This is a genomic window from Streptomyces sp. NPDC055506 (assembly GCF_053643595.1).
On sequence record NZ_JBSHKH010000022.1, the window covers coordinates 1 to 49702 of the forward strand.

General features: G+C 70.2%; 47 protein-coding genes. 25 read left to right on the forward strand and 22 right to left on the reverse strand.

Annotated elements, in window-relative coordinates:
- From ACWIF2_RS11325 to ACWIF2_RS11345, 5 genes are all read left to right on the forward strand, one after another.
- Positions 1-1103 (forward strand): VWA domain-containing protein (locus ACWIF2_RS11325; RefSeq protein ID WP_454359895.1); only part of this gene is annotated, 1103 nt, incomplete at its 5' end.
- Positions 1104-1211: 108 nt separating this feature from the next.
- On the forward strand, positions 1212-2828 hold the full coding sequence (gene metG, locus ACWIF2_RS11330) for a methionine--tRNA ligase (protein WP_454359896.1): 1617 nt from the start codon (positions 1212-1214) through the stop codon (positions 2826-2828).
- 159 nt (positions 2829-2987) lie between these two features.
- Entirely contained in the window at positions 2988-3869 is an 882-nt protein-coding gene (locus ACWIF2_RS11335; protein WP_454359897.1) for a hypothetical protein, read from the forward strand.
- Positions 3870-4016: 147 nt separating this feature from the next.
- Positions 4017-4283, forward strand: a complete 267-nt coding sequence (locus ACWIF2_RS11340) for a hypothetical protein (protein WP_454359898.1) — start codon at positions 4017-4019, stop codon at positions 4281-4283.
- A gap of 124 nt (positions 4284-4407) precedes the next feature.
- Entirely contained in the window at positions 4408-4773 is a 366-nt protein-coding gene (locus ACWIF2_RS11345; RefSeq protein WP_454359899.1) for a PH domain-containing protein, read from the forward strand.
- On the opposite strand, the gene ACWIF2_RS11350 is transcribed toward ACWIF2_RS11345, so the two are convergent.
- A complete protein-coding gene (locus ACWIF2_RS11350; protein WP_454359900.1) occupies positions 4755-4850 on the reverse strand; it encodes a DUF397 domain-containing protein in 96 nt (31 codons plus the stop codon). The two genes, ACWIF2_RS11345 and ACWIF2_RS11350, sit on opposite strands and share 19 nt — an antisense overlap.
- Before the next feature lie 22 nt (positions 4851-4872).
- Between ACWIF2_RS11350 and ACWIF2_RS11355 the strand changes: the two genes are divergently transcribed.
- From ACWIF2_RS11355 to ACWIF2_RS11375, 5 genes are all read left to right on the forward strand, one after another.
- The gene (locus ACWIF2_RS11355) at positions 4873-5178 is read left to right on the forward strand and encodes an ATP-binding protein (RefSeq protein ID WP_454359901.1); all 306 of its coding nucleotides are present in this window, start codon (positions 4873-4875) and stop codon (positions 5176-5178) included.
- Between the two features lie 302 nt (positions 5179-5480).
- Positions 5481-6380, forward strand: a complete 900-nt coding sequence (locus ACWIF2_RS11360) for a helix-turn-helix domain-containing protein (protein ID WP_454359997.1) — start codon at positions 5481-5483, stop codon at positions 6378-6380.
- 28 nt (positions 6381-6408) lie between these two features.
- Complete coding sequence (locus tag ACWIF2_RS11365) at positions 6409-6993, forward strand: DUF6932 family protein (RefSeq protein ID WP_454359902.1); 585 nt, start codon at positions 6409-6411, stop codon at positions 6991-6993.
- Positions 6990-7922: a hypothetical protein gene (locus ACWIF2_RS11370; RefSeq protein ID WP_454359903.1), complete on the forward strand. Its 933-nt coding sequence runs from the start codon at positions 6990-6992 to the stop codon at positions 7920-7922. Before ACWIF2_RS11365 ends, ACWIF2_RS11370 begins: the two co-directional genes overlap by 4 nt.
- Positions 7923-8008: 86 nt before the next feature.
- Entirely contained in the window at positions 8009-8149 is a 141-nt protein-coding gene (locus tag ACWIF2_RS11375; RefSeq protein WP_454359904.1) for a hypothetical protein, read from the forward strand.
- Between the two features lie 60 nt (positions 8150-8209).
- Here ACWIF2_RS11375 and ACWIF2_RS11380 read toward each other — a convergent pair whose 3' ends face one another.
- The 3 genes from ACWIF2_RS11380 to aspS all read right to left on the reverse strand — a co-directional run bounded on the left by ACWIF2_RS11380 (position 8210) and on the right by aspS (position 12589).
- Positions 8210-9565 (reverse strand): MFS transporter, encoded by a 1356-nt coding sequence (locus tag ACWIF2_RS11380; protein ID WP_454359905.1) that lies wholly within the window; start codon positions 9563-9565, stop codon positions 8210-8212.
- 165 nt (positions 9566-9730) lie between these two features.
- Positions 9731-10693: an intradiol ring-cleavage dioxygenase gene (locus ACWIF2_RS11385; protein ID WP_454359906.1), complete on the reverse strand. Its 963-nt coding sequence runs from the start codon at positions 10691-10693 to the stop codon at positions 9731-9733.
- A gap of 132 nt (positions 10694-10825) precedes the next feature.
- Positions 10826-12589, reverse strand: coding sequence for an aspartate--tRNA ligase (gene aspS / locus ACWIF2_RS11390; protein ID WP_454359907.1), 1764 nt, complete (start codon positions 12587-12589; stop codon positions 10826-10828).
- 168 nt (positions 12590-12757) lie between these two features.
- On the opposite strand from aspS, the gene ACWIF2_RS11395 reads away from it, so the two are divergent.
- Positions 12758-14896: a SpoIIE family protein phosphatase gene (locus ACWIF2_RS11395; RefSeq protein ID WP_454359908.1), complete on the forward strand. Its 2139-nt coding sequence runs from the start codon at positions 12758-12760 to the stop codon at positions 14894-14896.
- On the opposite strand, the gene ACWIF2_RS11400 is transcribed toward ACWIF2_RS11395, so the two are convergent.
- From ACWIF2_RS11400 to ACWIF2_RS11410, 3 genes are all read right to left on the reverse strand, one after another.
- The gene (locus tag ACWIF2_RS11400) at positions 14851-15945 is read right to left on the reverse strand and encodes an AI-2E family transporter (protein ID WP_454359909.1); all 1095 of its coding nucleotides are present in this window, start codon (positions 15943-15945) and stop codon (positions 14851-14853) included. The two genes, ACWIF2_RS11395 and ACWIF2_RS11400, sit on opposite strands and share 46 nt — an antisense overlap.
- A 119-nt stretch (positions 15946-16064) precedes the next feature.
- Entirely contained in the window at positions 16065-17042 is a 978-nt protein-coding gene (locus ACWIF2_RS11405) for a pirin family protein (RefSeq protein WP_454359910.1), read from the reverse strand.
- 227 nt (positions 17043-17269) lie between these two features.
- Positions 17270-18769 (reverse strand): MFS transporter, encoded by a 1500-nt coding sequence (locus ACWIF2_RS11410; protein WP_454359911.1) that lies wholly within the window; start codon positions 18767-18769, stop codon positions 17270-17272.
- Between the two features lie 145 nt (positions 18770-18914).
- Between ACWIF2_RS11410 and ACWIF2_RS11415 the strand changes: the two genes are divergently transcribed.
- On the forward strand, positions 18915-19655 hold the full coding sequence (locus ACWIF2_RS11415; protein ID WP_454359912.1) for a TetR/AcrR family transcriptional regulator C-terminal domain-containing protein: 741 nt from the start codon (positions 18915-18917) through the stop codon (positions 19653-19655).
- 82 nt (positions 19656-19737) lie between these two features.
- Here ACWIF2_RS11415 and ACWIF2_RS11420 read toward each other — a convergent pair whose 3' ends face one another.
- Positions 19738-20202 (reverse strand): SseB family protein, encoded by a 465-nt coding sequence (locus tag ACWIF2_RS11420; RefSeq protein WP_423571071.1) that lies wholly within the window; start codon positions 20200-20202, stop codon positions 19738-19740.
- 134 nt (positions 20203-20336) lie between these two features.
- Between ACWIF2_RS11420 and ACWIF2_RS11425 the strand changes: the two genes are divergently transcribed.
- The 4 genes from ACWIF2_RS11425 (at position 20337) to ACWIF2_RS11440 (ending at position 24867) form a co-directional block, all read left to right on the forward strand.
- Positions 20337-21140 carry a dioxygenase family protein gene (locus ACWIF2_RS11425; protein ID WP_454359913.1) on the forward strand — a complete coding sequence of 268 codons (804 nt, stop codon included), beginning with the start codon at positions 20337-20339 and terminating at the stop codon, positions 21138-21140.
- Between the two features lie 134 nt (positions 21141-21274).
- A complete protein-coding gene (locus ACWIF2_RS11430) occupies positions 21275-23101 on the forward strand; it encodes an acyl-CoA dehydrogenase (RefSeq protein WP_454359914.1) in 1827 nt (608 codons plus the stop codon).
- A 74-nt stretch (positions 23102-23175) separates the two neighbouring features.
- On the forward strand, positions 23176-24525 hold the full coding sequence (locus ACWIF2_RS11435) for a M18 family aminopeptidase (protein ID WP_454359915.1): 1350 nt from the start codon (positions 23176-23178) through the stop codon (positions 24523-24525).
- An 87-nt stretch (positions 24526-24612) separates the two neighbouring features.
- Positions 24613-24867: a DUF6458 family protein gene (locus ACWIF2_RS11440; RefSeq protein ID WP_030846811.1), complete on the forward strand. Its 255-nt coding sequence runs from the start codon at positions 24613-24615 to the stop codon at positions 24865-24867.
- A 12-nt stretch (positions 24868-24879) separates the two neighbouring features.
- On the opposite strand, the gene ACWIF2_RS11445 is transcribed toward ACWIF2_RS11440, so the two are convergent.
- Entirely contained in the window at positions 24880-26697 is a 1818-nt protein-coding gene (locus ACWIF2_RS11445; RefSeq protein WP_454359916.1) for an NHL domain-containing thioredoxin family protein, read from the reverse strand.
- A gap of 29 nt (positions 26698-26726) precedes the next feature.
- Positions 26727-27119: a cupin domain-containing protein gene (locus ACWIF2_RS11450; RefSeq protein WP_454359917.1), complete on the reverse strand. Its 393-nt coding sequence runs from the start codon at positions 27117-27119 to the stop codon at positions 26727-26729.
- Between the two features lie 52 nt (positions 27120-27171).
- Between ACWIF2_RS11450 and ACWIF2_RS11455 the strand changes: the two genes are divergently transcribed.
- Complete coding sequence (locus tag ACWIF2_RS11455; RefSeq protein ID WP_454359919.1) at positions 27172-28170, forward strand: helix-turn-helix domain-containing protein; 999 nt, start codon at positions 27172-27174, stop codon at positions 28168-28170.
- Positions 28167-28658 (forward strand): LURP-one-related/scramblase family protein, encoded by a 492-nt coding sequence (locus tag ACWIF2_RS11460; RefSeq protein ID WP_454359921.1) that lies wholly within the window; start codon positions 28167-28169, stop codon positions 28656-28658. The genes ACWIF2_RS11455 and ACWIF2_RS11460 overlap by 4 nt, the downstream gene beginning before the upstream one ends.
- 21 nt (positions 28659-28679) lie before the next feature.
- Here ACWIF2_RS11460 and ACWIF2_RS11465 read toward each other — a convergent pair whose 3' ends face one another.
- Positions 28680-29477 carry a carbon-nitrogen family hydrolase gene (locus ACWIF2_RS11465; protein ID WP_454359923.1) on the reverse strand — a complete coding sequence of 266 codons (798 nt, stop codon included), beginning with the start codon at positions 29475-29477 and terminating at the stop codon, positions 28680-28682.
- Between the two features lie 193 nt (positions 29478-29670).
- Between ACWIF2_RS11465 and ACWIF2_RS11470 the strand changes: the two genes are divergently transcribed.
- Together ACWIF2_RS11470 and ACWIF2_RS11475 are read left to right on the forward strand one after the other, a co-directional pair.
- Entirely contained in the window at positions 29671-30495 is an 825-nt protein-coding gene (locus tag ACWIF2_RS11470) for a maleylpyruvate isomerase family mycothiol-dependent enzyme (RefSeq protein ID WP_454359925.1), read from the forward strand.
- A 191-nt stretch (positions 30496-30686) separates the two neighbouring features.
- Complete coding sequence (locus ACWIF2_RS11475; RefSeq protein ID WP_454359927.1) at positions 30687-31427, forward strand: SAM-dependent methyltransferase; 741 nt, start codon at positions 30687-30689, stop codon at positions 31425-31427.
- Between the two features lie 6 nt (positions 31428-31433).
- Here ACWIF2_RS11475 and ACWIF2_RS11480 read toward each other — a convergent pair whose 3' ends face one another.
- Together ACWIF2_RS11480 and ACWIF2_RS11485 are read right to left on the reverse strand one after the other, a co-directional pair.
- On the reverse strand, positions 31434-32729 hold the full coding sequence (locus ACWIF2_RS11480; RefSeq protein WP_454359929.1) for an MFS transporter: 1296 nt from the start codon (positions 32727-32729) through the stop codon (positions 31434-31436).
- Positions 32726-33376 (reverse strand): GntR family transcriptional regulator, encoded by a 651-nt coding sequence (locus ACWIF2_RS11485; RefSeq protein ID WP_399022017.1) that lies wholly within the window; start codon positions 33374-33376, stop codon positions 32726-32728. The genes ACWIF2_RS11480 and ACWIF2_RS11485 overlap by 4 nt, the downstream gene beginning before the upstream one ends.
- Positions 33377-33595: 219 nt before the next feature.
- On the opposite strand from ACWIF2_RS11485, the gene ACWIF2_RS11490 reads away from it, so the two are divergent.
- Positions 33596-34495, forward strand: a complete 900-nt coding sequence (locus tag ACWIF2_RS11490; RefSeq protein ID WP_454359931.1) for a D-alanyl-D-alanine carboxypeptidase family protein — start codon at positions 33596-33598, stop codon at positions 34493-34495.
- Between the two features lie 51 nt (positions 34496-34546).
- Here the strand turns inward: ACWIF2_RS11490 and ACWIF2_RS11495 are convergent, their stop codons facing one another.
- The 4 genes from ACWIF2_RS11495 to ACWIF2_RS11510 form a co-directional block, all read right to left on the reverse strand.
- A complete protein-coding gene (locus ACWIF2_RS11495; RefSeq protein ID WP_454359933.1) occupies positions 34547-35950 on the reverse strand; it encodes a dihydrolipoamide acetyltransferase family protein in 1404 nt (467 codons plus the stop codon).
- Positions 35951-35960: 10 nt separating this feature from the next.
- The gene (locus ACWIF2_RS11500) at positions 35961-36938 is read right to left on the reverse strand and encodes an alpha-ketoacid dehydrogenase subunit beta (protein ID WP_391113759.1); all 978 of its coding nucleotides are present in this window, start codon (positions 36936-36938) and stop codon (positions 35961-35963) included.
- A gap of 1 nt (position 36939) precedes the next feature.
- Positions 36940-38145 carry a pyruvate dehydrogenase (acetyl-transferring) E1 component subunit alpha gene (gene pdhA / locus ACWIF2_RS11505; RefSeq protein ID WP_382492003.1) on the reverse strand — a complete coding sequence of 402 codons (1206 nt, stop codon included), beginning with the start codon at positions 38143-38145 and terminating at the stop codon, positions 36940-36942.
- 395 nt (positions 38146-38540) lie between these two features.
- On the reverse strand, positions 38541-40124 hold the full coding sequence (locus ACWIF2_RS11510; protein WP_454359934.1) for a protein kinase domain-containing protein: 1584 nt from the start codon (positions 40122-40124) through the stop codon (positions 38541-38543).
- A gap of 357 nt (positions 40125-40481) precedes the next feature.
- Between ACWIF2_RS11510 and ACWIF2_RS11515 the strand changes: the two genes are divergently transcribed.
- On the forward strand, positions 40482-42128 hold the full coding sequence (locus ACWIF2_RS11515; protein WP_454359936.1) for a protein kinase domain-containing protein: 1647 nt from the start codon (positions 40482-40484) through the stop codon (positions 42126-42128).
- A gap of 80 nt (positions 42129-42208) precedes the next feature.
- Here the strand turns inward: ACWIF2_RS11515 and ACWIF2_RS11520 are convergent, their stop codons facing one another.
- Positions 42209-42751 carry a bacterial proteasome activator family protein gene (locus ACWIF2_RS11520; protein WP_454359937.1) on the reverse strand — a complete coding sequence of 181 codons (543 nt, stop codon included), beginning with the start codon at positions 42749-42751 and terminating at the stop codon, positions 42209-42211.
- A 249-nt stretch (positions 42752-43000) separates the two neighbouring features.
- On the opposite strand from ACWIF2_RS11520, the gene ACWIF2_RS11525 reads away from it, so the two are divergent.
- Positions 43001-43468, forward strand: a complete 468-nt coding sequence (locus tag ACWIF2_RS11525; protein WP_454359939.1) for a hypothetical protein — start codon at positions 43001-43003, stop codon at positions 43466-43468.
- 81 nt (positions 43469-43549) lie between these two features.
- Here ACWIF2_RS11525 and ACWIF2_RS11530 read toward each other — a convergent pair whose 3' ends face one another.
- Complete coding sequence (locus ACWIF2_RS11530; RefSeq protein WP_454359941.1) at positions 43550-44539, reverse strand: NAD(P)H-quinone oxidoreductase; 990 nt, start codon at positions 44537-44539, stop codon at positions 43550-43552.
- Positions 44540-44721: 182 nt separating this feature from the next.
- Between ACWIF2_RS11530 and ACWIF2_RS11535 the strand changes: the two genes are divergently transcribed.
- A complete protein-coding gene (locus ACWIF2_RS11535) occupies positions 44722-45756 on the forward strand; it encodes an ATP-binding cassette domain-containing protein (protein ID WP_454359943.1) in 1035 nt (344 codons plus the stop codon).
- A complete protein-coding gene (locus ACWIF2_RS11540; protein ID WP_454359945.1) occupies positions 45753-46601 on the forward strand; it encodes an ABC transporter permease in 849 nt (282 codons plus the stop codon). Before ACWIF2_RS11535 ends, ACWIF2_RS11540 begins: the two co-directional genes overlap by 4 nt.
- 7 nt (positions 46602-46608) lie before the next feature.
- On the opposite strand, the gene ACWIF2_RS11545 is transcribed toward ACWIF2_RS11540, so the two are convergent.
- The 3 genes from ACWIF2_RS11545 to ACWIF2_RS11555 form a co-directional block, all read right to left on the reverse strand.
- The gene (locus ACWIF2_RS11545) at positions 46609-47715 is read right to left on the reverse strand and encodes a potassium channel family protein (RefSeq protein WP_454359946.1); all 1107 of its coding nucleotides are present in this window, start codon (positions 47713-47715) and stop codon (positions 46609-46611) included.
- The gene (locus tag ACWIF2_RS11550) at positions 47712-49082 is read right to left on the reverse strand and encodes a molybdopterin molybdotransferase MoeA (RefSeq protein ID WP_454359947.1); all 1371 of its coding nucleotides are present in this window, start codon (positions 49080-49082) and stop codon (positions 47712-47714) included. The genes ACWIF2_RS11545 and ACWIF2_RS11550 overlap by 4 nt, the downstream gene beginning before the upstream one ends.
- On the reverse strand, positions 49079-49702 hold a 624-nt coding region (locus ACWIF2_RS11555; protein ID WP_454359948.1), incomplete at its 5' end, for a DUF6457 domain-containing protein. The genes ACWIF2_RS11550 and ACWIF2_RS11555, both read right to left, overlap by 4 nt.

Genomic DNA, 49702 nt, shown 5'->3' on the forward strand with positions numbered 1-49702 from the left:
CCGAGAAGCCGGTCGTTGCGGAAGAGCCGGCCGCTGCCGATGAGGCGGAAGCCGCAGCGCCGGCGGCTGTCGAGCCCGAGACAGCTCCGGAAGAGGTGAAGCCGGAGGCGAGCGAGGAGGCCGAGCCCGAGGCCGACGCAGACACCCAGGCCGCCGCCAAGCCCGAGGCAGTGTCCGACGCGAAGCCGGAGGACAAGCCCGAGCCCGCCGCGGCACAGCCGGAGCCGGAACTGAAGCCGGAGCCGGAGCCGAAGGCGGAAGCGGAGGCGGAGGCACCCGCGCAGCCGAAGGCCGACGCACCCGCACCCGCACCCGCCGACGGCGACTCCGCCCCACAGGGGCCACCCGCACCCGACGACGAGAGCGGCACGGGTGGTGCGGGTGGGAACGACTCGGCCGAAGGCGAAGCCGAGGCCGAGGGCAAGGCCGACGCCCCCGAGCCCGCCCTCACCCTCACCCAGCTGAAGACCCACGCCCCCAGCCTGGCCACCGCCTACAAGGCCGCCACCACCACCCTCAAGCAACACAACCTCACCGGCACCCGAGCCAAGGTCTACCTCGTCCTCGACCGCTCCGCCTCCATGCGCCCGTACTACAAGGACGGCTCCGCCCAGGCCCTCGCCGAGCAGACCCTCGCCCTCGCAGCCCACCTCGACCCCGAGGCCACGGTCCAGGTCGTCTTCTTCTCCACCGAACTCGACGGAACCGGCGAGATCACCCTCACCGACCACGAGAACAAGATCGACACCCTGCACGCGAGCCTCGGCCGCATGGGCCGCACCAGCTACCACGCCGCGGTCGAAGCGGTCCTCGCCCACCACAGCAAGGAAGCAGCGACCGACACCCCGGCCCTGGTGATCTTCCAGACGGACGGCGCCCCCGACGCCAAGACCCCCGCCACCCAGGCCCTCACCGACGCGGCCAAGTCCCACCCCACCGTCTTCTTCTCCTTCGTCGCCTTCGGCGACCCCGAGAACAAGGCCTTCGACTACCTCCGCAAGCTCAAGACTCCGAACACGTCCCACTTCCTCGCCGGCGAAACCCCCCGCGAGCTCACGGACAAGGAGCTCTACGAGGGCGTACTGGCGAACTGGCGCCCGTAAGCCCACAGGCAGCACCACACCCCGGGGGGGTGGACAAGGCACGGCGCCCCTGTCCACCCCCCGAAACACGTGTGAGTCGATCTTCGACGGACCAGTAGGATTTCGACCATGGCGGCCACTGGATCCGAGAAGCAGGGGGCGAAGGCGTACTACGTCTCGACCCCCATCTACTACGTCAACGACGCTCCTCACCTGGGCCACGCCTATACGACCGTCGCAGGCGACGTGCTCTCCCGCTGGCACCGTCAGCGCGGCGAGAAGGTGTGGTACCTCACCGGCACGGACGAGCACGGTCAGAAGATCATGCGCACCGCGGAGGCGAACGGCGTCAGCCCGCAGCAGTGGGCGGACAAGCTCGTCGAGGAGGCGTGGAAGCCCCTCTGGGAACACCTGGAGATCGCGAACGACGACTTCATCCGCACCACGCAGAAGCGGCACACGGACCGCGTCCAGGAGTTCGTCCAGGACCTGTACGACAAGGACGAGATCTACAAGGGCGGCTACGAGGGCCCGTACTGCGTCGGCTGCGAGGAGTACAAGCTCCCCGGCGAGCTCCTCGACGGCGAGGGCGAATACGCAGGTCAGAAGCTCTGCCCGATCCACAAGAAGCCCGTGGAGAGCCTCAGCGAGGAGAACTACTTCTTCAAGCTGAGCGAGTACGGCGACAAGCTCCTCGCCCACTACGAGGCGAACCCCGGCTTCATCCAGCCCGAGTCCGCGCGCAACGAGGTCGTGAACTTCGTACGCCAGGGCCTGCAGGACCTCTCCATCTCCCGTTCCACGTTCGACTGGGGCGTCCCGGTCCCGTGGGACGACAAGCACGTGATCTACGTGTGGGTCGACGCCCTGCTGAACTACGCCACGGCGGTCGGCTACAACGAGAACCAGGCGAAGTTCGAGGCCACCTTCCCGGCCGACGTCCACCTGGTCGGCAAGGACATCCTCCGCTTCCACGCGGTGATCTGGCCGGCGATGCTGATGGCCCAGGGGCTCCCCCTGCCCGGCAAGATCGCGGCCAACGGCTGGCTGATGGTCGGCGGCGAGAAGATGTCGAAGTCGAACCTGACCGGCATCAAGCCGCAGGACCTGACCTCGCACTTCGGCGTGGACGCGTACCGCTGGTACTTCCTGCGCGCGATCGCGTTCGGCCAGGACGGCTCCTTCTCGTGGGAGGACTTCTCCGCCCGCTACACCAGCGAGCTGGCGAACGACTACGGCAACCTGGCGTCCCGTGTCGCGGCGATGGTCGGCAAGTACTTCGGCGGCGTGCTGCCGGAGTCCACAGCCGACGGCGAGGCGGAGAAGGCGGTCCACGAGGGCCTCGCGAAGGCCGTCACGGAGGCGGACCGCCGGATCGGCGAAGACCTGGACTTCCAGGGCGGCATCCTGGCGATCTTCGACTTCGTCAAGCAGGTCAACGGCTACATCACGGAGCAGGAGCCGTGGAAGGTCGCGAAGGACACCTCTGAAGAGGGCAAGGCCCGCCTGGCCGCCATCCTCTACACCGCCGCCGAGTCCCTCCGGGCCATCGCGGTCCTGCTCAACCCGGTCATGCCGGAGACCTCCCAGAAGCTCTGGGACTCGCTCGGCGCCGAAGCCTCCCTCGGGGCGCTCGCGGACCAGAAGGTCCAGGAGTCCGGCGAGTGGGGCAAGCTCCCGGCCGGCGCGACGGTCACGAAGGGCGCGGTCCTCTTCCCGCGCCTGGAGGAGAAGCCGACCGCGTAACCCGCGACCCGTACGGCAACGCGCCCTGCCCTCGGTTCTCACCGGGGCAGGGCGCGAACGTTTCTCCGGCCCTCGAAAGAGTGAACGCCTTCCGTCCGCCGGAGATACGGCCTTCTGCCCACTTACATAGCCCACATGGTCACATCAGCCCATGAAGGCATGCACCGGATCTTCCAGGAGCGGCCTGAGATCCTTTCCCCGGTCTTCGGGGTGCTGGGCATCGCGTTCCCCGAGAAGGCGGCCGTCTACGCGATCGGCACCGACGTGACGGAAGCCAGACCCCTGGCGCGCCACATCGACACCGTGCTGCGCATCGGCCCGTCCGACGGGGAGGACTTCCTACTCGCCGTCGAAGCGCAGGAGAGAAGGGACACCAAGAAGGAATCGAGCTGGCCGTACTACGTCTCCTACCTCCAGGCAAAGTACGGCCTGCCAGTTCTCCTGCTCGCCGTCTGCCGCGACCGGGCGACGACCAAGTGGGCGACCGGCCCCTTCTCCTGTGGCACGCGTGGCTGGATCGCCCAGATGACGTACCCCTTGGTCGTCGGACCGGACAACCTCCCCGTGATCACCGATCCGAGAACCGCGGCGGAGAAGCCGGCCATGGCAGTGTTCTCCGCTCTGGCTCACGCCAACAGCCCCCACATCGACGCCATACTGGACGCACTGGGCCGTGCCCTCGCAGGGATGGACTGGAACGCCGCCAGCTACTTCTTTCAGTTTCTCGACTCGGCGTTGGGGGACACCCCCGCCGGAGACAAATGGAGGGACATCGTGACGTTCGTCAACTACTTCCCCGGCCGGGGCACGGTGATGGAGAAGGCCTACCTCGAGGGCGAAGCCAGAGGCGAAGCCAAGGCCATCCTCCGCTTCCTCGGAGCACGGGGCGTCTCCGTCCCCCAGGAGGCCCGCGACCGCATCGCCGGCTGCACCGACCTCGACCTCCTCAACCGCTGGCTGGACCGAACGCCCCACGTGGAGAGCGTCGACGAGCTCTTCGCCGAGGACGCGGGGCCCGCCGCGGACCGGACCGAAACCTGACCCACGGGGCGATCATGCTCGACGATCCGGACACCACACCGGAACTGCACGACTTGCTCCGGTTCACCCTGACATGCATGGGCTTGGGCATTCCGCCGGAGCGAGCAGTCGGCGATTTCCGTTCCGGGCTGGAGCTCTCTCCAGGACATGGCCCGCATCCGGGCCAGGGTGGACAAGAGGCCCGATGACGAACACGAGGACGAGGAATGGGTCAGGGGGTACACCGCCGGATACAGGGCGGCGTGGGCCGGAGCAGTCCTACGGCTCTTGGAGACGCGTGACATCGAGGTACCCGAGGAGGTCTTCCGCCCCCTCCACCTGTGTCCGGAACCGGACACCCTCACTCGCTGTCTCGACCGCGCCATCACGGTGGACACACCGGAGGAACTGTTCACCCTGGAGCCCGAGGCGTAGGTGCAGGCCGTTAGAGCTGGACAAGCGAGATGACTGCGCGGTCGGTAGCGACTTCCAGCCAACGCGCCACGTTCGCCACGTTCGACCGACACACTCAAGGCACCGGCACACGAGGGAGAGAACGATGGCATTGTTCGGCAACGCACACACCGTAGACCCGCAGTCGGCCCAGCAGGACTACGCCCGCCTCCTCGGCCACGGCGAACAGGTCCACGCCGCGTTCCTGCTGATCCGCGACACCATCCTCTTCACCGACCGCCGCCTGATCCTGATCGACAAGCAGGGCATCACCGGCAAAAAGGTCGAGTACCACTCGGTCCCCTACCGCAGCATCACCCACTTCGCGGTCGAAACGGCCGGCACCTTCGACCTCGACGCCGAACTCAAGATCTGGCTCTCCGGCTCCCAACTCCCGATCCAGAAGACCTTCACCAAGGGCGTCGACATCTACGAGGTCCAGGCAATCCTGACTCAGTTCGTGGCGAGGTAGGGCAAGAAGTCCGCCCAGACGCCGGGCGAGATCGCCAGACGAGGGCCTTCGGCGTTCTTGGAGTCGCGAACACGCACGGAGTGGCTGCGCGCCCGGGAGATGCCTCACCGCGTCACCGAGGCCGCCGAACACCTCGTCGCCGAGCTCGCCGCGAACGCCGCCACTCACGGGCGGCTCCCCGGCCGGGACTTCCGCCTCGTACTCCGGACGCGGAGCGAAACTCTCCGCATCGAGGTCACGGACACCCGCGGCGACGACCTCCCCCGCCACCGCCCACCCGCCCCCGACGCCGAGTCAGGGCGCGGCCTCCTCCTCGTCGAGGCCCTCGCCGACCGCTGGGGCGTCGAACGCGGCCCCGCCCCACGCAAGACGGCATGGGCAGAGCTCGACCTGTCAAGCCCCTGACCAGCACAAATGGCAGACGCACCGGAACCCGACGGCGTGGGCTCCGGTGCCGTCGGCGCTCTTCCCCAAGGAACACGAGTGGGAAAGAAACCGCACCAAGCCCCACCCCTCCCGCCCACGGCGGGCACGCTCACTCCCCCGAGTGAACATCACCAACTGAGCTGGATTCCACACCGGTTGCCTGCCCTACGCTCAGCGCAACACCGAGCACCACGGCACAACATCCAGACATGCAACGGCCCTCGCCGGGACTGGCATCCCAATGCGAGGGCCTGACCACCAAGGAAGTCGACACCTTCCCGATGGACAACCAAAACCCTAGCGTGCGCCCCCACGCCCAGTCCCGTAACAGCGGCAAAAACCACCCGCACCGGCACACCAGCGGGCACGCCCATCCCGGCGGCGGCGTCATCCATGACAACACCCGCCACACCACCCGCTTCACGGTGATCGGCAACCACCTCACGCAGCACCCCGACCTGTCGCTCCTCGCGATCGGCCTGGCCTGCCACATCCAGTCGCTGCCCACCGGCGCAGGGGTCGACATCAAGTCCCTCGCCGCCCGCTTCCCCGAGGGCCCCACCCGGATCGCCGCCGCCCTGCGCGAGCTGGAGACCCACGGCTACCTGCACCGCACCCGCGAACGCACACCGGCCGGCCGCATCGTCACCCGCACCGTCTCCTGCAACCAGCCGGGCCGCCGCCGCGACCACCAAACGCCCGAAGCGGCACCGCCCAACCCCCCTGCTCCTCGAACGACCGGCGCCCCACAGCGGAAACCCGCACGCCCGCGGGCTCTCCCCGCCGTACCCAAGCCCGCATACAGCTCCCCCGCCCTCCTCCAGACAGCCACCGAGGTCCTCGCCGGCCTGCGCCGCACGGACCCCCGTCTGCTCCTCTCCGCCACCGACACGGACCACCTCGCCCCGGGTGTCGCCACCTGGCTGGAACGCGACTTCACCCCCACCGCCGTACGCCACGCCCTGACCAGCAACCTGCCGAACGAGCCCCTGCACCGCCCGGCAGCCCTCCTCGCCCACCGTCTGACCGCCAAGCTGCCGCCACCACCCCCGTTCCGCGCTCCGGCCCCCACAGGCACACCCGTAGCCACGCGCCACCCGCTCAGAAACTGCGACGGCTGCGATCGAGGCTTTCGTTCCCCGGAGCCCGGCCGCTGCCGCGACTGCAGCCGGCGTGGATGAATCCACCCATCACCTGACAGGACTTCCCGTGCTGCCCTCTTTCGCCGCGAACGGCTTTCTCGCTCCGGGCCGGTACTCCATCTCCTTCGACGAAGCGCAGACCATGCTGGTCAGCGCCCCGGAGTTCGAGGACTCCTCGACACGCACACAGCTGTGGGACGGCCTCCACGACTATCTCGACCCCTTCCTGACCCTGGAAGACGAATACGCCGCTGCCCTCGACGGCCTCACCCTCATCCACAGGCTGTGGCTCGGTGGCAGCTTCGTCAGCACCAAGCTCGACCCAGGGAACATCGACGCCACGCTCCTGATCGACACACGGGCCGAGCGCGTCGTGCGCGGCAGACCTGGGTCGAAATGGCTGACCACCGCCTTCCGGAGCCGGGCCAGGATGAAGGAGAAGTTCGGCGTCTCGCCGCTTCGCATCGGATACCAGCCCGTTGCCCACATCTTCGAGCCGGAGCGCTTCACGTTCGACGAACGGACATACTTCACGCAGCGAGGTGTGTGGGACGACTGGTGGCAGCGATTCAGACTGCCCGACGGGAAGGACCGCTCACCGTCCGAAGAGAGTGCCACCCCGGCACGCGGCTATCTGGAGGTGCGACTGTGAACGGCGACAGCTGGCGTGAGCGCAGGCGCGCCCTCCACGACGACGACCCTGCTGAGGCCGAGCGCGCCTCACGTCTCCTCGAAGCGCTGGGCACAGAGAACCGGGACGACGAGGAGGTGGAGGCGGAACACCGAGCCGGTCGGCTGGCCGCGGCACGCGAGTACGCCCCGGATGCCCGACTCGAAGAGGAACTTCAGCTGCGGCTGACCGGGCCGGACACGGACGGCGGCGCCCTCCGCTTCCAGTGGGGCGACGCCCTGCTCGAACCCGTGGAACACATGGTCTCCGTCGCTGCGGGCACCCCGGTACGACTGGAACTCACCGGGATCTCCGCAGGCAGCACTGTCGTGCACGCTCGTCCCGTCGTCGCCCCCACCGGCTCCGGCGATCCCGACGCCCTGGACGCTCCCGCCACTTCCGCCGCTTCCACGGGCATCGGCACCCTCACCACGCTGCTCGACGCTCTGGAGTCCGAACACGACGTCCGCGAATGGGCGAGGCTGTTCGACGCGGTCGAAGCGGTGTCCAGAGCACTGAGCCGGTACGAACTGAACCTGGGCGTGACCTGGTACGACGCAGACGGCCACATGCGCCGCGCCCGACTGACAGAGCGGGGTAGGCACTACGTGAAACGGCTCCGGGAGACCAGGGACCGCGACCAGGAGATCACCATCTCCGGCCGCATCACGGAATTGCGCGAGAGCGGCCTGGTGAAGGTGAAGACGGGTACAGCCAAGAACGCCCCCGCCTACGACGTCCGCTTCGAGGAACCTGGGGAACTGCTGCGCATGCGCCCCGGCCTCGGAGACAACGTCCACTTCAGGGTCCGTTTCCGGCAGCAACTCGACTCCATGGGCATCGCACGGTCCACGGAATACACGTACCTCGGACCTGCCGCGCAACAGACGTCACTTCCGCTTGACCCGTAGGCCTGTCGGTTCTTCCGGACGGTCGCCGACGGCGGTCCGGGATACCTGGAGAGAGCTGGAGAAATGGTCGCCACTCCGTCCTGAGCGTGCTGGAGAAGCGTGGCATCGACATCCCCGAGGCCACCCGCGGCCGCATCACCTCCTGCACCGACCTTGACACCCTCACCCTGTGGTTCGATCGCTCCCTGACGGTCGGCACGGCAGAGGACCTCTTCGCCGAGGAGTGACCCCCCAAGAGGCACGGGCCCGCTCCCCATACAAGGAGCGGGCCCCGGAGTCTGCTCGGGTCAGCGGGCCTCGCCCACCGCCGGCTTCGCCGGGATCGTCGTCGCGCGGTTCCCGGAGCCGCCCTGCGGCCCCCGGTTGGTGTGCCGTACGAACGCCACCCCCAGCACCGCCAGGATCGACGCCGCCGAGAGTGTGTAGAGGCCTCCGTTCGTGCTGCCCGTCGTGTCCTTGAGGTAGCCGAAGAGCGTCGGGGAGACGAAACCGCCGAGGTTGCCGATCGAGTTGACCAGGGCCAGGCCCGGCGCGGCGATCTTCAGGTCGAGGCCCGACTGGGCCATCGGCCAGAACAGCGTGGCCGCGCACTTGCCGCCGACCGCGGCCAGCGTGAGGGCGACGAGGCCGAACCAGGGCGAGCCGAGGGTGGCGAGGAACGTGCCGATGGCGGACAGGACCAGGGCGATCGCCAGATAGGGACGGCGGTCCGGCGCCCGGTCGGTGAAGTGGCTCATCGTGTACATCGCGATCACCGCACAGATCCACGGGATCGCCGACAGCAGGCCGATCTGGAAGGGCGACAGCCCGCCGATCTCCTCCACCAGGCTCGGCAGCCAGAACGTGATCGCGTAGCCGGTGAGGGCCATCGCGAAGAAGACCGCGGTCAGGACCGCCACCTGCGGGTGGAAGATCAGCTTCATCCTCGACACCGACGGCGCACGGTCCCGCGCCTCCTTGTCCCGGGCCACCGCGTCGCTCAGCGCGTCCTTCTCCTCCTGTGTGAGCCACTTGGCGTCCTGGATCCGGGAGACCAGGAAGAACCCGGCGATGAAGCCGACCAGGATGGAGAAGGCCCCTTCCAGGGCGAACATCCAGCGCCAGCCCGCGATGCCGCCCGCGCCGTGCAGCTCCAGGAGCGCGCCCGTGATCGGGCCCGTGACGATGTACGCCGTCGCCGAGCCGCCCAGGAAGATCGCGCTGGCCCGGCCCCGGCTGGAGTCCGGCAGCCACTGGGTGAAGTACAGGAGCACGCCCGGGAAGAAGCCGGCCTCCGCGACACCGAGCAGGAACCGCAGGGAGTAGAACATCCACACGTTGTGGATGAAGCACATCGCCACGATCACCGCGCCCCAGGTGATCATGATCCGGGTCAGCCAGACCCGGGCACCGAGCCGCTCCAGAAGCATGTTGCTCGGCACTTCGAACAGGGCGTACCCGATGAAGAACAGGCCCGCTCCGAGGCCGTAGGCGGTGGCGCTGACTCCGACGTCGGCCCGCAGTTCGTTCTGGACGAAGCCCACGTTCGTCCGGTCCATCTGGTTGACCAGCAGCATCAGGACCAGGATCGGCAGCATGCGGCGCAGGAACTTGCTCACCGCTCGCTGCTCGACCTCGGGTATGGCGGTCGCGGCTTCTGACATCGTTGTCTCCCTCGATGTGCACATACGTGAATAGCAATCACGTACGCGTTCTCGAAGGGACCTTATGGAGGCCCGCCTTCCGGGTCAACGGATTGAGCAGAAGTACATGTATGTAAATGCGGGGCGGGTAATCCGAAGACGTCCGCCCCGCACCGACCACGTCCGTCAGCTCGCCGACGCCGACCCCGACGCACCCGGCTGGACCGCGTCACCCGTGCCGTCGTGCGTCGCCTCGGGGTCGACGCCCATGGTGAGGGTGGCGACGACGCCCTTGGCGATGGCGTTCTTGCGGTACTTGAGCTTCAGCAGCCCGCCCTCGGTCCCGTTGCCGGGGTAGATGGTGTCCTCGTCGAGGGTGGTGCGGGTCGTGGTGTTGGTGGAGTACGGCTCGGTCTCGGCGGACGCCAGCACGGACTCCTCGTCGAAGAAGAGCTGGCCGGTGTGGCAGGTGGTGCCGCCCTCGTAACCGGCCTCGGTCCAGGTGCCGTTGACATGCACCTTGGTGTGGATGTGCACACAGCGACCCTGGTACCAGCCGGGGAAGACCGTGCGGAACTCGACGAAGCCGCGCTTGTCCGTCCGCCAGGTGCCGCGCAGATATCGCTCGTCGTCGGTTGGCTCCTGGTGGCCCCCGCCGCCACCGTCCGGGGGCGGGCCCGTGGGCGTGCCGGACGGTGTTCCGGTCGGCGTACCGGAAGGCGGTGTACCGCCACCCCCGCCCCCGCTGCCCATGTCCTCGTAACCCGAGTACACGCCCAGCGCGTTGCAGTGCCAGATGTCGACGGCGGCGTTCGCGAGCGGCTTGCAGGTCTCGGAGTCGATCACCTTGAGGCGCAGGGTGAGCGGGATGCCCTCCTGGTCCTCGGTGACGTCCCGGCGGAGCTTGTCCGCGTCGATGTAGTAGGGGCCCTCGGTGGTCTCCGAGGTGAGCTTGTAGCAGGCCTCACCGGAGCCGGCCGTGGCCTTCCCCGAGGCGGCGGCCATCGGCTCCTCCCCGGCGAACGCGCCCGCCGCGAACGTACCGCCGACGCCCGCCGCCACCACCGCACCGGCGCCCGCGGCGACGACCTTACGGCGTGTCAGATCCCGTTTGTGTTTCGGCCCTTGGGCCGTTTCCTGTCCCGTCATGGGAAGGGAAGCTAGGGAGCGCGTCTGTCAGGAACCTGGGTAAGACCTGGGTAAACGCCCTGGGAACGAGCTGGGTACGAAAGTGGCTCGGAACCGACGCCGGTTCCGAGCCACCCACTGCTGTACGAAGGCCTACTTCGGCTGCGGCTTGCGCACCGACAGGTGCAGCTCCCTCAGCCGTGCCTCCTCCAGCTCCGTCGGCGCGCCCATCATCAGGTCCTGGGCGTTGCCGTTGAGCGGGAAGGAGATGGTCTCGCGGATGTTGGGCTCGTCGGCGAGCAGCATGACGATGCGGTCGACGCCCGGGGCGATGCCGCCGTGCGGCGGGGCGCCGAAGCGGAAGGCGCGCAGCATGCCGGCGAACTTCTCCTCGACCGTCTCGCGGTCGTACCCGGCGATCTCGAAGGCCTTGAGCATGATCTCCGGCTCGTGGTTCCGGATCGCGCCCGAGGACAGCTCGACGCCGTTGCAGACGATGTCGTACTGCCAGCCCAGGATGTCCAGCGGGTCCTGGGTCTCCAGGGCCTCCAGACCGCCCTGCGGCATGGAGAAGGGGTTGTGCGAGAAGTCGATCGCGCCGGTCTCCTCGTCCTTCTCGTACATCGGGAAGTCGACGATCCAGCAGAAGCGGAAGACGTTCTCCTCGAAGTGCCCGGCGCGCTTGGCGGCCTCGACCCGCACCGCGCCCATGATCTTCGAGACCTCGTCGAACTCGCCCGCGCCGAAGAACACGGCGTGACCGGCGGCCAGGGACAGGCGCTTGGTCAGCTCGGCGACGTTCTCCTCGGTGAGGAACTTCGCGATCGGGCCGGACAGCGAGCCGTCCTCGGCGACACGGACCCAGGCCAGGCCCTTGGCGCCCTGCGTGACGGCGAAGTCACCGAGCTGGTCGAAGAACTTGCGCGGCTGCGCCGAGACGTCCGGCACCGCCAGGGCCCGCACGTGCTTGCCGGCGAACGCCTTGAACTCCGAGCCCTCGAAGATGTCGGTGATGTCGGTGAGTTCGAGCTGGGCGCGCAGGTCGGGCTTGTCGGAGCCGTACTTGAGCATCGCCTCGCGGAACGGGATCCGCGGGAACGGCGAGGTGACGTGGCGTCCGCCGCCGAACTCCTCGAACAGCTCGGTCATCAGCTTCTCTACCGGCTGGAAGACGTCCTCCTGCTCGACGAAGCTCATCTCGACGTCGAGCTGGTAGAACTCGCCCGGCGAGCGGTCGGCGCGGGCGTCCTCGTCGCGGAAGCAGGGCGCGATCTGGAAGTAGCGGTCGAAGCCGGAGATCATCAGCAGCTGCTTGAACTGCTGGGGCGCCTGGGGAAGGGCGTAGAACTTGCCCGGGTGCAGACGGGACGGGACGACGAAGTCGCGGGCGCCCTCGGGGGAGGTCGCGGACAGGATCGGCGTCGCCATCTCGTTGAAGCCCAGCGCCGTCATCTTGTGCCGGATCGCCGAGATGACGGCCGTGCGCAGCATGATGTTGCGGTGCATGCGCTCACGGCGCAGGTCCAGGAAGCGGTACTCCAGGCGCCGCTCCTCGTTGACCCCGTCCTCGGCGTTGATGGTGAAGGGCAGCGGGGCGGCCGCGCCGAGCAGCTCGACGTCGCCGACCTCGACCTCGACCTCACCGGTCGGCAGCTCGGGGTTGATGTTCTCGGCGCCGCGGGAGACGACCTTGCCGTCGATGCGGACGGTCGACTCCTTGGAGAGCTTGTCGAGAGCCTCGTAGGAGGGGGTGCCGGGACGGGCGACGAGCTGCGTGATGCCGTAGTGATCGCGCAGATCGATGAAGAGGATGCCGCCCAGGTCGCGCCGATTGTGCAGCCAGCCACTCAGCCGGACGTCGGTGCCGACGTCAGAGGAGCGGAGCTCGCCGCAGGTGTGGGACCTGTACCGATGCATCGTCGTTCATCCAGTCTTCGCTGCTCGGGGGCTGATCACGATCTGTGTTTCACGTGAAACTGGTCCCCAGCGTACCGGGCAGGGCAAGATCGGCTCTCCACAGTTAACGATCGAGCACACTTCAGTCATCGGTGGCAGGGTTCGATCCCCTCTTCTTAAAGTAGGGCGATGCGCACTGGCGAGCCCCTGCCCGCCGTGGGGGAGGCCCTCGCCGCCCTCGCGACCGGCCTCTGGCACTGGGACACCGCTACCGGGTTGGTCACGGTCGACGCCGAGGCGGCACGGCTGCTCGGGCTGCCCGCCGAGCAGGCCAGCCTCACGGAGGCTCAGGCCCGGGCCCGGCTGCACCCGGTCGACTGGAACGAGATCACCGGCGTGGTCCAGCTCGCCGTCGCCGAGGGCACCCTCGCCGAGGTGCGGGTCCGCGTCATGGACGAGCAGGGCCGGATCGTCCGCATCGTCCGCAGCCGCTCCAAGCCGTCCTTCGACCGGGTCCACAAGGCGTACCGGCTGATCGGCACCCTCCAGGAGGTCACCGAGCCGACCCCGGGCACCCCGGCCGGGCGCAGCGCGGTCACCGGCGACTGGCGGCGCTCGCGGGAGGCGTTCCTGCTGGACGCGGGCCGGGCGCTGGCCGAGGCGCGCTCCACGCAGGAGGTGCTGCGGGTCACGGCCAATCTGTCGATGCCGGGGTTCTCGCCGGACGGCCTCGCGGTGTTCGGCGTGGCGGGCGACCGGCTGACGATCATCGGCCACCACGGGCAACAGGCGGGCGACGACAGCCCGTTCTCGGACATGCCGCTGGACACGGACTACCCGGCCGCCGAGGCGGCGCGCACCGGCCGGGCCGTGTATCTGTCCTCCCCCGAGCAGTACAAGGCCCGCTATCCGCTGACCTGGCCGCTCGCCGAGCGCTTCGGCCGCCGGTCCTGGGCGTTTCTGCCGCTGACCGTGGCCGGACGCACGATGGGCGCGTGGATGGCCGCCTTCACCTACCCCGTCGCCTTCACGCCGGACGAGCGGTCCGTGCTGGCGACGGTGGCGCGGATGCTGGCGCAGGCCCTGACCCGGGCGGGCGTGGCCGAGAGCGAACGGGCGCTGACCGACGGGCTTCAGCGCACGATGCTGCCGAGGCTCGGTTCGCAGCGCATCCCGGGTATGAGCGTCGCCGCCCGCTATGTCCCCACCGGCGGCGGACTCCAGGTCGGCGGCGACTGGTACGACGTGATCCCGCTGCCGAGCGGGCGGTTCGCGCTGGTCATCGGCGACGTCCAGGGGCATGACGTCCACGCGGCCGGGCTGATGGGTCAGCTACGGATCGCCCTGCGGGCCTACGCCTCGGAGGGGCACCGGCCGGACGCGGTGCTCTCCCGCGCCGCCCGCTTCCTGCACGGCATCAGCGACGAGGACCCGTCCGACCCGCGCTTCGCGACCTGCGTGTACGTCGAGGTCGACCCGGCGACGGGGGTGCTGGACATCGCGCGTGCCGGGCACCCGGACCCGGCGTTCCGGATGGCCGACGGCACAGTGCTGACACGGCCGACGTCGGGCGGCCTGCCGCTCGGCATCGACCCGGACGCCGACTACCCCACGACCCGGCTGGCGCTGGAGCCCGGCGAGACCATGCTGATCTGCACGGACGGCCTGATCGAGACCGGCGGCCACGACCTGGACACCGGCTGGCGGCGGCTGCGCGTGATCCTGGAGGAGCACAAGGGCGATCTGGAGGAACTCGCCGACACCCTGGTGCAGGCCGTGCACGGGCCGTCCTCGCACCACACCACCGGCCCGCTGGCCGACCGCCGCGAGGACGACATCGCCATGCTCCTGCTGAGCCGGGAGGGCGAGGGCTGCGGGTGCGGAGACACCATGACGGCGGCGCGCCCGGTGCGGCGTACGGTGCTGACGGTCGCGCAGGCCGAGCCCGAGCGGGTCGGGGCGGCCCGGCAGCAGTTGCGCGAGCTGCTGCACGACTGGGCCTCGCCGGACCAGCTCGACTCGGCGGTACTGCTGCTGTCCGAGCTGCTGACGAACGTCCTCGTGCACACCGACTCCGACGCGTTGCTCGTCGCCGAGATCACCGGCGCGGTGGGGGAGCGGCGGCTGCGGATCGAGGTCACGGACGGCGGTGACGACCTGCCGCACAAGCGCAGACCCGGGGAGCTGGCGTCCTCCGGCCGCGGCCTGGTGCTGATCGAACTGCTCGCGCACGCCTGGGGGGTGGACCCGCGGGGCGAGGGCAAGAGCATCTGGTTCGAGCTCTACGAGTCCGTGGACGGCTCGGGCGACGGCTCCTGGTCGCCGTAGCGGGCGCGCAGCTCCCGCAGGACGCCGAAGGCGGCCGCGGTGAGGGGCACGGCCAGCAGCAGGCCGAGCAGCCCGGCGACGGACGCCCCGGCCGTGATCGCCACCAGCACCACCGCCGGATGCATCTGCACGGTCCGGCTCTGGATCAGCGGCTGGAGCACATGCCCCTCCAGCACCTGCACCGCGAGTACGACCCCCAGCACCCACAGCGCGATGACGAACCCCCGGTCGGCGAGCGCGACCAGCACGGCCACGGCGCCCGAGATGAAGGCGCCGAGGTAGGGGATGTAGGCCCCGACGAAGACCAGCGCGCCCAGTCCCGCAGCGCCCGGCACGTCCAGGACGAGCAGGCCCACGGTGATGCAGAGGGCGTCGATGAGCGCGATGAAGGTGGTACCGCGCATGAACCCCTCGACGGCCTGGAAGGCCCGCCGTGCCATGGCCTCCAGGGTGTCGGCCGACCCGCGGGGAGCCAGCGCCCGCAGCGTCCCGGTGACCTTGTCGGAGTCGCGCAGGAAGAAGAAGACGAGCAGCAGCGCGAGCACGGCCATGGCAAGGGACTCGCCGACGACACTGACCCCGCTGATCACACCGGAGGCGGCTGTGCCGCCGAACTTGCCCAGCAGCTCCCGGGCGTTGGAGGCGAGGTCGTCCAGCGAGGTTCCGGCGGCCCCGAAGTGCTCGGAGACACCCCGGGCGGCCTGCCTGAGCGAGGCGACGATCTCATCGCCCGTGTCGACGATCGCGGCGACCACGATGTACACGGCCCCGCCCACCACGGCGACCACGGCGACACACGTCAGCCCGGCCGCGACCGACCGCTGCACCCCGGCCTTCACGAGCCGCCGGTGCAACGGCCCGAGCAGCGCCGTCCCCAGCAGCGCCAGCAGCACGGGCACGACAGCGGTCCGGAACTCGTCACACAGCCGGATCCCGACGTAGACGACCCCGGAGACGAGCAGGATCAACGCGCACCAGGCGGCCAGGCGCCGGAGGGGGCCCGGGAGAAGCGTCCCGGCCCCGGCCGCGATCGGATCGGAGTCCCGCACCCCTCCACCCGACCACGCCCCAAACGCCCCGTCCCGCCGAAACGGGCCGGCCGGGTGACGGGGCGTCAACGCCGAGGGGGCGTCGCGCGTGCGACGCCCCCCTGGTGGTGTCCGTGTCGTCAGTCCTGCGGGCCGCTCGCGGTCATGCCGTGCACCGCCGGCACCGTGCCCAGCCGGCCCTTCTGGAAGTCCTCGAAGGCCTGCATGAGCTCGTCCTTGGTGTTCATCACGAACGGGCCGTAGTGCGCCATGGGTTCGCGGATCGGCTGTCCGCCGAGCAGGACGACCTCCATGTCCGGCGTGTTCGAGTCCTGCTTCTCGTCCGCGCGGACGGTCAGCGACGAGCCCGCCCCGAAGACGGCCGTCTGGCCCGTGTGGACCGGACGGCGGTCGACGCCGACGCTGCCCCGGCCGGCCAGGACGTACGCCAGGCCGTTGAAGTCCTCGCGCCACGGCAGCGTGAGCTCCGCGCCCGGCGCCAGCGTCGCGTGGACCATCGTGATCGGGGTGTGCGTGATGCCGGGGCCCGCGTGCCCGTCCAGCTCACCGGCGATGACCCGCAGCAGCGCGCCGCCGTCGGGGGTGGTGAGCAGCTGGACCGAGCCGCCGCGGATGTCCTGGTAGCGCGGGGCCATCATCTTGTCCTTGGCCGGGAGGTTCACCCACAGCTGGAGGCCGTGGAAGAGCCCGCCGGACATGACGAGATGCTCCGGTGGCGCCTCGATGTGCAGCAGACCCGAGCCCGCGGTCATCCACTGGGTGTCGCCGTTGGTGATGGTGCCGCCACCACCCTGGCTGTCCTGGTGGTCGAAGATCCCGTCGATGATGTACGTGACGGTCTCGAAGCCGCGGTGCGGGTGCCAGGGCGTGCCCTTCGGCTCGCCCGGCGCGTACTCCACCTCGCCCATCTGGTCCATCATGATGAACGGGTCGAGGTGACGGTAATTGATCCCCGCGAAAGCCCGGCGCACCGGGAAGCCCTCGCCCTCGAAACCGCTCGGAGCGGTCGTGACGGCGAGCACGGGACGTGCCACGGCGTCGGTCGGCGCGGTCACGCGGGGCAGCGTCAACGGGTTCTCGACGGTCACTGCAGGCATGTCGGTTCCTCCTCGTGTACGCCCAGTTTAGTTGAGCGTTGAACTTTCTGCCACCCCAAACAGAGAAAACCGGGAGGGCATTCCCACCGGATCGCGGCCCGAACCCCGGGAGACCGATCTGGACACCGACACGGACACCGACATGGACAGCGACACGGACACCGACATGACGGAAGGCCGGCACCCCGAAGAGGGTGCCGGCCTTCGTCCGGGCCGGTCAGGGCCGGTCAGGCGGCCAGCCCGTGCTCCTCGTTCTCGACCCCGGAGGGCTCCGCCTTGCGGTCCCGCATCACCAGCGTGGCCACCACGGCCGCCGCCAGGACACCGATCGCGCTGATCGTGAAGGTCGTCGACATCGAGGCGGTGAAGGCCTCGCGAGCCGCCCGGACCAGGCCCGTGTCGCCGCCGGCGACGGCCAGGGCCCCGCCGATGGACTCCTTGGCCTGCCCGGGAGCACCGGCCGGCATCGCGTCGGCGTAGCCGCTGGAGAGCAGGGAGCCGAGGATCGCGATACCGAGGGCGGTGCCGGACTGCTGGATGGTGTCGTTGAGGGCGGAGCCGACGCCCGCCTTGTCCTCGGGGATGGTGCCCATCAGCGCGGCCACCGCGGCCGGCATCGCGAGGCCCGCACCCAGACCCAGGATCCCCAGCGCCACGGCCGGGACCGTGAACCCGCTGTCGGCGTCGAGCGTGGTCAGCAGCCCGAAGGAGGCGGCCATCAGCAGCATCCCGGCGAGGATGACGACCCGGTTCCCGGCCTTCACGGCGAGCTGCGCCCCGGCGGCGTTGCCTGCCAGCGCGGCCACGGCCAGCGGCAGGAAGGCGAGGCCCGCCTTGACGGCGGAATAGCCGAGCACGAACTGGAGGTACTGGGTCAGGACCAGCAGCAGCCCGGCGTTGCCGATCTGGACGAGCGACAGGGAGAGCGAGCCACCGCTGAAGTTGCGGTTCTTGAAGAGGACCAGCGGGACCATCGGCGAGCGGGTGACGTTCTCCCAGATCACGAAGCCGGCCAGGGCGATCAGCGCGACGGCCAGGACGACCAGGGAACGGCCTTCGAACGCGCCGTGCTGCGGAATCTCGATGATCCACCACACCAGGGCCGTCATGCCCACCGCGGACAGCACCGCGCCCAGCGGGTCCGGCTTCTGCCACGGCGCCTTGGACTCCGGCATCAGCAGCACACCGGCCAGCAGCGCCAGCGCGACGATCGGCACGTTGATCAGGAAGATCGCCTGCCAGGCGAAGTGGTCGATCAGCACACCGCCGAGGACCGGGCTGCCGACCAGCCCCAGCATCGACACCGAGCCCCAGGCCGCCATCGCCTTGGGCCGCTCGTCCTCGTCGAAGACGGTGATCAGGATGGACAGCGTCGACGGCATGATCAGCGCCCCGCCGACCCCCATCGCGATCCGCACGGCGATCAGCTCACCCGGAGTGGAGCAGAACACCGCCCCCAGCGAGGCCGCCCCGAACAGCAGCAGGCCGATCAGCATCACCTTCCGGCGCCCGAACCGGTCCCCCAGGCTTCCCGAGGTCAGCAGCAGTCCGGCGAAGACCAGGGTGTAGGAGTCGAGGATCCACTGCATGTCCTGGGTGCTCGCGCCGATGTCCTCGGTCAGCGTGGGCACCGCCACCGTCAGCGCCATGTTGTCGACGACCAGCACGAGCGTGCTCAGGCAGAGCACCACCAGGATCCACCAGCGGCGTGGATTACGAGCGTCCATGTCTGCTTTCCCCTCCCGCGAACACCGTTCCTTCGATGCGAACACTGTACGCACAGCGGAACAGTGTGCGCAACCCTTGAGTTCTGTACGCTGAATGCGCACGCTGTTCGCAGAGGGCCGGAGCCGAGCGCCAGGAGGAGTGTCGATGCCCAAGAGCACGAAGACGACGGAGAAGAACCCGATCCCGTCCGTATGGACCCGTGAGCAGCGCCGCCCCGACCAGCCCGCGCTCAGCAGGGACGCGATCGTGCGGGAGGCGATCGCGATGCTCGACGCCGACGGCATCGAGGCGCTCAGCATGCGCAAGCTCGGCGCCCGCCTGAACGCGGGCGCGACGTCGCTGTACCGGCACGTCGCCACGAAGGACGAGCTGATGGAGCTCGCGGTGGACGAGGTCGCCGCCGAGATCCACGTCCCGCCGGCCGGCGGCCCCGACTGGCGCGCGGCGGTGACCGAGGCCGCCGGATCCTTCCGTACGACCGCGCTACGGCACCCCTGGCTGACCCTGGTCCTGGGCCAGGCCGGGCTCGCCTACCTCGGGCCCAACTACATGGCCTTCTCCGAGCGGCTCGCGGCGCTGTTCACCGCGGCGGGGTTCCCCGAGCCGAGCCGGGCGATCGACGCGGTCTTCTCGTACGTCATCGGCATGAGCACCACGGAAGCGGCCTGGCTCACCACCGTCGCCCGCTCCGGCGAGACCGAGCCGGAGTTCGTCGCGCGGCTGCTGCCCGCGGCCCGGGAGGCCTCCGCCGACTACGACCACCTGGCGGCCGCGGATGCCCGGACCGCGGGCCAGGCCGTCGACCCCGCCCGGATCCGGGACGACAAGTTCGCCTACGGCCTGGAGGTCGTCCTGGACGGGCTGGCGCTGCGCCTGCCGAAATAGCAGGTCAGCCGCCGTCCGCGCAGCAACGGCGGCTAGCCGTCTGCGCAGCAATGGCGTCTAGCCATCTGCGCAGCAATGGCGTCTAGCCATACATCCGGCGCATCGCGAACTCGACCATCTGCTCGACGGCCTTCGCGTCGAACACCATCCGGTGCTCGCCCTCCATGTCGAGGACGAACCCGTAGCCGGTCGGCAGCAGGTCCAGCACCTCGGAACCGGTGATCACGAAGTACTTGGACTCCTTGCCCGCGTACCGGCGCAGCTCCTTGAGCGTGCTGAACATCGGGATCACCGGCTGCTGGGTGTTGTGCAGCGCGAGGAAGCCGGGGTTGTCGCCGCGTGGGCAGTAGACCTTCGACGTCGCGAAGGCCTGCTGGAAGTCCTCGGCGGCCATCTGCCCGGTCGTGAACGCGCGCACCGCGTCCGTGAGGGAGGGCGGGGACGGCTCGGGGTACAGCGGCGGCTGCTGCCCGTATCCGCCGGACATCGGCTGCTGCGGAGGGGCGTACTGCGCTTGCGGGCCCGCTGTCTGGTCGTAGCCGTACATGGGCGCAAGCGTACCGAGAGCGGCCGGGCGCACGGGCCGGTACGGCACAGTCCTGGCGAACCGACAGCGACTCGACAGTGACTTGACAGCCGCGGCTATGGATTGCCGCGGCCGCCGCTCATAGCGTCGGTGCCATGAACGGACGCGATGCCGAGGGCCCGCACGAACACGACAGAGGCCTCTCCCACGACCTCCCCGTCCTCGCCCGCCGCCGGATGATCCGGCTGGTGGCGGGCGCGGGCCTGATTCCGCTGGTGGGCTGCACGCCGCAGGAGAAGACCTCGGCGTCGCCCTCGTCAACCGGCGCCTGCGCGGAGATCCCTCCGGAAACGGCCGGCCCGTTCCCCGGCGACGGCTCGAACGGTGTGAACGTCCTGAAGGAGAGCGGGGTCGTCCGCACCGACATCACACGCAGCTTCGGCGACTCCGCGGGCGGCACGGCCGAAGGCATACCCCTGACGATCACGCTCACGGTGGTGGACGCGGCCTCCGGCTGCGACGCCCCGAAGCGGGGCGCCGCCGTCTACCTGTGGCACTGCGACCGGGACGGCGCCTACTCCCTGTACTCCGAGGGCGTCACCGAGGAGAACTACCTGCGCGGCGTCCAGGAGACCGACGACGAGGGCCGCGTCACCTTCAGGAGCGTCTTCCCCGGCTGCTACCAGGGCCGCTGGCCGCACCTCCACTTCGAGGTCTACGGCAGCCTGGCCGACGCCACGGCGGCCACGTCGATCACGAACACCTCGCAGCTCGCCTTCCCGAAGGACGTCTGCGACACGGTGTACGCCACGGACGGCTACGGCGAGAGTGTTTGGAACCTGAGCGGCCTCTCGCTGGAGAGCGACGGCATCTTCAGCGACGGTCACGACCGTCAGCTGGCCACGATGACGGGCAGTACGGGGGACGGCTACACCGCGACACTGACCGTTCCGGTGTGACCTGTCACAGATGACAGGTTGGGGTTGCTTCTTATTACCGACGGGTAGCATCATCGTAGCTACTTGTTGGTACGTGAACTAGCGCGAGGATCCAGTGCCTCGCCGATCTCTCTACGGAGCCGGGAGCCGTCGCCATGGGGCACTACAAGTCGAATCTCCGCGACATCGAGTTCAACCTCTTCGAAGTACTCGGACGCGACAAGCTGTACGGCACCGGTCCGTTCGAGGAGATGGACGTCGAGACCGCGAAGAGCATCCTGGAGGAGCTGACCCGCCTCTCGGAGAACGAGCTGGCCGAGTCCTTCATCGACGCCGACCGCAACCCCCCGGTCTTCGACCCGGAGACCAACACCGCGCCGGTCCCGGCGTCCTTCAAGAAGAGCTACCAGGCCTTCATGGACTCCGAGTACTGGCGCCTCGGCCTCCCCGAGGAGATCGGCGGCACCACCTCGCCCCGCTCCCTGATCTGGGCGTACGCCGAGCTGATCCTGGGCGCCAACCCGGCCGTCTGGATGTACTCCTCGGGCCCCGCCTTCGCCGGCATCCTCTTCGAGGAGGGCAACGAGGTCCAGAAGCACATAGCCAAGGTCGCCACGGAGAAGCAGTGGGGCTCCACGATGGTGCTCACCGAGCCCGACGCCGGCTCAGACGTGGGCGCCGGCCGCACCAAGGCCGTGCAGCAGGAGGACGGCTCCTGGCACATCGAGGGCGTGAAGCGCTTCATCACCTCCGGTGAGCACGACATGTCGGAGAACATCCTCCACTACGTGCTGGCCCGCCCCGAGGGCGCCGGCCCCGGCACCAAGGGCCTGTCCCTCTTCCTCGTCCCGAAGTACCTCTTCGACTTCGAGACCGGCGAGCTGGGCGAGCGCAACGGCGTCTACGCCACGAACGTCGAGCACAAGATGGGCCTGAAGGCCTCCAACACCTGCGAGATGACCTTCGGCGACCAGCACCCCGCCAAGGGCTGGCTGATCGGCGACAAGCACGACGGCATCCGCCAGATGTTCCGCATCATCGAGTTCGCCCGCATGATGGTCGGCACGAAGGCGATCTCCACGCTGTCGACCGGTTACCTGAACGCGCTGGAGTACGCCAAGGAGCGCGTCCAGGGCCCGGACCTCGCGAACTTCATGGACAAGACCGCGCCCAAGGTCACCGTCACCCACCACCCCGACGTGCGCCGCTCGCTGATGACGCAGAAGGCGTACGCGGAGGGCATGCGGGCGCTGGTCCTCTACACGGCTTCCGTCCAGGACGAGATCCAGGTCAAGGAGGCCGCGGGCGAGGACTTCTCCGACCTGGAGGCCCTGAACGACCTGCTCCTGCCCATCGTCAAGGGCTACGGCTCCGAGAAGGGCTACGAGCAGCTCGCCCAGTCGCTCCAGACCTTCGGCGGCTCCGGCTTCCTGCAGGAGTACCCGATCGAGCAGTACATCCGGGACTCCAAGATCGACACCCTCTACGAGGGCACCACGGCGATCCAGGGCCAGGACTTCTTCTTCCGGAAGATCGTCCGCAACCAGGGCGCCGCGCTGAACTCCCTCGCCGAGGACATCAAGAAGTTCCTGGCGCTCGGTGAGGGCGGCGAGGAGCTGGCCGGTGCCCGCGAGCACCTCGCGAAGGCCGCCGTGGAGCTGGAGGCGATCGTCGGCCTGATGCTGACCGACCTCGCGGCCACCGAGCAGGACGTCAAGAACATCTACAAGGTGGGCCTGAACACCACCCGCCTGCTGATGGCCTCCGGTGACGTCGTCGTCGGCTACCTGCTGCTCAAGGGTGCCGCGGTCGCCGCCGGGAAGCTGGAGACGGCCTCCGCCAAGGACAAGGCCTTCTACACCGGCAAGATCGCCGCGGCGAGGTTCTTCGCCGCCAACGTCCTGCCGGGCGTCACCCTGGCCCGCAAGGTCGCCGAGGGTGTCGAGCTGGACCTGATGGAGCTGGACGAGGCCGCGTTCTAGATCATCACGACCTCCGTCCGAGGGCCTGTTCCCTTCCCCGGGAACGGGCCCTCGGCCGTCGCTAAGGTGAACCCATGACCGAACCAGCCCGCCCGTCTCCCACCGCCGCCCTTGCAGCGAGCGCTTCGCGCGCACCTCTTGCTTTCGACCGCGGCCACACCGACGACCTCATGACCTTCCTGGCGGCGAGCCCCTCGCCGTACCACGCCGTGGCGACCGCCGCAGAGCGGCTGGAGAAGGCAGGCTTCCGGCAGGTCGCGGAGACGGACGCCTGGGACGGTACGCACGGCGGCAAGTACGTGCTGCGCGGCGGCGCGATCGTCGCCTGGTACGTGCCGGAGGACGCCACGCCCCACACGCCGTTCCGGATCGTCGGCGCCCACACCGACTCCCCCAACCTGCGCGTCAAGCCGCTGCCCGACAGCGGGGCGCACGGCTGGCGCCAGGTGGCAGTGGAGATCTACGGCGGGCCGCTGCTCAACTCCTGGCTGGACCGCGACCTGGGCATCGCCGGCCGGCTGACCTTGCGCGACGGCTCGACGCGCCTGGTCAACGTCGACCGGCCGCTGCTGCGCGTCCCGCAACTCGCCATCCACCTGGACCGCTCGGTGACGGCGGACGGGCTCAAGCTCGACAAGCAGCGGCATCTGCAGCCGGTCTGGGGCCTGGGCAACGATGTGCGCGACGGCGACCTGATCGCCTTCCTGGAGGAGACGGCCGGCCTCCCCGCGGGCGAGGTCACCGGCTGGGACCTGATGACCCACTCCGTGGAACCGCCCGCCTACCTGGGCCGCGACCGCGAGCTGCTGGCAGGCCCGCGCATGGACAACCTGCTCTCGGTGCACGCCGGCACGGCGGCCCTGGCAGCCGTCGCCTCGTCGTCGTCGAAGCCGACGTCCATCCCGGTCCTGGCCGCCTTCGACCACGAGGAGAACGGCTCCCAGTCCGACACGGGCGCGGACGGGCCGCTGCTCGGCAACGTGCTGGAGCGTTCGGTGTTCGCACGCGGCGGCTCCTTCGAGGACCGGGCCCGCGCCTTCGCCGGCACGGTCTGTCTGTCCTCCGACACAGGTCACGCCGTCCACCCCAACTACGCGGAGCGGCACGACCCGACGCACCACCCGCGCGTCAACGGCGGCCCGATCCTCAAGGTCAACGTCAACAACCGCTACGCCACGGACGGTTCGGGACGCGCCGAGTTCGCGGCGGCCTGCGAGCAGGCGGGCGTGCCCTTCCAGTCCTTCGTCTCCAACAACTCCATGCCCTGCGGCACCACGATCGGCCCGATCACCGCCGCCCGGCACGGCATCAGGACCGTCGACATCGGCGTGGCCATCCTGTCCATGCACAGCGCCCGCGAACTGTGCGGCGCCGACGACCCGTTCCTCCTGGCGAACGCGCTCACCGCGTTCCTGAAGAGGTAGAACAGGCCGTCACCGCATGGGTGTTCCCCACCGGGGTACCCGGGGTGCGGACCGGAAGGACCGGACCGTACAGGGAGGCGACACAACATGGGCCTCGGCGGATGCATCATCCTCATCGCCGTGGGAGCCATCCTCACGTTCGCGACCGACTGGGACATGCAGGGGGTCAACCTCGACCTGGTCGGCATCATCCTGATGATCGTCGGACTGATCGGCGTCACCACGTTCAGCAGCATCGCCCGGCGCCGCCGCGTCGTGGTGCCCCCGACGACGCCCGGCGTCGTCGAGGACCCAGCGGTGCACCACCGCCGCGACGGCTACAGCGACGGATACGGGGTGTGACGCGCCGACAGATCAGGCATCCATCCCGGCCAGCACCAGCGGCAGCCGGTCCGCTCCCGTCTCGGTGAGACGGACGGGTACGCCCCAGTCCTGCTGGTGGACGTGACAGGCCGGGTATTCGTTGGCCGGGTCGTCGTCGCAGGAGGCGGCCATCGCTGAGACGTGCAGCACCCCCTCCGCCACGGTGGGGTCGAGTTCGAGGGCGCGGGAGAGGTCTGTTCCCGCGCCCTCGCCGCTGCGCAGCAGCTCCGGCGGGGTGGACGAGACGAGCAGGCGGGTCGAGGGCCCGTAGCGGGTGTCCAGCTTCTGGCCGACGGGGGCCTGGAAGATCACGTCGAGTTGGAGCCGCCCGGCGGTGACCTCGGTGGCCTCGCGCTGCGTACGGTGGGCCACCTCCGGCACCTTCACCGCCTCCTCGGGCAGCCGCAGCCGGGTCAGCCGGTGCCGGGCCGACTCCACGACCACGATGTCGTCGCCGGCGAGCACCGCGCCGCTGGGCTCGCGCAGGTCCGTGGCCAGGGTCGTCACCTCACCGGTCGCCGGGTCGTAGCGGCGCAGGGCGTGGTTGTACGTGTCGCTGACCGCGACCGAGCCGTCCGGCAGCGCGGTGACACCCAACGGGTGCTGGAGCAGGGCCTGTTCCGCCGCGCCGTCCCGGTGCCCGAAGTCGAACAGGCCGGTGCCGACGGCGGTGTGGACGGAGCCGTCGGGCTCCACCCAGCGCAGGGCCGACGTCTCGGAGTCGGCCAGCCAGAGCCGCTCCGGCGTCGCGGCCAGCCCGGACGGCTGTGCGAACCAGGCCTCGGCTCCCGGCCCGTCGACCAGCCCCTCGTTGGTCGTACCGGCCGTGACGGCGACCGTGCCGTCGGCCGGGTCGTACGCCCACAGCTGGTGGACGCCGGCCATGGCGATCCACACCCTGCCCTGCCACCAGGCGACGTCCCAGGGGGAGGAGAGGTCGACCTCGCGGGCCGGGCCCGAAGCGGGTGAGCCCTGCCACCACTGCCGGCCCGTGCCGGCGAGGGTGGTGACCTCGCCGGTGGTGAGGTCCAGCCGCCGCAGCGCGTGATTGACGGTGTCGGCGACGACCACGGAGCCGTCGTCGAGGAGTGCGAGCCCCTGCGGCTCGTTGAAGGCGGCGGTGCCTTCGCCGCCGTCGACGAACCCACGCGCACCCGACCCGATCCTGCGCACCACGCTCTCACCGTCCTCGGCGAGCTCCACCAGCTGATGCCGGGTGGTGTCGCTGACCAGGAAGCTCCCCGACGGCAGCGGCACGGCCTTCCCCGGGAACCGCAGCACCGTCGGCTCCGGCTCCGGCGCCACATACGGCCCGTCCCCGCGCCGCAGCGTCCCCTTCGCCGCGTGCTCGGTCTCCAGCTCCTCGACCAGCCGCTCGATGGCGTGCACATGCCCCTCACCGGCATGCTGGGCGACCACATACCCCTCGGGGTCGATCACGACGAGCGTCGGCCAGGCCCGCACGGCGTACTGCTTCCAGGTCGCGAGCTCCGGGTCGTCGAGCACCGGATGCTCCACCCCGTACCGCTCCACCGCGTCCACCACGGCCTGATGCTCGGCCTCGTGCACGAACTTCGGCGAGTGCACCCCGATGACGACGACCGTGTCCCGGTGCTTCTCCTCCAGCTCACGCAGCTCGTCCAGAACGTGCAGGCAGTTCACGCAACAAAATGTCCAGAAATCCAGGACGACGATGCGTCCCCGCAGGTCGGCGAGGGTGTACTGCTGCCCGCCCGTGTTCAGCCAGCCGCCCTTGCCGGTCAGCTCGGGGGCACGGACGCGGGCGCGTCGGGGTGCGGAGTGGTCCATGCCCCCAGGGTGCCACCCGTCACTGACAGTCAGCTCAGCGCATGCCCCGTCGTGGCGTCCACATGGTCCGGGACGGCGTCGTGACGGTCGCCGACCGTGAGGGTACCGGTGGGTTCGAACATGAGGATCGCGGTCGGGACGGGCGCGTACGGCTTGTGCTCGGTGCCGCGCGGGACCGTGAAGACGCTGCCTTTGGGGAGCACGACCGTGCGCTCGCCGGCCGTCCCGCGCAGGCCGATGTGCAGTTCGCCGTCGAGCACCAGGAAGAACTCGTCGGTGTGCTCGTGGACGTGCCATACGTGCTCACCCTCGACCTTCGCGACGCGGACGTCGTAGTCGTTGACGGCGGTGACGATGCGGGGGCTCCACTGCTCGGAGAAGGAGGCCAGGGCGTGCGCGAGGGAGACCGGTTCCTGAGTCATGAGGCGATCCTCCGGGGTGCCGTACGCCCCGCACGAGTGCTAGAAATCGCCCATGCCGCAAGGATCCTCGCACCGCCCGCACCGGGTCGCCGTGATCGTCGACGAGGGCACCAACCCGTTCGAGGTCGGGGTGGCCACCGAGCTGTTCGGGCTGCCGCGGCCCGAGCTGGGGCTGCCGGAGCCGCTGTACGAGGTGACCCTGTGCGCGCCCACGCCGGCGATCCGGATGAACCACGGCTTCTTCACGCTCACCGGCGTGCCGGGCCTGGAGGCCGTGGACCGGGCGGACACTCTGGTCGTGCCCGGCCGTCCGGACAATGTCGTACCGCGCGGCCCCGCCGTCCTCGACGCCATCCGGCGCGCACACGCGCGCGGCACCCGGGTCATGAGCTTCTGCACCGGGACCTTCGCACTCGCCGAGGCCGGGCTGCTGGCCGGGCGGCGCGCGACGACCCACTGGCGCTGGGCTGACTCCTTCCGCAGCCTGCACCCGACGGTGCTGCTGGAGCCGGACGTGCTGTTCGTGGACGAGGGCGACATCCTCACGGCCGCGGGCAGCGCGGCAGCCCTCGATCTCGGGCTGCACATCTGGCGTCGTGACCACGGCGCCGAGATCGCCAACCACGTCTCCCGGCGGCTGGTGTTCGCCGCACACCGGGACGGCGGGCAGCGGCAGTTCGTGGAGCGGCCCGTGCCGGACGTGCGGGACGAGTCCCTGGCCCCGCTGCTGGCGTGGGCCCAGGAGCGGCTGGGCGAGCCGCTGACGGTCGCGGATCTGGCCGCACGCGCGCGTGTCAGCCCCGCCACGCTCCACCGCCGCTTCCGCACCCAACTGGGGACGACACCGCTCGCCTGGCTGACCGGGGAGCGCGTCGCGCTGGCCTGCCGGCTGATCGAGCGGGGCGAGGAACGGCTGGACGTGGTGGCGGCCCGGAGCGGGCTCGGTACGGCCGCCAACCTGCGCACGCGCCTGCGGCGGGCGACCGGACTCAGCCCATCGGCCTACCGTCGGCGTTTCGGACTGGGCCGCGGGGAAGCCCTGGTCTCATGAGATTCCTCGTGTACGACCGGCTCCTCGGCTTCGGTGACGACTACTGGATCGAGGACGAGCACGGCACCAAGGTGTTCCTCGTCGACGGCAAGGCCCTGCGGGTGCGGGACACCTGGGAGCTGAAGGACATCCAGGGGCGTGTCCTCGTCGACATCCACCAGAAGATGCTCGCCCTGCGCGACACGATGGTGCTCCAGCGGGCCGAGGAGCCGCTGGCGACGATCCGCAGGAAACGGCTGTCCCTGCTGCGCAACCACTACCGGGTGTCCCTGGCCGACGGCAACGAACTGGACGTCAGCGGCAAGATCCTCGACCGGGAGTTCGCCGTCGAGTACGACGGGGAACTGCTCGCGGTGATCTCCCGGCGCTGGCTGACCCTGCGGGACACCTACGGCGTGGACGTCGTCCGCGAGGACGCCGATCCGGCGCTGCTGATCGCCGTTGCGGTGTGCGTCATCCACCTGGCGGAGAAGGAGCGGGAGGACTGAAAGCCCTCAGACTGAAAACCCTCACAGACGGCGTGGGGGCTCCAGTCCCAGCAGCCGGTCCTTCAGCGCCGGGAACTGCTCGCGCGTCGTCGCGACCTTCCCCGGGTCGAACTCCACCGTGAGGACCTCCTCGTCGGCGCCGGCCCGGGCCAGCACCTCGCCCCAGGGATCGACCACGATCGAGTGACCGGCCTGCGGAACTCCGGCGTGCGTCCCGGCCGTTCCACACGCGACGACGAACGACTGGTTCTCGACGGCCCGTGCCTGGGCCAGCAGCGTCCAGTGGGACCGGCGGCGCTCCGGCCAGCCCGCCGACACCACGAGCGTCTCGGCACCGGCGTCGACGAGACCGCGGAAGAGTTCGGGGAAACGGAGGTCGTAGCAGGTGGACAGGCCCAGGACGGTCTCGGGCAGACGCACCGTCACCAGCTCCGCACCCGCGCCCATCAGCACGGCCTCGCCCTTGTCGAAGCCGAAGCGGTGGATCTTGCGGTAGGCGGCGGCCAGATCGCCGGAGGGGGAGAAGACGAGGGAGGTGTTGTAGAGCGGTCCGTCCGGGTCACGCTCGGGGATCGAGCCGGCGTGCAGCCACACGCCCGCGTCGCTCGCGGCCTTCGCCATCGCCTCGTACGTCGGCCCTTCGAGCGGCTCGGCCTCGCGCCCGAACTCCTCGTAGGCGAACGCACCCGTGGTCCAGAGCTCAGGCAGGACGACGAGATCGGCACCGGCCTGGTCCCGGACGAGCGACCCCATCCGCCGTCGGCGCGATTCGACCGATTCGCCCTCGTCTACGGCGATCTGGATCACAGAGGCGCGCACACTACCACCGTCCTGGCATTCGACCCGTCCACATGGGCTTCCCCCCGGGCCTACGATCGTCACACGAAAGCACTGCCGGGGTGCCTCACAGCAGCGTAACTTAGCTGCCAAGACACCCGCCGACAGCCGCCACCTCCCACTGGCAACGCCGCCACCACCTGCCCGTGCACCGACCGCCGAGGGGTCCCGTTCCGTGAGTCTGCATCCCACCCTCCAGCCCTACGCCGACGCCTGGACCCACTCCATCGAAGCGATATCCGAGCTGCTCCAGCCGCTCGCGGAGGCCGAGTGGAACCGGCGGACGCCGTGCCCCGGGTGGTCGGTGCGGGACGTGGTCTCCCATGTCATCGGCCTGGACTGCGAGATGCTCGGCGACCCGCGCCCCATCCACACGCTCCCGCGTGACCTCTTCCACGTGACGAACGACCACCAGCGCTACATGGAGATGCAGGTCGACGTCCGCCGCCACCACACGGCCCCGGAGATGACCTCCGAGCTGGAGTACGTGATCATCCGCCGCAACCGCCAGCTGCGGAACGAGTCGCGTGACCCGGGCACCAAGGTGCGCGGCCCGCTCGGCTCGGAGCTGACCCTCGATGAGTCCATGCGCCGGCACGCCTTCGACGTGTGGATGCACGAGCAGGACCTGCGCACCGCCCTCGGCCGGCCCGGAAACCTCGACTCCCCCGGCGCGCATGTCGCCCGTGACGTGCTGCTCTCCGAACTCCCGCGCGTGGTCGCCGAGAACGCCCAGGCGCCGCGCAGCTCGGCCGTCGTCTTCGACGTGCACGGCCCCATCGAGTTCCTGCGCACGATCCGCGTCGACATCCAGGGCCGAGGCACCCTCGAAACAGCCCCGGCCCTCGGCCCCGCCGCGACCCTCACCCTCGACTGGGAGACCTACGTCCGCCTGGCCTGCGGCCGCGTCACGCCGGAGGCGGTGTCCGACCGCCTCAAGACAGAGGGCGACCCGGACCTGACGGCGGCGATCCTGCGCAACTTCACGGTGACGCAGTAGGCCCGCCCTAGCTGCGGGCAATCGTGCCTCCCCCAGTGCCTTAAGGGCCTGGGAGGTGCCCCCAGGGCGGCACGGGTGGGCGCAGCGGCACCCCGGTACGCCGGGCTGCGCACCCACCCGGCCCCAGCCCCAACTCCCCGGGCCGGAAAACCCCATGCCGCCGTCCCGCCACCCCCCGTAGCGTCCCGCCCATGACCACCACCCCACCCCGCCATACCCGACTCACCTTCCACGGCCCGCTGTCCGAAGCAAGGGCCGACCGACTCGTCACACGCCTGGCCGCCAACACCCCCGCCACCGTCCTGGACATCGGCTGCGGCTGGGCGGAACTCATGCTCCGCATCCTGACCGCCACCCCCGAAGCCACCGGCACCGGCATAGACATCGACACGGACGCCCTGGCCCGGGGCCGCCAGGCCGCCACGGCACGCGGTCTGGCCGACCGGGTCCGTCTCGTCGAGGGGTCCGCCACCGAGACCCCCCTCGCCCCCGCCGACCTCGTCCTGTGCCTGGGCGCGAGCCAGGCCCTCGGCGACCGGCTCCCCGAGGCCCTGAAGGAACTCAGGCTGCGGGTCGCCGACGGCGGCCGGGTCCTGCTCGGCGAGGGGTTCTGGCAGCGCACCCCGACCCCGGCCGAGCTGTCCGGGATGTGGCCGGACGCCGCCGTCACCGACCACCACGACCTCGCGACCCTGGTGGACCTGGCGATCGAGGCCGGGTTCAGGCCGGAGTGGACGGAGACCGCGAGCCTCGACGAGTGGGAGGAGTTCGAGTCGGCGTACCTGGCGGACGTCGAGGTGTGGCTCGCCGAGCACCCCGGGCACCCGCTCGCGGCCGAGACCAGGGAGCGCGCGGACCGGCACCGCGCCCGGTGGCTGACGTACCGCGGCGTCCTGGGGCTGGCCTACCTCACCCTCGTACCGACCGCCTGATCCCCGTCATGCCGGGACGTGCACCGTCTCGACCCGGCTCGCCACCAGGCGTTCCCGCTCGCGCCGGATGGCACGCTTGCGCAGGCGCAGGATCTGGGTGACGCCGAGGGCCTGGAGCACGAACACCGCCGAGAAGGCCACGGTGTAATCGTCGCCGGTGGCGTCCAGCAGGACACCGACGGCGAACAGTGTGGTCATGGAGGCCACGAAGCCGCCCATGTTGGTGATGCCGGAGGCCGTGCCCTGCCGCTCGGGCGGGTTGGCCGGGCGGGCGAAGTCGAAGCCGATCATCGACGCGGGCCCGCACGCCCCGAGGACCGTGCACAGCACGATCAGGAGCCACATCGGGGCGTGCTCGCCGGGGTAGGCCAGTGTCGCCGCCCACAGAGCCGCCGTCGTGCCGACCGTGCCGAGCGCGATGGGCAGCCGGGCCTCGTGGTGCCGGGCGACGATCTGGCCGTAGACCATGCCGACGCCCATGTTCGACAGCACGACGAGCGTGAGGAGTTCACCGGCGGTGGCGCGGGACAGCCCCTGTGCCTCGACCAGGAAGGGCAGGCCCCACAGCAGCAGGAAGACCATCGCCGGGAACTGGGTGGTGAAGTGCACCCACATCCCGAGCCGGGTCCCCGGCTCCCGCCAGGAGGCGGCGATCTGGCGCCGTACGTAGGCCGCGCCCTGGTGCGGGAGCGGTTCCGGCTCGTGGCCCTCCGGGTGGTCCTTCAGGAACAGCAGCACCAGCACCAACACCACGGCCCCGGCGGCCGCGCTGCCCGCGAACGCCGCGGTCCAGCCGATGCCGTGCAGCAGCCGGGCCAGGACGAGGGTGGAGACGAGGTTGCCCGCCATGCCGACCAGTCCCGCGAACTGGGCGACGAGCGGCCCGCGCCGGGCCGGGAACCACCGGGTGCCCAGCCGCAGCACGCTGATGAACGTCAGCGCGTCACCACAGCCGAGCAGCGCCCGGGAGGCGAGCGCCATGCCGTACGACGGGGAGAACGCGAAGCCCAGCTGCCCGGCCGTGAACAGCACCGCCCCGAGCGCCAGCACCTTCTTGGTGCCGAGCCGGTCGACGAGCAGGCCGACGGGTATCTGCATACCGGCGTAGACCAGCAGCTGGAGGATGGAGAAGGTGGACAGGGCCGAGGCGTTGACGTGGAAGCGGTCGGCGGCGTCGAGGCCGGCCACGCCCAGGGACGTGCGGAAGATGACCGCGACGAAGTAGACCGAGACGCCCGTGCCCCAGACGGCCAGTGCGCGGCGGCCGCCCGGAGGATCGCCCGGCAGCAGGGTGGCGCTCATCGGACCTCACCCCGGGCCAGGTGGGAGAACCAGCCGACGTGCCGGTGGACGAGCCCGACGGCCGCCTCGGCGTCCCCGGAGCGCAGCGCTTCGAGGATCTCCTCGTGCTCGGTGAGGGTCTTGGCGATCCGGTCGGGGTGGGAGTGCAGGACGGCGACGCCCATGCGCAGCTGACGGTCGCGCAGTTGGTCGTAGAGGCGGGAGAGGATCTCGTTGCCGCCGCTGCGGACGATCTCGGCGTGGAAACAGCGGTCGGTGACGGCGGCCGCGGCCAGGTCTCCGGCGGCGGCCTGCTCCTTCTGCCGGGCGAGGAGCGCTTCGAGGCGCTCGATGAGCCCGGGGGGCGCGGGCACGGCCTTGCGCGCCGCGTGTTCCTCGACGAGCAGCCGGGTCTCCACGACGTCGGCGATCTCCTGTGCGGAGACGGGCAGGACGAGGGCTCCCTTCTTCGGGTAGAGCCTGATCAGCCCCTCGACCTCCAGCCGGAGCAGCGCTTCGCGGACCGGTGTGCGGGAGACGCCGACGGCCTCGGCGAGTTCGCCCTCGGTGAGCAGGGTCCCGCCCTCGTAGCGCCGCTCCAGGACGCCCTGCTTGACGTGGGTGTACACACGGTCGGCGGCGGGAGGGTGCTTCACGGCCAGGGTCATGCGGACAGCATAGATACATCAGGTACGCATGGATGTATCCGTCCAGGATGCGGACTCACGCGGCCTCCAATGTCACACGTCTGTGGCAAAGGGCGGGTCCCCCTCGGCAACGGCACAACCAACTGTGCTAGTTACAAGTCAGACACGTGCGGCTCCCCTTCCCCTCGTCCTCAATTCGGCCGCACGCCTGGGGCATTCAACGCAATCGGGGTACTTCACTTGATAACCGGCATTAAGGGCACCCGTCTCCGTAGAGCCGCGGCCGTCGCCGTCACCACCGGCGCCATGCTCGCGACCGGAGCCCTCACCGTTGCGCCGGCGCAGGCCGCCACGGCGCCCACGATCGCCGCCAAGGGCGGCTACGTGATGAACAACGCGACCGGCAAGTCGCTCTACACCAAGGCTGCCGACACGCGTCGCTCGACCGGCTCGACCACCAAGATCATGACGGCCCTGGTGGTGCTGAAGCAGTCGAACCTCAATCTGGACAGCAAGGTCACGGTCCAGAAGGCGTACAGCGACTACATCGTCGACAACAACTGGGCGTCGAACGCCAAGTTGATCGTCGGCGACAAGGTCACCGTCCGCCAGTTGCTGTACGGGCTGATGCTGCCGTCCGGCTGCGACGCGGCGTACGCGCTCGCCGACAAGTTCGGCTCGGGCTCGACGCGGGCGGCGCGCGTGAAGTCGTTCATCGGCAAGATGAACACCACCGCCAAGAACCTGGGTCTGAAGAACACCCACTTCGACTCGTTCGACGGCATCGGCAAGGGCAGCAACTACTCCACGCCGCGCGACCTGACCAAGCTCGCCAGCAACGCCATGAAGAACTCCACGTTCCGCACGGTCGTCAAGACGAAGAAGTACACGGCGAAGACGACCACGAAGTCCGGCGGTACGCGGACGATGGCCGCGTGGGAGAACACCAACCCGCTGCTCGGGAGCTACACCGGCGCCATCGGTGTGAAGACCGGCTCCGGCCCGGAGGCCAAGTACTGCCTGGTCTTCGCCGCCACGCGGAACGGCAAGACGGTCATCGGCACGGTCCTGACCTCGACCAACCTGACCACACGCAAGACGGACGCGACGAAGCTGCTGAACTACGGCTTCGCCAAGTAGGACACGCGTCGGCGGCCCCCTGCCCGAGGGCAGGGGGCCGTCGTGTCCTGCTCACGCCCAGGTGATCAGGCGCTTCGGCTGTTCCAGGATCGCCGCCACGTCCGCCAGGACCTTCGAGCCCAGTTCGCCGTCGACCAGGCGGTGGTCGAAGGACAGGGCCAGGGTGGTGACCTGGCGGGGCTTCACCTTGCCCTTGTGGACCCACGGCTGGAGCTTGATCGCGCCGACCGCGAGGATCGCGGACTCACCGGGGTTGAGGATCGGCGTGCCCGTGTCGACGCCGAAGACACCGACGTTGGTGATCGTCACCGTGCCGCCCTGCATGGCCGCCGGGGACGTCTTGCCGTCCCTGGCCGTCGACACCAGCTCGCCCAGCGACTCGGCCAGCTGCGGCAGCGTCTTGGCGTGGGCGTCCTTGATGTTCGGGACGATCAGGCCGCGCGGGGTCGCGGCCGCGATGCCCAGGTTCACGTAGTGCTTGACCACGATCTCCTGGGCGGCCTCGTCCCAGGACGCGTTGACGTCCGGGTTGCGCCTGATCGCGACGAGCAGGGCCTTGGAGATCAGCAGGAGGGGGTTCACGCGCAGGCCCGCGAACTCCTTGTCCTCCTTCAGCTCCTCGACCAGCTTCATCGTGCGCGTCACGTCGACCGTCACGAACTCCGTGACATGCGGCGCCGTGAACGCCGAGCCGACCATCGCCGCCGCGGTCGCCTTGCGGACGCCCTTGACCGGGATACGGGTCTCGCGGGTCGTGTCGTACGACACCACCGCCGGAGCGGGTGCCGGGGCGGCGGGCGCGGGCACCGCGGGGACCGACGGCTCAGGTGCCTGCGGCCGGTCCACCGCCCCGTGCACGTCCTCGCGGGTGATGATGCCGTCCGGGCCGGTCGGGACGATCGTCGTCAGATCGACGCCCAGGTCCTTGGCCAGCTTGCGGACCGGGGGCTTGGCCAGCGGGCGTTCCTTGACGGCGGCGGCCGCCGAGGGCGCCGCACCGTGGCCGTTCAGCTCCGTCTGGATCGCCGTCGAGGCCTGCTGGACCGGGACCTCCGGGCCCTTGCGGGGGCGACGGCGGGTGGACGAGGCCGCCACCCCGTAGCCGACCAGGACCGGCTGGCGGCCCGAACCCTCCGCCTTCGGTTCTTCAGTGGCCTGGGGGGCTTCCGCCTGCGGCTCGGCCGGCGCGGCCCCTCCGCTCACGTCGACCGCGATGATCGATGTGCCCACGTCGACCGTGGTGCCCTCGGGGAAGTGCAGATCCCTGACCACACCGTCGTACGGGATGGGCAGCTCGACGGCCGCCTTCGCCGTCTCGACCTCGCACACCACCTGGCCGTCGGTGACCGTGTCGCCGGGCTGGACGAACCACTTGAGGATCTCGGCCTCGGTGAGCCCCTCACCCACGTCCGGCATCTTGAACTCGCGTACGGACGCTTCCGTCATCGTCGTCACGACCCTCTCCTCAGTACGCCAGCGAGCGGTCGACGGCATCCAGCACCCGGTCCAGGTTCGGCAGGTACTCCTCCTCCAGGCGGGCCGGCGGGTACGGCGCGTGGTAGCCGCCGACCCGGAGCACCGGGGCCTCCAGGTGGTAGAAGCAGCGCTCCGTGATCCGCGCCGCGATCTCCGCGCCCGAACCGAAGAACACCGGGGCCTCGTGCACGACGACCAGGCGCCGTGTCTTCTCCACCGACGTCTGGATCGAGTCGAAGTCGAGCGGCGAGACCGAGCGCAGGTCCAGAACCTCGAGGTTCCTGCCCTCCTCGGCGGCCGCGGCCGCGACCTCCTGGCAGAGCTTCACCATCGGGCCGTAGGCGGCCAGGGTGAGGTCTGTGCCCTCGCGGACCACCTGGGCCTTGTGCAGCGGGCCCGGGATCGCCTCCGTGTTGACCTCGGCCTTGTCCCAGTAGCGGCGCTTGGGCTCGAAGAAGATCACCGGGTCGTCGCTCTGGATGGCCTGCTGCATCATCCAGTACGCGTCCGAGGAGTTGGACGGGCTGACGATCTTCAGGCCCGAGACATGCGCGAAGAGCGCCTCGGGGGACTCCGAGTGGTGCTCCACCGCGCCGATACCGCCGCCATAGGGGATGCGCACGACGACCGGGAGCTTGACCTTGCCCAGGGAGCGGGCGTGCATCTTCGCGAGCTGCGTGACGATCTGGTCGTACGCCGGGAAGACGAAGCCGTCGAACTGGATCTCCACCACCGGGCGGTAGCCGCGCAGGGCCAGACCGATCGCCGTGCCGACGATGCCCGACTCGGCGAGCGGGGTATCGATGACGCGGCTCTCGCCGAAGTCCTTCTGCAGTCCGTCCGTCACCCGGAAGACGCCGCCCAGCTTGCCGACGTCCTCGCCCATGATCAGGACCTTGGGGTCGGCCTCCAGGGCGTGGCGCAGCGACTCGTTGATCGCCTTGGCGAGTGCCATCTTGTCGGCCATGTCAGTTGCCCCCCTCATCCGCGAACGACGCCTGGTACGCGGCGAACTGGGCACGCTCCTCGTCGACGAGCGCGTGTCCGTCCGCGTAGACGTTCTCGAAGATCGCGAAGTGGTCCGGGTCCGGCATGGCACGGACCGCCTCGCGCACTCGTTTGCCCAACGCCTCGGACTCGGTCTCCAGTTCCTCGAAGAATCCCTCGTCCGCGTGGTTTGAGGCTTCCAGGAACCGGCGAAGGCGCAGGATCGGGTCCTTGGCCTCCCAGGCCTGACGCTCCTCGTCGCCCCGGTAGCGGGTCGGGTCGTCGGAGGTGGTGTGGGCACCCATCCGGTAGGTGAACGCCTCGACGAGGGTCGGGCCCTCGCCGGCACGAGCCCGCTCCAGGGCCCAGCGGGTGACCGCGAGGCAGGCCAGCACGTCGTTGCCGTCCACCCGTACGCCCGGGAAGCCGAAGCCCTGCGCGCGCTGGTAGATCGGGACGCGGGACTGCTTCTCGGTCGGCTCGGAGATGGCCCACTGGTTGTTCTGGCAGAAGAACACGACCGGGGCGTTGTAGACCGCGGAGAAGGTGAACGACTCGGCCACGTCGCCCTGGCTGGAGGCGCCGTCGCCGAAGTAGGCGATCACCGCGCTGTCGGCGCCGTCCTTGGCCACGCCCATCGCGTAGCCGGTGGCGTGCAGCGTCTGGGAGCCGATGACGATCGTGTAGAGCTGGAAGTTGTTGCTGTTCGGGTCCCAGCCGCCGTTGTTCACACCCCGGAACATGCCGAGCAGGTTGGTCGGGTCCACCCCGCGGCACCAGGCGACGCCGTGCTCGCGATAGGTGGGGAAGACGTAGTCGTCCTCGCGGGTGGCCCGGCCGGAGCCGATCTGGGCGGCCTCCTGGCCGAGCAGCGAGGCCCACAGGCCCAGCTCGCCCTGGCGCTGCAGGGAGGTGGCCTCCGCGTCGAAGCGGCGGGTGAGCACCATGTCGCGGTACAGGCCGCGGAGCTCTTCCGGGGTGACACCGGCGACGTACTTGTCGTACTCGGCGTTCTTGACGCGCTTGCCCTCGGGCGTCAGCAGCTGCACGAGCTGGGGCTCGGCGGCCTTCTTGGCGCCGGCCGCCTTCTTCGCAGGCGTGCGGGTGGTGCCCTTGGTGCCGGTGGTGCCGGCCTTGCTTCCGGCGCTGCGTCGCGATGTGCGCGCGGCAGTGCTCTCCACGGTCACGTGTGCTCCTCCGTCGGTCCGGCCCCCGGGGTTGCCGGTAGGCCAGTGCGGCTCACCTGTTCTCGACCACCGGGCACGGGGTGGGTGCCACTCGGCCGGAACAGGCGTGACAGGTGCCCCGGCGAGCGCCCTGCAACAAGCACGTTACCCAGTGCTCCACATTTCTGTGAAACCCCACCTGACCTGCGATTTTGCTTGGATTTCCAAGTAAATCGGGAAGCCGGGGAAGGGGCCCTGGTCACAGCCTTGCAGGAGGCCGGAGCTACCGCACGTTAACCCGGTGACCCAGGTCACGGGAAGAGTCAACTTGTCGGCGCGCCGAAAACGCCACGCGCGCGTGGATCCCGTTTGGGGGTCCCACGCGCGCGTGAATCGTGCGTTTTTCGTTGTGCGGGTCAGCCTTCCGCGCCGCCGACGACGCCGCTCGTGGTGCCCGCGTCCGTGCCGCCCGTGTCGTCCGGCGGCGTCTCCGGGTCCGAGGGCTCCTCGTCCGTCGGCTCGCCGGTCGGCTCGCCGGTCGGCTCCGCGGTGGTCGGCTGGTCCGTCGGCGTCTCGGGAGTACTCGGGGACGGCGTGTAGGACGGGCTGTACGACGGGGTCCATCCGCCGCCGCCGGAGCTCGTGCCGGTGCCGTCGTCCGTCGACGTGTCGGTGGGCTCGTCGTCGGTGACCTCGTCGCTCGGCGTCTCGCTGGGCGTCTTCTCCTCGGTCGTCTGCGAGACGGACGGCGACTTCTTGTCGGTGGGGTCCTTCTTGTCGCCGCCGGTGTTCTGCAGCGCCAGGGCGACACCCGCCGCCACGGCGATCACCGCGAGCACGGCGAGGATCCACAGCTTGCCGCGGCCGCTGCCCTTGTTGCCGCGGCCCTCGAAGCCGCCGTCGTCCCCGCCGCCGTAGCCGGCGGGAAGTATCGGCGAGGGGATCTGAGCGGTGCCGGAGACATCACCGGGGTGGCCCATCACGGCCGTGTGGGCGAAGCCGCCGGACGGGGTGTGCCGGCCCTCGTGCATGTCGACCGGGCCGGTGTTCCAGGTGCCGGTGTGGCCGCCCTGGTCGTAGAGCATCTGGAGCGCGTACTGGACCAGCCCGCGCATCTCCTCGGCCGTCTGGAAGCGGTCGTCGGGCTCCTTGGCGAGGGAGCGCATGACCAGGCCGTCCAGCTCCGGCGGGCAGACGTCGGAGGCCTCGGACGGCGGCGTCGGGATGTCCTGGACGTGCTGGTAGACCACCGACAGCGGGGTCTCGCCGGTGAACGGCGGGCGCAGCGAGAGGAGTTCGTAGAGCAGGCAGCCCGTGGCGTACAGGTCGGAGCGGTGGTCGACGGCCTTGCCGAGCGCCTGCTCCGGGGACAGGTACTGCGGGGTGCCCATGACCATGCCGGTCTGCGTCATCGTGGACTGGGCGCCGTGCAGGGCGCGGGCGATGCCGAAGTCCATCACCTTCACGGCGCCGTTGTGCGTGATGATGACGTTGGCGGGCTTGATGTCGCGGTGCACGATGCCGTGCTGGTGCGAGTAGGCGAGCGCCTCCAGGACGCCCGAGACGATGATCAGGGCCTGTTCGGGGCCCGGCGCCTCGGCGTTCAGGAGCAGGTCGCGGATGGTGCGGCCCTCGACCAGCTCCATGACGATGTAGGGGAGCGGCTGGCCGCCGACGATGTCCTCGCCGGAGTCGTACACGGCGACGATCGCGTGGTGGTTGAGGCCCGCCACCGACTGGGCCTCGCGTGTGAAGCGCGCCTTGGACACCGGGTCCTCGGCGAGGTCGGACCGGAGCAGCTTGACAGCGACGGTGCGTCCGAGACGGACATCCTCGGCCGCGAACACCTCGGCCATGCCACCCCGGCCGAGTCTGCGGGTCAACCGGTACCGGCCGTCCCCGACCAACCCGCCGTTGCCCCAGGCCTCCGGCGCCTCCGACATGCCGCCGCCACTCGCCTCGGGGTCGGACGGGCCCTGAGCGCGCTGCTGCTGTGCCATCAGTCCTCGCCGTCGTTTCTGCCCGCGGTGCGCGCGGTGTTGTTACGGTCTCCGTCGGCCACGCTACAGCCTCCGCGCAAGCCGCCGGTCCGAGACGGGTGCCAGGACCGGCACGGGACGGACGCGCCATGAAACCTTTACTCAGCACTCTCGTGCAAATTCTGTGTACCGGCCGCACATCCCCGGTAACGCTTCCGCGACGCTTCTTTCGCGTACGGTCACGGAACGGGCACCGAGCTTGACGTGTCCGTGCCCTGGGGCAGACTTGGCCGGGAATGGCGGTTTGGATCAACGACGGATCAGACGGATCAGCGGCAGTCGGCAGCTCCCTGGGGGAGCCACGGGGGACACGGAAACATGAGCCAGGACGGCGCACAGGGGCAGTACACGGGGCGGGCGCTCGCCAGTGGCCGCTATCAACTGCGTGACCTCCTCGGCCAAGGCGGCATGGCCTCGGTGCACCTGGCGTACGACAGCGTGCTCGACCGACAGGTCGCGATCAAGACACTTCACACCGAGCTCGGCAGAGAACAGGCCTTCCGCGAACGGTTCCGCCGCGAAGCCCAGTCCGTGGCCAAGCTCACGCACACCAATATCGTCTCGGTCTTCGACACCGGCGAGGACAGCCTCGACGGCATGACGACGCCGTACATCGTCATGGAGTACGTCGAGGGCCGCCCGCTCGGCTCGGTCCTCGACGAGGACGTACGGCAGCAGGGCGCGATGCCCGCCGACAAGGCGCTGAAGATCACGGCGGATGTGCTGGCCGCGCTGGAGATCAGCCACGAGATGGGCCTGGTCCACCGCGACATCAAGCCGGGCAACGTGATGATGACCAAGCGCGGTGTGGTCAAGGTCATGGACTTCGGCATCGCCCGCGCCATGCAGTCCGGTGTGACGTCGATGACGCAGACCGGCATGGTCGTCGGCACCCCGCAGTACCTCTCGCCGGAACAGGCCCTCGGCCGCGGTGTGGACGCCCGCTCCGACCTGTACTCGGTCGGCATCATGCTCTTCCAACTCGTCACCGGGCGGCTGCCGTTCGAGGCGGACTCGCCGCTGGCCATCGCGTATGCACACGTCCAGGAGGAGCCGCCGGTTCCGTCCACGATCAACCGTGCGCTGCCGCCGGCCGTGGACGCGCTGATCGCCCGGGCGCTGAAGAAGAATCCGAACGAGCGTTTCCCCAGCTCCGAGAGCATGCGCGACGAGTGCCTGCGGGTGGCGGCGTCCTTCCAGGCCGCCCCGCCGAGCATCGTCCCGGGCACGCAGGCGCCGAGCGGCGCGGGCGTCGGCTCGGCCGTGTTCCCGCCGGTCGACCAGGCGCCCCCGGCCGCCGCGGGCCAGGTCCAGACGCCGTACCAGCCGACGCCGCCCCCGAACCCGTACGGCACCCCCGCCCCGTCCGCGCCGTCCCCGGCCTACGGCTATCCGCAGCAGGGCGGCTACCAGACGCCGCACCCGGCCGCGTACTCCCCGCAGCCGGGCCCGTCGACCCCGCCGCCGTACAACCTCACGCCCCAGACCGCGCCCGCGTCGCAGGGTGGCGGCAAGAGCAACAAGCCGGTGATCATCGGCTCGGTCGTCGTGGCCGTGGTCGCGGTCGGCGGACTGGTCGCGGCCCTGCTGATGAACGGCGGCGGCGAGGACGACAAGGGCGGCGGGGGCAGCAGCGCGAGCGCCTCGGCCCCGGCGGCCAAGAAGCCCGGTTACCGGGGGCCGGACCCGTCGAAGACGATCGACCCCGAGGAGTGCACGGAGCCGGAGGAGTCGTACAACGACCCCGACAAGATCCAGATCCCGGACTTCAAGTTCATGAACATCACGTCGGTCAAGTCCTGTGCCCAGGCGGCCGGCTGGCAGGTCAGCACCAAGAACGTGGACGAGAACACCTACGGCCAGGGCACGGTCATGAACCAGTTCCCGTCCAAGGGCACCGATGTCGACCCGGACGACATGCCGGTCATCGAGCTCAACGTCTCGACGGGCAACCCGCCGTCCTGACGCTTCGGACGTGAGGAAGGGCCCGGCGGCTTCGGCCGCGGGGCCCTTTTTCCGGGTCGGGGAAGGTCTGTGCCGCAGGCCTACAGGTACGGTCCGCCGGTACGGGGGCCCGGGTGCTGGTCGTCGAGGCCCTCGTGGCCGACGCCCGGCGGGAGGGCGCGGCGCATCTGCTCCAGCTGGGCGCGGGCGGCCATCTGCTGGGCGAACAGCGTCGTCTGGATCCCGTGGAAGAGCCCCTCGAGCCAGCCGACCAGCTGCGCCTGCGCGATGCGCAGTTCCGCGTCGCTGGGGGTCGTCTCGTCCGTGAAGGGCAGGGAAAGCCGCTCCAGCTCCTCCACCAGCTCGGGCGCCAGACCGTCCTCCAGCTCCTTCACCGAGCTGGCGTGGATCTCCTTGAGCCGGACCCGGCTGGCCTCGTCCAGGGGCGCCACGCGCACTTCTTCGAGCAGCTGCTTGATCATGCTGCCGATCCGCATGACCTTGGCGGGCTGCTCCACCTGTTCCGTGACCGGGGTCTCGCGGGAGTCCTCGTCTCCGCTGCCGCCACCGAGCGCCATGCCGTCCTGGCCCACGACCAGGATCTGCGGGCTCTCCGGCGACCGTTCGTTTCTCGGCATCTCCATGTCGCCATTCTCTCGCACGCCTGCACCTCACCTCCGTGGTGCCCCCACGGGAAGCTGATCCACCCTGTTTCGACAGACGTATCGGTCAGGGCCCGGGTTGCTCCCCGGAGGCTGGTTCCACCGCACGGGTGACACCGGTCGGCCGAACCCGGAATGCCGGATGCCCAGGGGAATGTGAGGCTGATTGCCTTGAAATGACCGAACTTGCCGGGATTGCCCTACCGGGCACGGCGGGAGGGGGTCACCAACGTGACTCCATGGCTACGCGCACTGCGGGCGACCGTACTGGTGGTCGCCTTGGGGGCGGGCGCGGTCGTCTCACCCTGCGGAGCCGTTCAGGCCTACGGTTCCGTCCTCGCGTACGACGCGGAGGCCGGGGCCGTCGCGGCCCCCTCCGCCCGGTCCGCGCCGTCCGCGCCCGGCGAGCCCTCGCGGGCCGGGACCCGGGCCGGTGAGGGGCGGGACCGGCCAGGGCGGCCGGAGGGGGCCGAGGAGAAGCGGGAGGCCCGTGAGGCCACCGCCGTGCCCGAGGCGTCCCGGGAGGAGGCCGTCCCCGTACCCTCCGCACCGACGGAGCCGCCCGTCCGCGAGGCCGCGGCACAGGCCGACCGGTCCGTCGGGCCCGTGCTGCGGATCCTGCCGCTGGGCAGCGGGCTGGTACTGATCGGCCTCGGCCTGGGCCTGGCGTTCGTCGGCCTCCGGCTGAGACGTGCGTAGGGGATCGGCCTCCGGCTGAGACGTGCGTAGGGGACGGGACGAGGCGCCAGGACCGTTACCGCACCCAGTCCCAGGCCCGATTCAGGTGGCCTTTGGGGCGATCAGCAGTACCTTGCCGATGTGGCCGCTGTCCTCCACGACCTGGTGGGCGGTGGCGGCGTCGCTCATGGGGAGTTCGCGGTCGATGACCGGGCGCAGGCGGCCGCCGGAGAACAGGGGCCAGACGTGTTCGCGCACGGCCGCGACGATGGCCGCCTTCTCCTCCAGCGGCCGGGCCCGCAGGGACGTCGCGCTGATCGCACCGCGCTTGGCGAGCAGCGCGCCGATGTTCAGCTCGCCCTTGACGCCGCCCTGCATGCCGATGATCGCGAGCCGGCCGTTGACGGCGAGGGCCTTGACGTTGCGCTCCAGGTACTTGGCGCCCATGTTGTCGAGGATGACGTCCGCACCGGCGCCGTCCGTGGCCTTCCTGACCTCCTCGACGAAGTCCTGCTCGCGGTAGTTGACCAGGATGTCGGCGCCCAGTTCGGCGCACCGGTCCAGCTTCTCCTTGGTGCCCGCCGTGACGGCGACCCTGGCACCGACGGCCTTGGCGAGCTGGATCGCCATGGTGCCGATGCCGCTGGAGCCGCCGTGCACCAGGAGCGTCTCGCCCGGGCGCAGGTGGGCGATCATGAAGACGTTCGACCAGACGGTGCAGGTCACCTCGGGCAGTGCCGCGGCCTGCCGCAGCCCGACGCCCTCGGGCACGGGCAGCAGCTGTCCGGCCGGGACCGCCACCTTCTCGGCGTAACCGCCGCCGGAGAGCAGCGCGCACACCTCGTCGCCCACGCTCCAGCCGGAGACGCCGGTGCCGATCGCGGCGATCCGCCCGGAGCACTCCAGGCCGGGGTAGGGGGGCGTGCCGGGCGGCGGGTCGTAGAAGCCCTGCCGCTGCAGGATGTCGGCCCGGTTGACGGCACCGGCCGTCACCTCGACCAGGACCTCGCCCTCGCCGGGCACGGGATCCGGGACCTCGTCCCAGACCAGCGCCTCGGGCCCACCGGGTTCGGGAATCGTGATCGCATACATGACTGGGACGGTACTCCTCGGTCGCCGGACGGAGTCCGCTCCGTCCCCCTCCTCCTTCCCGGGGCGGCTCCCCCTACGTCATTGGTCCGGTTCTGGCGAAAACCCATATGCGGGACCGATGAGTTTGCGCGACCGTAAAGGTCTCCCCATGCGTAGCCCACGTACTCGGAAGGACCCGAAGCATGAGCACGCAGACGTCCGGCCTGGCAATCGAGACCGCGGGCCTGGTGAAGACGTTCGGCGAGACCAGGGCCGTCGACGGAGTCGACCTGTCCGTGCCCGCGGGCACGGTCTACGGCGTCCTCGGCCCGAACGGCGCCGGCAAGACCACCACCGTGAAGATGCTCGCCACCCTCCTGCGGCCGGACGGCGGCGAAGCGCATGTCTTCGGTCACGACATCGTCCGCGAGGCGGACGAGGTGCGCGCCCGGGTGAGCCTCACCGGCCAGTACGCGTCGGTCGACGAGGACCTCACCGGCACCGAGAACCTGGTCCTGCTGGGCCGGCTGCTCGGCCACCACAAGAAGGCCGCCCGGGACCGCGCCGCCCAGCTCCTGGAGGCCTTCGGGCTCACGGAGGCCGCCGCGAAGCAGGTCAAGCACTACTCGGGCGGCATGCGGCGCCGGATCGACATCGCCGCGTCCATCCTCAGCACCCCCGACCTGCTGTTCCTCGACGAGCCCACCACCGGCCTCGATCCGCGCAGCCGCAACCAGGTGTGGGACATCGTGCGGGCGGTGGTCGCCCAGGGCACCACCGTGCTGCTGACCACGCAGTATCTGGACGAGGCCGACCAGCTGGCGTCCCGGATCGCCGTCATCGACCGCGGCCGGGTGATCGCCGAGGGCACCAAGGGCGAGCTGAAGTCGTCCGTCGGCGCCGGATCGGTCCATCTACGGCTGAGAGATCCGGATCGGCGGGTCTTCGCGGCCGAGCTGCTGCGCCGGACCCTCGACGCGCAGGTGCAGCTGGAACACGACCCGGTGGCCCTGACCGCCCGCCTCGGTGCGGCGGCGAGCGACGACTCCGCGGCCCAGCAGGCGTCCCGCGCGCTGAGCGAGCTGGCCACCGCCGGGATCACCGTCGACAACTTCTCACTGGGCCAGCCCAGCCTGGACGAGGTGTTCCTCGCCCTCACCGGGCACGACACGCACGCCCCGGCCCGCCCGGCCGGCTCCGGTGCCTCCCACGACCCGAAGGACGAGGTGGCGGCATGAGCACCACGACGACCACCGAGGCCAAGGAACTCGCCCCGGTCAGCACCGAGTCCCTCGCGGCCCTGCTCATCGCCAAGGAGCGGCCGTCGCGGCCCAGCGCCTGGTCGGCCTCGATGACCTTCGGCTGGCGGGCGATCCTCAAGATCAAGCACGTGCCGGAGCAGCTCTTCGACGTCACGGCGTTCCCGATCATGATGGTGCTGATGTACACATACCTGTTCGGCGGGGCGATGGCCGGCTCGCCGAAGGAGTACATCCAGTTCCTGCTGCCGGGCATCCTCGTGATGTCGGTCGTGATGATCACGATGTACACGGGCGTCTCGGTCAACACGGACATCGAGAAGGGCGTCTTCGACCGGTTCCGCACGCTGCCGATCTGGCGGCCGTCGACCATGGTCGGCTATCTGCTCGGCGACGCCCTGCGGTACACGATCGCGTCGGTCGTGATGCTCACCGTCGGCATGATCCTGGGCTACCGGCCGGACGGCGGGATCGCCGGTGTGCTCGCCGGGATCGCCCTGCTGGTGCTCTTCTCGTTCGCCTTCTCGTGGATCTGGACGATGTTCGGGCTGATGCTGCGCACCGAGAAGTCGGTGATGGGCGTCAGCATGATGGTGATCTTCCCGCTCACCTTCCTGTCCAACGTGTTCGTCGACCCGTCGACCATGCCGGGCTGGCTCCAGGCGTTCGTGAACAACAGCCCCATCACCCATCTGGCGTCGGCGGTGCGCGGCCTGATGGGCGGCGACTGGCCGGCCGACGAGGTCGCCTGGTCGCTGGGCTGGGCCGGTCTGTTCGTCCTCGTCTTCGGGCCGATCACGATGCGGCTGTACAACCGGAAGTGACGCTCGCTCAGTTGCGGGGCATCGGCGGCATCGGTCGGATGTCGGGGGCGACCTGTGTGGCCGGTGTCTTCCGCACGATCGTGATGAGCCGGTCGGTCAGCTCCAGCGTCCCGATGGCCGGATCGTCGTAGCCGAGCACCCGGTGGCCGCGTATGACACTGACCACCAGATCGGCGATCTCGCGCGGCTTCTTGCCCACCTCGGCTTTGACGACCGGCCGTTCGACGAGGTCGAGCCCGCTGCCCTGCTGGATGAGGTCCTCCATCACCATGCCGGCGGAGGGGCTGAGCACGGACAGGCCCAGCAGACGGCCGGCGGCGCTGGCGCTGGTGATGACCGCGTCGGCGCCGGACTGCTTGAGCAGCGGCGCGTTCTCCTCCTCCCGCACCGTGGCCACGATCTTCGCCCCGCGGTTGAGCTGCCGGGCCGTCAGCGCCACCAGGACCGCCGTGTCGTCGCGCTGGGTCGCGATGATGATCTGGCGGGCCTTGTGCACCTCGGCCCGCTTCAGCACCTCGCTGCGGGTCGCGTCCCCGACGATGCCCGCGTACCCCTCCGCGGTCGCGGCGTCGACGACCTTGGAACTGGGGTCGACCACGACGACCTGTTCCTTCTTCAGGCCCGTCGCGCAGACGGTCCGGATCGCCGACCTGCCCTTCGTGCCGAAGCCGATGACGACGGTGTGATCGCGCAACGTGGACCTCCAGCGGGTCAGTCGCCACTCCTGCCGGGTGCGTTCGGTGAGGGCTTCGAGAGTGGTACCGACCAGGATGATCAGGAACAGCACGCGCAGGGGCGTGATGACGAGGATGTTCGTGAGCCGGGCCGCATCGCTTGCGGGGGTGATGTCGCCGTAGCCCGTGGTGGAGAGGGTGACGGTCGCGTAGTAGAAGGAGTCGAGCAGGTCTATGCCGCCGCCCGCGTTGTCGTTGTAGCCGTCCCGGTCGGCGTAGACGATCAGCGCGGTCACGACGAGGACCACCAGCGCCATGGAGAGCCGCTTGAGGACCTGGCGGATCGGGTGCTCCACCACTTTCTTCGGGAGTTTCACCCGATGGGTCACCAGATGCTCGTCCGCCTGGCGGGCAATCGCGTCCTGGCCCGGAAGTTTCACGTGAAACACACCCCGATTCCTGCGGACGCCCAGGGCAGGTCGAGCAGTTCCGCCTCCTGCCCGGGACGGGCGCCGCCCGGGGGCACGACGGCCAGCGCGTCGGCCGCCGCGATGCCGCGCAGCATGGCCGGGCCGTTGTAGTGCAGCGGCACGGCCTGGTCGCCGCGCAGGACGACGGGCACCAGCCGGGTGTCGTGCGGGTGCCCGTGCACGGCGTCCCTGAGCGGCAGCGTGTACGGCTCCGGGGCCGGGCGGGCCGCGAGGGTCCGCAGCAGCGGCTCGGCGAGCGTCAGCAGCCCGGAGACGGCGGCGAGCGGGTTGCCCGGCAGCCCGACGAGATGCTGGGTCTCCGTGATGCGGGCCAGCAGCATGGGGTGGCCCGGGCGCACCTTGACGCCGTCCACGAGGAGTTCGGCCCCGATACGGCGCAGGGTCGGGTGGACGTGGTCGACGGGGCCCGCTGCGGTGCCGCCGGTGGTGACGATGATGTCGGCGTCCGACCCCGTCACCGCCTTGCGCAGGGCGTAGGCGTCGTCACGGACGCGTCGTACGACGGTCACCTCGGCGCCGAGCGCGCGCAGCCAGGGCGGCAGCATCGGGCCGAGCGCGTCGCGGATCAGTCCGTCGTGCGGCAGCCCTTCGGTGAGCAACTCGTCGCCGAGGACGAGGATTTCGGCGCGGGCCCGGGGGACGGCGGTGACCGTGTCGTATCCGGCCGCCGCGGCGAGCCCGAGGACGGCCGGGGTGACGAGGGTGCCGACGGGCAGGAGCTGGTCGCCGACGCGGCATTCCTGGCCCCGGGGCCGGATGTCCTGGCCGGGGGCGACGCCCCTGGTCGCGTGCAGACGGCCCTTGTCGTCGGTGTGGCCGTGCTCGCTGCGCAGGACGGCCGTGGTGTCCACGGGGATACGGGCGCCGGTGGCGATCCGCACGGCCTCGCCGTCGGTCAGGGGCGCCTGCGCGGTGTGCCCGGCCAGGACGCCCTCGTCCCGTACGCCCCAGGGGGCGGGCCCGCAGACCGCCCAGCCGTCCATCGCGGAGGTGTCGAAGGAGGGGAGGTCGGTGAGGGCGTCGAGGGGGGTGGCCAGGGTGAGCCCGAGGGCGGCGTCGAGCGGCACGGAGACGGGGTCGCGGCGGGCGGCCCGGGTCGCGCTCCGGGCGGCGCGTTCGGCGATGTCCCGGGCCTGAGGCCAGGGGGTGGCGCGGTGCCGGGTCTCCGGCTTCCGGGGTGTGCCGGTGCTGTCCTTCTCACCTCGTGCGGCCGGGTCGGGCGGGTGGGTGCCGCTGCTGTTGTTCACGAGGGCGAGCACCTCCTCGACGTCGAGGTCTTCGGCATCCTCGCCGGTGCGGGTGGAGCGCGGGGTCATCCGGCGTCCGGGCGGGTGTCGGGCGTCGCGTCGGGGGCGACGTCGGGCCGGTCCACCGGGGCCCCAGGGGTGCTCTCCTCCGCCCAGCGGGCGGCGAGGGCCACGGCCTTGCGGGCGGCCTCGGCGACCGCCTCGGGTCCCCCGCCGGCCCGTGCGGCCGCATAGCCGACGAGGAAGGTGGTCAGCGGCGCGGCGGGCCTGGCCACGCCGTGGGCGGCGTCGCGGGCGAGGTCGAGCAGCTCTTTCACATCGACGTCGAGGTCGATCCCCAGCTCGTCCTTGACCGCGGAAATCCATTCATCCAACACGTGCCCATGCTCCCTGATGCGTGCCCTGGCGGAGGCGATGTCGTCCCAGGTGTCGCAGTCGAAAGACGCGACGGGATCGGAGATGCGGGTGAGGTCCAGCTCGGCGGTGAGGCGCCGCAGGGGAAGACCGTGCGGACCGCCGTGCCGGTCGGCGAGGAGAGCGAGCGTCTCGCGCAGCCGCCGCGTGCGGTATGCGGCGACGAGCGGCTGGTCGCGGCCGTCGGGGTCGGTCAGCAGCACGCCGTCGGCCGCGCTCTCCCGCAGCGTGCTCAGCAGCCGGCCGACGGTCCGCTCCTGGAGGAACGGCAGGTC

Excerpts from the sequence above, each read along its gene's own strand:
- ACWIF2_RS11515 (WP_454359936.1), top strand. The coding sequence starts at position 40,482 with ATGAGCCAGGACGGCGCACAGGGGCAGTACACGGGGCGGGCGCTCGCC.
- ACWIF2_RS11510 (WP_454359934.1), bottom strand. The coding sequence starts at position 40,124 with ATGGCACAGCAGCAGCGCGCTCAGGGCCCGTCCGACCCCGAGGCGAGT.
- ACWIF2_RS11530 (WP_454359941.1), bottom strand. The coding sequence starts at position 44,539 with ATGTATGCGATCACGATTCCCGAACCCGGTGGGCCCGAGGCGCTGGTC.
- ACWIF2_RS11485 (WP_399022017.1), bottom strand. The coding sequence starts at position 33,376 with ATGACCCTGGCCGTGAAGCACCCTCCCGCCGCCGACCGTGTGTACACC.
- ACWIF2_RS11355 (WP_454359901.1), top strand. The coding sequence starts at position 4,873 with ATGCCTCACCGCGTCACCGAGGCCGCCGAACACCTCGTCGCCGAGCTC.
- ACWIF2_RS11455 (WP_454359919.1), top strand. The coding sequence starts at position 27,172 with ATGCCGCAAGGATCCTCGCACCGCCCGCACCGGGTCGCCGTGATCGTC.
- ACWIF2_RS11425 (WP_454359913.1), top strand. The coding sequence starts at position 20,337 with ATGAACGGACGCGATGCCGAGGGCCCGCACGAACACGACAGAGGCCTC.
- ACWIF2_RS11500 (WP_391113759.1), bottom strand. The coding sequence starts at position 36,938 with ATGGCCGACAAGATGGCACTCGCCAAGGCGATCAACGAGTCGCTGCGC.
- ACWIF2_RS11445 (WP_454359916.1), bottom strand. The coding sequence starts at position 26,697 with ATGGACCACTCCGCACCCCGACGCGCCCGCGTCCGTGCCCCCGAGCTG.
- ACWIF2_RS11440 (WP_030846811.1), top strand. The coding sequence starts at position 24,613 with ATGGGCCTCGGCGGATGCATCATCCTCATCGCCGTGGGAGCCATCCTC.
- ACWIF2_RS11405 (WP_454359910.1), bottom strand. The coding sequence starts at position 17,042 with ATGCCTGCAGTGACCGTCGAGAACCCGTTGACGCTGCCCCGCGTGACC.
- ACWIF2_RS11395 (WP_454359908.1), top strand. The coding sequence starts at position 12,758 with ATGCGCACTGGCGAGCCCCTGCCCGCCGTGGGGGAGGCCCTCGCCGCC.
- ACWIF2_RS11380 (WP_454359905.1), bottom strand. The coding sequence starts at position 9,565 with ATGTCAGAAGCCGCGACCGCCATACCCGAGGTCGAGCAGCGAGCGGTG.
- ACWIF2_RS11410 (WP_454359911.1), bottom strand. The coding sequence starts at position 18,769 with ATGGACGCTCGTAATCCACGCCGCTGGTGGATCCTGGTGGTGCTCTGC.
- ACWIF2_RS11540 (WP_454359945.1), top strand. The coding sequence starts at position 45,753 with ATGAGCACCACGACGACCACCGAGGCCAAGGAACTCGCCCCGGTCAGC.
- ACWIF2_RS11535 (WP_454359943.1), top strand. The coding sequence starts at position 44,722 with ATGAGCACGCAGACGTCCGGCCTGGCAATCGAGACCGCGGGCCTGGTG.
- ACWIF2_RS11550 (WP_454359947.1), bottom strand. The coding sequence starts at position 49,082 with ATGACCCCGCGCTCCACCCGCACCGGCGAGGATGCCGAAGACCTCGAC.
- ACWIF2_RS11460 (WP_454359921.1), top strand. The coding sequence starts at position 28,167 with ATGAGATTCCTCGTGTACGACCGGCTCCTCGGCTTCGGTGACGACTAC.
- ACWIF2_RS11430 (WP_454359914.1), top strand. The coding sequence starts at position 21,275 with ATGGGGCACTACAAGTCGAATCTCCGCGACATCGAGTTCAACCTCTTC.
- ACWIF2_RS11480 (WP_454359929.1), bottom strand. The coding sequence starts at position 32,729 with ATGAGCGCCACCCTGCTGCCGGGCGATCCTCCGGGCGGCCGCCGCGCA.
- ACWIF2_RS11520 (WP_454359937.1), bottom strand. The coding sequence starts at position 42,751 with ATGGAGATGCCGAGAAACGAACGGTCGCCGGAGAGCCCGCAGATCCTG.
- ACWIF2_RS11415 (WP_454359912.1), top strand. The coding sequence starts at position 18,915 with ATGCCCAAGAGCACGAAGACGACGGAGAAGAACCCGATCCCGTCCGTA.
- metG (WP_454359896.1), top strand. The coding sequence starts at position 1,212 with ATGGCGGCCACTGGATCCGAGAAGCAGGGGGCGAAGGCGTACTACGTC.
- ACWIF2_RS11345 (WP_454359899.1), top strand. The coding sequence starts at position 4,408 with ATGGCATTGTTCGGCAACGCACACACCGTAGACCCGCAGTCGGCCCAG.
- ACWIF2_RS11450 (WP_454359917.1), bottom strand. The coding sequence starts at position 27,119 with ATGACTCAGGAACCGGTCTCCCTCGCGCACGCCCTGGCCTCCTTCTCC.
- ACWIF2_RS11360 (WP_454359997.1), top strand. The coding sequence starts at position 5,481 with ATGGACAACCAAAACCCTAGCGTGCGCCCCCACGCCCAGTCCCGTAAC.
- ACWIF2_RS11435 (WP_454359915.1), top strand. The coding sequence starts at position 23,176 with ATGACCGAACCAGCCCGCCCGTCTCCCACCGCCGCCCTTGCAGCGAGC.
- ACWIF2_RS11335 (WP_454359897.1), top strand. The coding sequence starts at position 2,988 with ATGCACCGGATCTTCCAGGAGCGGCCTGAGATCCTTTCCCCGGTCTTC.
- ACWIF2_RS11385 (WP_454359906.1), bottom strand. The coding sequence starts at position 10,693 with ATGACGGGACAGGAAACGGCCCAAGGGCCGAAACACAAACGGGATCTG.
- ACWIF2_RS11475 (WP_454359927.1), top strand. The coding sequence starts at position 30,687 with ATGACCACCACCCCACCCCGCCATACCCGACTCACCTTCCACGGCCCG.
- aspS (WP_454359907.1), bottom strand. The coding sequence starts at position 12,589 with ATGCATCGGTACAGGTCCCACACCTGCGGCGAGCTCCGCTCCTCTGAC.
- ACWIF2_RS11340 (WP_454359898.1), top strand. The coding sequence starts at position 4,017 with ATGGCCCGCATCCGGGCCAGGGTGGACAAGAGGCCCGATGACGAACAC.
- ACWIF2_RS11420 (WP_423571071.1), bottom strand. The coding sequence starts at position 20,202 with ATGTACGGCTACGACCAGACAGCGGGCCCGCAAGCGCAGTACGCCCCT.